This is a genomic window from Pseudomonas sp. Irchel s3f10 (assembly GCF_900187515.1).
GTDB lineage: Bacteria > Pseudomonadota > Gammaproteobacteria > Pseudomonadales > Pseudomonadaceae > Aquipseudomonas > Aquipseudomonas tensinigenes.
On sequence record NZ_FYDZ01000001.1, the window covers coordinates 734,924 to 792,594 of the forward strand.

General features: G+C 59.6%; 41 protein-coding genes and 2 pseudogenes (2 of these 43 running past the window's edge). 12 read left to right on the forward strand and 31 right to left on the reverse strand.

Going from position 1 to position 57,671, the window contains the following annotated elements:
* The 5 genes from CKW17_RS03515 to CKW17_RS03535 all read left to right on the forward strand — a co-directional run.
* Nucleotides 1-1,124 carry the final stretch of an MdtB/MuxB family multidrug efflux RND transporter permease subunit gene (locus CKW17_RS03515; RefSeq protein ID WP_095118723.1) on the forward strand. Its footprint begins 1,978 nt before the window's first position, so the window shows 1,124 of its 3,102 coding nt (coding positions 1,979-3,102); its start codon lies off the left edge, out of view; its stop codon occupies nucleotides 1,122-1,124.
* A gap of 100 nt (nucleotides 1,125-1,224) precedes the next feature.
* Complete coding sequence (locus CKW17_RS03520) at nucleotides 1,225-4,332, forward strand: efflux RND transporter permease subunit (protein WP_095118724.1); 3,108 nt, start codon at nucleotides 1,225-1,227, stop codon at nucleotides 4,330-4,332.
* Nucleotides 4,329-5,798, forward strand: coding sequence for an efflux transporter outer membrane subunit (locus tag CKW17_RS03525; RefSeq protein WP_095118725.1), 1,470 nt, complete (start codon nucleotides 4,329-4,331; stop codon nucleotides 5,796-5,798). The genes CKW17_RS03520 and CKW17_RS03525 overlap by 4 nt, the downstream gene beginning before the upstream one ends.
* Nucleotides 5,799-6,099: 301 nt before the next feature.
* Nucleotides 6,100-8,181 (forward strand): bifunctional diguanylate cyclase/phosphodiesterase, encoded by a 2,082-nt coding sequence (locus CKW17_RS03530; RefSeq protein WP_095118726.1) that lies wholly within the window; start codon nucleotides 6,100-6,102, stop codon nucleotides 8,179-8,181.
* A 180-nt stretch (nucleotides 8,182-8,361) separates the two neighbouring features.
* Nucleotides 8,362-9,108, forward strand: coding sequence for an SDR family oxidoreductase (locus tag CKW17_RS03535; protein ID WP_095118727.1), 747 nt, complete (start codon nucleotides 8,362-8,364; stop codon nucleotides 9,106-9,108).
* A gap of 121 nt (nucleotides 9,109-9,229) precedes the next feature.
* Here CKW17_RS03535 and CKW17_RS03540 read toward each other — a convergent pair whose 3' ends face one another.
* The 4 genes from CKW17_RS03540 to CKW17_RS03555 all read right to left on the reverse strand — a co-directional run bounded on the left by CKW17_RS03540 (nucleotide 9,230) and on the right by CKW17_RS03555 (nucleotide 14,724).
* A complete protein-coding gene (locus tag CKW17_RS03540) occupies nucleotides 9,230-11,011 on the reverse strand; it encodes an ATP-binding protein (protein WP_176470027.1) in 1,782 nt (593 codons plus the stop codon).
* Nucleotides 11,012-11,125: 114 nt separating this feature from the next.
* The gene (mapR, locus tag CKW17_RS03545) at nucleotides 11,126-12,535 is read right to left on the reverse strand and encodes a GntR family transcriptional regulator MpaR (protein ID WP_034155962.1); all 1,410 of its coding nucleotides are present in this window, start codon (nucleotides 12,533-12,535) and stop codon (nucleotides 11,126-11,128) included.
* A 314-nt stretch (nucleotides 12,536-12,849) separates the two neighbouring features.
* Nucleotides 12,850-14,280: a cytochrome c oxidase accessory protein CcoG gene (gene ccoG, locus CKW17_RS03550; RefSeq protein WP_095118729.1), complete on the reverse strand. Its 1,431-nt coding sequence runs from the start codon at nucleotides 14,278-14,280 to the stop codon at nucleotides 12,850-12,852.
* A gap of 195 nt (nucleotides 14,281-14,475) precedes the next feature.
* Nucleotides 14,476-14,724 carry a DUF3203 family protein gene (locus CKW17_RS03555; RefSeq protein ID WP_064391076.1) on the reverse strand — a complete coding sequence of 83 codons (249 nt, stop codon included), beginning with the start codon at nucleotides 14,722-14,724 and terminating at the stop codon, nucleotides 14,476-14,478.
* A gap of 123 nt (nucleotides 14,725-14,847) precedes the next feature.
* On the opposite strand from CKW17_RS03555, the gene CKW17_RS03560 reads away from it, so the two are divergent.
* The gene (locus CKW17_RS03560; RefSeq protein WP_077572699.1) at nucleotides 14,848-15,360 is read left to right on the forward strand and encodes an MgtC/SapB family protein; all 513 of its coding nucleotides are present in this window, start codon (nucleotides 14,848-14,850) and stop codon (nucleotides 15,358-15,360) included.
* A gap of 125 nt (nucleotides 15,361-15,485) precedes the next feature.
* Here the strand turns inward: CKW17_RS03560 and CKW17_RS30305 are convergent, their stop codons facing one another.
* A complete protein-coding gene (locus tag CKW17_RS30305; protein ID WP_016985118.1) occupies nucleotides 15,486-15,644 on the reverse strand; it encodes a hypothetical protein in 159 nt (52 codons plus the stop codon).
* Nucleotides 15,645-15,861: 217 nt separating this feature from the next.
* Here CKW17_RS30305 and CKW17_RS03565 point away from each other — a divergent pair, with 217 nt between their 5' ends.
* From CKW17_RS03565 to glgB, 3 genes are all read left to right on the forward strand, one after another.
* A complete protein-coding gene (locus CKW17_RS03565) occupies nucleotides 15,862-17,859 on the forward strand; it encodes an alpha-1,4-glucan--maltose-1-phosphate maltosyltransferase (RefSeq protein WP_095118730.1) in 1,998 nt (665 codons plus the stop codon).
* A 147-nt stretch (nucleotides 17,860-18,006) separates the two neighbouring features.
* Entirely contained in the window at nucleotides 18,007-21,348 is a 3,342-nt protein-coding gene (gene treS / locus CKW17_RS03570) for a maltose alpha-D-glucosyltransferase (RefSeq protein ID WP_095118731.1), read from the forward strand.
* A gap of 2 nt (nucleotides 21,349-21,350) precedes the next feature.
* Nucleotides 21,351-23,582, forward strand: a complete 2,232-nt coding sequence (glgB, locus tag CKW17_RS03575) for a 1,4-alpha-glucan branching protein GlgB (RefSeq protein ID WP_095118732.1) — start codon at nucleotides 21,351-21,353, stop codon at nucleotides 23,580-23,582.
* A 123-nt stretch (nucleotides 23,583-23,705) separates the two neighbouring features.
* Here the strand turns inward: glgB and CKW17_RS03580 are convergent, their stop codons facing one another.
* The 19 genes and pseudogenes from CKW17_RS03580 to CKW17_RS30705 all read right to left on the reverse strand — a co-directional run.
* On the reverse strand, nucleotides 23,706-24,773 hold the full coding sequence (locus CKW17_RS03580; RefSeq protein ID WP_095118733.1) for an autotransporter outer membrane beta-barrel domain-containing protein: 1,068 nt from the start codon (nucleotides 24,771-24,773) through the stop codon (nucleotides 23,706-23,708).
* Nucleotides 24,774-25,162: 389 nt separating this feature from the next.
* Nucleotides 25,163-25,945 carry an endonuclease/exonuclease/phosphatase family protein gene (locus CKW17_RS03585; protein ID WP_038368981.1) on the reverse strand — a complete coding sequence of 261 codons (783 nt, stop codon included), beginning with the start codon at nucleotides 25,943-25,945 and terminating at the stop codon, nucleotides 25,163-25,165.
* Between the two features lie 198 nt (nucleotides 25,946-26,143).
* Nucleotides 26,144-26,902, reverse strand: a complete 759-nt coding sequence (locus tag CKW17_RS03590; protein WP_095118734.1) for a PIG-L deacetylase family protein — start codon at nucleotides 26,900-26,902, stop codon at nucleotides 26,144-26,146.
* Nucleotides 26,903-27,058: 156 nt separating this feature from the next.
* Nucleotides 27,059-27,745 (reverse strand): glycosyltransferase family 2 protein, encoded by a 687-nt coding sequence (locus CKW17_RS03595; protein ID WP_095118735.1) that lies wholly within the window; start codon nucleotides 27,743-27,745, stop codon nucleotides 27,059-27,061.
* Complete coding sequence (locus tag CKW17_RS03600; protein ID WP_095118736.1) at nucleotides 27,742-28,341, reverse strand: SAM-dependent methyltransferase; 600 nt, start codon at nucleotides 28,339-28,341, stop codon at nucleotides 27,742-27,744. The genes CKW17_RS03595 and CKW17_RS03600 overlap by 4 nt, the downstream gene beginning before the upstream one ends.
* Nucleotides 28,338-29,096, reverse strand: a complete 759-nt coding sequence (locus CKW17_RS03605) for a PIG-L deacetylase family protein (RefSeq protein WP_095118737.1) — start codon at nucleotides 29,094-29,096, stop codon at nucleotides 28,338-28,340. The genes CKW17_RS03600 and CKW17_RS03605 overlap by 4 nt, the downstream gene beginning before the upstream one ends.
* Entirely contained in the window at nucleotides 29,093-30,091 is a 999-nt protein-coding gene (locus CKW17_RS03610; protein WP_095118738.1) for an acyl-CoA dehydrogenase family protein, read from the reverse strand. The genes CKW17_RS03605 and CKW17_RS03610 overlap by 4 nt, the downstream gene beginning before the upstream one ends.
* A gap of 1 nt (nucleotide 30,092) precedes the next feature.
* Nucleotides 30,093-32,252, reverse strand: coding sequence for a glycogen debranching protein GlgX (gene glgX / locus CKW17_RS03615; protein WP_095118739.1), 2,160 nt, complete (start codon nucleotides 32,250-32,252; stop codon nucleotides 30,093-30,095).
* A 224-nt stretch (nucleotides 32,253-32,476) separates the two neighbouring features.
* Nucleotides 32,477-32,791, reverse strand: a complete 315-nt coding sequence (locus CKW17_RS03620; RefSeq protein ID WP_095118740.1) for a DUF2934 domain-containing protein — start codon at nucleotides 32,789-32,791, stop codon at nucleotides 32,477-32,479.
* A gap of 27 nt (nucleotides 32,792-32,818) precedes the next feature.
* The gene (locus CKW17_RS03625) at nucleotides 32,819-35,587 is read right to left on the reverse strand and encodes a malto-oligosyltrehalose synthase (protein ID WP_095118741.1); all 2,769 of its coding nucleotides are present in this window, start codon (nucleotides 35,585-35,587) and stop codon (nucleotides 32,819-32,821) included.
* Nucleotides 35,584-37,662 carry a 4-alpha-glucanotransferase gene (gene malQ / locus CKW17_RS03630; RefSeq protein ID WP_095118742.1) on the reverse strand — a complete coding sequence of 693 codons (2,079 nt, stop codon included), beginning with the start codon at nucleotides 37,660-37,662 and terminating at the stop codon, nucleotides 35,584-35,586. The genes CKW17_RS03625 and malQ overlap by 4 nt, the downstream gene beginning before the upstream one ends.
* The gene (gene treZ / locus CKW17_RS03635) at nucleotides 37,659-39,461 is read right to left on the reverse strand and encodes a malto-oligosyltrehalose trehalohydrolase (RefSeq protein WP_095118743.1); all 1,803 of its coding nucleotides are present in this window, start codon (nucleotides 39,459-39,461) and stop codon (nucleotides 37,659-37,661) included. Before treZ ends, malQ begins: the two co-directional genes overlap by 4 nt.
* 17 nt (nucleotides 39,462-39,478) lie before the next feature.
* Nucleotides 39,479-41,065, reverse strand: a complete 1,587-nt coding sequence (glgA, locus tag CKW17_RS03640) for a glycogen synthase GlgA (RefSeq protein ID WP_095118744.1) — start codon at nucleotides 41,063-41,065, stop codon at nucleotides 39,479-39,481.
* Nucleotides 41,066-41,657: 592 nt separating this feature from the next.
* On the reverse strand, nucleotides 41,658-42,611 hold the full coding sequence (locus CKW17_RS03645) for a D-2-hydroxyacid dehydrogenase family protein (RefSeq protein ID WP_095118745.1): 954 nt from the start codon (nucleotides 42,609-42,611) through the stop codon (nucleotides 41,658-41,660).
* Nucleotides 42,612-42,624: 13 nt separating this feature from the next.
* Entirely contained in the window at nucleotides 42,625-43,674 is a 1,050-nt protein-coding gene (locus CKW17_RS03650) for an alpha/beta fold hydrolase (RefSeq protein ID WP_095118746.1), read from the reverse strand.
* Between the two features lie 87 nt (nucleotides 43,675-43,761).
* Entirely contained in the window at nucleotides 43,762-44,196 is a 435-nt protein-coding gene (locus CKW17_RS03655; protein ID WP_095119026.1) for a YqaA family protein, read from the reverse strand.
* Nucleotides 44,196-44,642: a DUF411 domain-containing protein gene (locus CKW17_RS03660; RefSeq protein ID WP_077572718.1), complete on the reverse strand. Its 447-nt coding sequence runs from the start codon at nucleotides 44,640-44,642 to the stop codon at nucleotides 44,196-44,198. Before CKW17_RS03660 ends, CKW17_RS03655 begins: the two co-directional genes overlap by 1 nt.
* A gap of 239 nt (nucleotides 44,643-44,881) precedes the next feature.
* Nucleotides 44,882-45,409: pseudogene (locus tag CKW17_RS30700) on the reverse strand (methyl-accepting chemotaxis protein); the annotation flags it as partial.
* A 333-nt stretch (nucleotides 45,410-45,742) separates the two neighbouring features.
* Nucleotides 45,743-46,873, reverse strand: a pseudogene (locus CKW17_RS30705) (cache domain-containing protein); the annotation flags it as partial.
* 378 nt (nucleotides 46,874-47,251) lie between these two features.
* On the opposite strand from CKW17_RS30705, the gene CKW17_RS03670 reads away from it, so the two are divergent.
* Nucleotides 47,252-47,779: a hypothetical protein gene (locus CKW17_RS03670; protein ID WP_095118748.1), complete on the forward strand. Its 528-nt coding sequence runs from the start codon at nucleotides 47,252-47,254 to the stop codon at nucleotides 47,777-47,779.
* 64 nt (nucleotides 47,780-47,843) lie between these two features.
* Here CKW17_RS03670 and CKW17_RS03675 read toward each other — a convergent pair whose 3' ends face one another.
* The 6 genes from CKW17_RS03675 to CKW17_RS30310 all read right to left on the reverse strand — a co-directional run bounded on the left by CKW17_RS03675 (nucleotide 47,844) and on the right by CKW17_RS30310 (nucleotide 55,306).
* On the reverse strand, nucleotides 47,844-48,779 hold the full coding sequence (locus tag CKW17_RS03675) for a GNAT family N-acetyltransferase (RefSeq protein ID WP_095118749.1): 936 nt from the start codon (nucleotides 48,777-48,779) through the stop codon (nucleotides 47,844-47,846).
* Nucleotides 48,757-50,067, reverse strand: coding sequence for a phenylacetate--CoA ligase family protein (locus CKW17_RS03680; RefSeq protein ID WP_095118750.1), 1,311 nt, complete (start codon nucleotides 50,065-50,067; stop codon nucleotides 48,757-48,759). The genes CKW17_RS03675 and CKW17_RS03680 overlap by 23 nt, the downstream gene beginning before the upstream one ends.
* 43 nt (nucleotides 50,068-50,110) lie before the next feature.
* The gene (locus tag CKW17_RS03685; RefSeq protein WP_095118751.1) at nucleotides 50,111-52,513 is read right to left on the reverse strand and encodes an aldehyde dehydrogenase family protein; all 2,403 of its coding nucleotides are present in this window, start codon (nucleotides 52,511-52,513) and stop codon (nucleotides 50,111-50,113) included.
* 1 nt (nucleotide 52,514) lies between these two features.
* Nucleotides 52,515-53,645, reverse strand: coding sequence for an acyl-protein synthase (locus CKW17_RS03690; RefSeq protein ID WP_095118752.1), 1,131 nt, complete (start codon nucleotides 53,643-53,645; stop codon nucleotides 52,515-52,517).
* Between the two features lie 10 nt (nucleotides 53,646-53,655).
* Complete coding sequence (locus tag CKW17_RS03695) at nucleotides 53,656-54,903, reverse strand: MdfA family multidrug efflux MFS transporter (protein ID WP_095118753.1); 1,248 nt, start codon at nucleotides 54,901-54,903, stop codon at nucleotides 53,656-53,658.
* A gap of 262 nt (nucleotides 54,904-55,165) precedes the next feature.
* Entirely contained in the window at nucleotides 55,166-55,306 is a 141-nt protein-coding gene (locus CKW17_RS30310; protein ID WP_016985230.1) for a hypothetical protein, read from the reverse strand.
* Nucleotides 55,307-55,463: 157 nt separating this feature from the next.
* Here CKW17_RS30310 and CKW17_RS03700 point away from each other — a divergent pair, with 157 nt between their 5' ends.
* Nucleotides 55,464-55,652, forward strand: a complete 189-nt coding sequence (locus CKW17_RS03700; RefSeq protein ID WP_016985231.1) for a hypothetical protein — start codon at nucleotides 55,464-55,466, stop codon at nucleotides 55,650-55,652.
* Nucleotides 55,653-55,670: 18 nt separating this feature from the next.
* Here CKW17_RS03700 and CKW17_RS03705 read toward each other — a convergent pair whose 3' ends face one another.
* On the reverse strand, nucleotides 55,671-56,048 hold the full coding sequence (locus CKW17_RS03705) for a fe2+ zn2+ uptake regulation protein (protein WP_095118754.1): 378 nt from the start codon (nucleotides 56,046-56,048) through the stop codon (nucleotides 55,671-55,673).
* A gap of 251 nt (nucleotides 56,049-56,299) precedes the next feature.
* Between CKW17_RS03705 and CKW17_RS03710 the strand changes: the two genes are divergently transcribed.
* Nucleotides 56,300-57,671, forward strand: the 5' portion of a protein-coding gene (locus tag CKW17_RS03710) for an acylase (protein WP_256586188.1). It continues 983 nt past the right edge of the window; only the first 1,372 of its 2,355 coding nucleotides appear in the window; the start codon lies at nucleotides 56,300-56,302; its stop codon lies off the right edge, out of view.

A 57,671-nucleotide genomic window follows, 5' to 3' on the forward strand; every position in this document is an offset into this window, starting at 1 on the left:
ACCGCGTCAGCCGCACCCAATATCAGTTCAGCATGTCCTCGCCGGACTCCGAACTGCTCAGCCAGTGGAGCGGCCGCCTGGTCGAAGCGTTGGCCCAGCGTCCGGAGTTGACCGATGTTGCCAGTGATTTGCAGGACAAGGGTTTGCAGGTCTATCTGGTGATCGACCGCGATGCCGCCTCTCGCCTTGGCGTCTCGGTGGCGAACATCACCGATGCGCTGTACGACGCTTTCGGCCAGCGGCAGATCTCGACCATTTATACCCAGGCCAGCCAATACCGCGTGGTGTTGCAAGCCCAGGCCGGGGAGAAGATCGGCCCGCAGGCGCTGGACCAGATTCACGTCAAGACCACCGATGGCGCCCAGGTTCGCCTATCGAGTCTGGCCCATGTGGAAGAGCGGCAGGCGCAACTGGCAATCACCCACATCGGCCAGTTCCCGGCAGTGATGATGTCGTTCAACCTCGCACCCGGAGTGGCGTTGGGGCATGCGGTCGACATCATTGAGCAGGTACAGAAAGACATCGGCATGCCGGTCGGTGTGCAGACTCAGTTCCAGGGTGCAGCCGAAGCCTTCCAGGCCTCGTTGTCGAGCACCTTGCTGCTGATTCTGGCGGCGGTGGTGACCATGTACATCGTGCTCGGCGTGCTCTACGAGAGCTACATCCACCCGATTACCATTCTGTCGACCTTGCCGTCGGCGGCCGTCGGTGCCTTGTTGGCATTGCTGCTCAGTGGCAATGACCTGGGCATGATTGCCATCATCGGCATCATCCTGCTGATCGGTATCGTGAAAAAGAACGCGATCATGATGATCGACTTCGCCCTCGATGCTGAACGCACCCAAGGCATGGCGCCGGAGCAGGCGATCTATCAGGCGGCGCTGTTGCGCTTCAGACCCATTCTTATGACCACCCTGGCGGCGCTGTTCGGTGCGGTGCCGTTGATGCTCGCCACGGGCTCAGGTGCTGAACTGCGTCAGCCGCTGGGGCTGGTGATGGTCGGCGGTCTGCTGGTGAGTCAGGTGCTGACGCTGTTCACCACGCCGGTGATCTACCTGTATTTCGACCGCCTCGGGCGACGCTTTGGCAAGACCAATGCTGACACTGAGGAGGTCTCGGTATGAAAGCAGCTGCAAGCTTCGAGCTACAAGCTGCAAGAAAAAAGCAGATCCTGCGCATGTTTCTAGCTTGCAGCTTGCAGCTTGAAGCTTGGAGCTGGCCTCTATGAATTTGTCCGGTCCTTTCATCAAGCGTCCGGTCGCGACGATGCTGCTGAGCCTGGCGATCATGCTGCTCGGCGGCGTCAGCTTCGGTCTGCTGCCGGTTTCGCCGCTGCCGCAAATGGATTTCCCGGTGATCGTCGTGCAGGCGAGCCTGCCCGGCGCGAGTCCCGAGGTCATGGCGTCCACCGTGGCGACGCCGCTGGAGCGCTCATTCGGCGCGATCGCCGGCGTCAACACCATGAGCAGCCGCTCCAGTCAGGGTTCGACCCGGGTCATTCTGCAGTTTGACCTCGACCGCGACATCAACGGCGCCGCGCGGGAAGTGCAGGCGGCGATCAACGCTTCGCGCAACCTGCTGCCGAGCGGTATGCGCAGCATGCCGACCTACAAGAAGGTCAACCCGTCACAGGCGCCGATCATGGTGCTGTCGCTGACGTCCGACGTGCTGGAAAAAGGCCAGCTCTACGATTTGGCTTCGACCATTCTTTCCCAGAGTCTGTCCCAGGTGCAGGGCGTCGGCGAAGTGCAGATCGGTGGCAGTTCGTTGCCGGCGGTGCGTATCGAACTCGAACCGCAGGCGCTGAACCAGTACGGCGTGGCGCTCGACGATGTGCGCAAGACCATCGCCGATGCCAACGTGCGCCGGCCCAAGGGTTCGGTCGAGGACGGTCAGCGTCTATGGCAGATCCAGGCCAATGACCAGTTGGAAAAAGCCAAGGATTACGAATCACTGATCATCCACTACGCCGACGGCGCCGCGCTGCGCCTCAAGGACGTGGCCAAGGTCAGCGACGGCGTCGAAGATCGCTACAACAGCGGCTTCTTCAACGATGACGCGGCGGTGCTGCTGGTGATCAACCGCCAGGCCGGCGCCAACATCATCGAGACGGTCAACGAGATCAAGGCGCAACTGCCGGCACTGCAAGCGGTGTTGCCGGCCAGCGTGAAGCTGGATCTGGCCATGGACCGCTCGCCGGTGATCAAGGCAACGTTGCACGAAGCCGAGATGACCTTGCTGATTGCCGTGGTGCTGGTGATTCTGGTGGTGTTCCTGTTTCTCGGTAACTTCCGCGCCTCGCTGATTCCGACATTGGCCGTGCCGGTGTCGCTGGTCGGCACCTTTGCGGTGATGTACCTCTATGGCTTCTCGCTGAACAACCTGTCGCTGATGGCGCTGATCCTGGCCACCGGACTGGTGGTGGACGACGCCATTGTGGTGCTGGAGAACATCTCGCGGCACATCGACGAGGGCGTTAAACCGATGCAGGCCGCGTACCTCGGGGCCAAGGAAGTCGGTTTCACCTTGCTGTCGATGAACGTCTCGTTGGTGGCGGTGTTCCTGTCGATTCTGTTCATGGGCGGCATCGTCGAGAGCCTGTTCCGTGAGTTTTCCATTACCCTGGCGGCGGCTATTGTGGTGTCGCTGGTGGTCTCGCTGACGTTGACGCCGATGCTCTGCGCCCGTTGGCTGAAACCGCACACACCGGGGCAGGAAAACCGTCTGCAACGCTGGAGTCGCCGCACCAACGACTGGATGGTCGGCAAATACGCCACCAGCCTCGACTGGGTGTTGCGCCACCGACGCCTGACGCTGCTCAGCCTGCTGATCACCGTAGGCGTCAACGTCGCGCTGTACGTGGTGGTGCCGAAAACCTTCATGCCGCAGCAGGACACCGGCCAGTTGATCGGTTTCGTGCGCGGTGACGACGGTCTGTCGTTCAGCGTGATGCAGCCGAAAATGGAAATCTTCCGCCGCGCCGTGCTCAAGGACGAAGCGGTGGAAAGTGTCGCCGGGTTCATCGGCGGCAGCAACGGCACCAACAACGCCTTCATGCTGGTACGTCTGAAGCCGATCAACGAACGCCAGCTCAACGCGCAGAAAGTCATCGAACGCCTGCGCAAGGAAATGCCCAAGGTGCCCGGCGCGCAACTGATGCTGATGGCCGATCAGGATCTGCAATTTGGCGGTGGTCGCGAGCAGACCACGTCGCAGTACAGCTACATCCTGCAAAGTGGCGATCTGGGCGAGTTGCGCAAGTGGTATCCAAAAGTGGTTGCCGCGTTAAGAGCGTTGCCTGAACTGACCGCGATCGACGCGCGTGAAGGCAAGGGTGCCCAGCAAGTGACGTTGATCGTCGACCGCGATCAGGCCAAGCGCCTGGGGATCGACATGGACATGGTTACCTCGGTGTTGAACAACGCCTACAGCCAGCGGCAGATTTCGACGATCTATGACAGCCTCAACCAGTATCAGGTGGTGATGGAGGTCAATCCGAAATACGCCCAGGACCCGGTGACGCTCAAGCAGGTTCAGGTGATCACCGCTGACGGTGCGCGGGTGCCGCTGTCGACGATCGCTCATTATGAGAGCAGCCTGGAAGATGACCGCGTCAGCCACGAAGGCCAGTTCGCCTCCGAAGACATTTCCTTCGATATGGCCGAAGGCGTGACGGTGGAGCAGGGCAGTGCCGCGATCGAGCGAGCGATTGCCAAGCTCGGCCTGCCGGAAGATGTCATCGCGAAAATGGCCGGTACCGCCGACGCTTTTGCCGCGACGCAGAAGAGCCAGCCGTTCATGATTCTCGGCGCGTTGCTGGCGGTGTATCTGGTATTGGGCGTGCTGTATGAAAGCTACATCCATCCGCTGACGATCCTGTCGACCCTGCCGTCGGCCGGTGTCGGCGCGTTGCTGTCGATCTATGCGCTGGGCGGCGAGTTCAGCCTGATCTCGTTGCTCGGGTTGTTCCTGCTGATTGGCGTGGTGAAGAAAAACGCCATTCTGATGATCGACCTCGCGCTGCAACTGGAACGGCATCAGGGCCTGTCGCCGCTGGAATCGATTCGCAGTGCCTGTCTGCAACGCCTGCGACCGATTCTGATGACCACCCTGGCGGCGATTCTCGGTGCCTTGCCGCTACTGCTCAGCCGGGCCGAAGGCGCGGAAATGCGCCAGCCGCTGGGCCTGACCATCATCGGCGGACTGGTTTTCAGCCAGGTGCTGACGCTTTACACCACGCCTGTGGTTTACCTCTATCTCGACAAGCTGCGCCATCGTTTCAACAAATGGCGTGGCGTGCGTACTGACGCCGCTCTGGAAACTCCGCTATGACTGACCGTTCGCTTTTCAATCTGGCCACCGTTCGAGGCTCGCGTCTGCTGAGCCTGTCGCTGTGCGTGGCGATGCTCAGTGCCTGCGCTGTCGGCCCGGACTACCAGCGTCCGCAAACCGCTGAGATCGCTCAGTACAAAGAAGCCGAGGGCTGGACCCAGGCCAACCCGAGCGATTCGCTGGCCCGGGGTGCGTGGTGGGAGTTGTACGGCGATCAGCAGCTCAACGGCTTGATCGAACGCCTGAACAATGCCAACCAGACTGTCGCGCAGTCGGAAGCCCAGTACCGTCAGGCCCAGGCGTTGGTGCGCAGTGCGCGCGGGGCGTTTTACCCGAGTGTCGATCTGAGCTTGGGTAAAACCCGCTCCAGCCAAGGCACCGGCAGCAGCAGTTCGAGTCTGAGCAGTTCCTCCAGTGGTATTCGCGATACCTATAACGCCGAGCTGGGCGTCAGTTGGGAAGCCGATGTGTGGGGCAAGTTGCGCCGTGGGCTTGAGGCTGACGAGGCCAGCGCCCAAGCCAGTTTTGCCGATCTGGCGGCGATGCGCCTGAGTCAGCAGTCGGAGCTGGTGCAGAACTACCTGCAATTGCGGGTGATCGATCAGCAAAAACGTCTGCTCGAAGCCACGGTTGCCGCTTACGAACGCTCGCTGAAAATGACCCAGAACCAATACCGCGCGGGCGTTTCCGGGCGGGATGCGGTGGCCCAGGCGCAGACGCAACTGAAAAGCACCCAGGCCGATCTGGTCGATCTGATCTGGCAACGCGCGCAGTTTGAAAATGCGATTGCCGTACTGACCGGGCAAGCACCGGCGGATTTCAACATTGCCGAAGTGCAGACCATTCCGAAGTTGCCGCAGGTGCCGTTGAGTCTGCCGTCGCAGCTGTTGGAACGCCGCCCGGACATTGCTTCGGCCGAGCGCTCGGTGATCGCCGCCAACGCCAACATCGGCGTGGCCAAAGCCGCGTATTACCCGGATCTGAGCTTGAGTCTGAGCGGCGGTTACAGCAGCAGTACCTCGCAGAACCTGATCAGCCTGCCGAACCGCTTCTGGTCGGTCGGGCCAAAACTGGCGCTGCCGCTGTTTGACGGTGGCATACGTTCGGCAGAAGTCGACCGCACCGAGGCGGTGTACGATCAGACCGTGGCCAAGTACCGTCAGACCGTGCTCGACGGTTTCCGCGAAGTTGAAAACTACCTGGTGCAGCTCAAGGTCTACGAAGACGAAGCGGCGGTGCGCCAGGAGGCCCTCGACGCCGCCCGCGACTCCCTGCGCCTGACAGAGAACCAGTACAAGGCCGGTCTGATTGCTTACATCGATGTGGTGGTGGTGCAAGCCACGGCACTGAGCAACGAGCGCAGCGTGCTGAACATTCTGCAAAGCCGTTTGATTGCAAGCGTGCAATTGATTGCGGCGCTGGGCGGTGGCTGGGATGGGCAACTGGATGTAACTGACGCCCAATAAAACACGCCATCACTGATCGTTCCCACGCTCCGCGTGGGAATGCAGCCCGGGACGCTCCGCGTCCCATCCAGAGCCGAACGCAGAGCGTCCGCTGAGGCATTCCCACGCAGAGCGTGGGAACGATCGGGTAAAGCCGTGAGCGCTGGGCCAGAGCCTCGTCGGCCGATCAAACGAGCGTTTCATCGGCTTGATGGCCAATTGATAACTTTGTCAGTGCGTTCTTCTGCGTAATCAGTACAATCGCCGCATTTGCCCGACCGAGAATGGACGCAGTCCGCGTTGGGTGGTCACGAGAAATCCCATGCTCATCGGTAGTTATTCCTCCACCCTGGTTTTCATTTCGTTGTGCGTGGCGATTCTCGCTTCCTACACCGCGCTCGACCTCACCGGTCGCATCGCCACGGCCAAGGGCCGTGCGGTGCATTTCTGGACCGCCGGCGGTGCGTTTGCCATGGGCATCGGCGTGTGGTCGATGCACTTCATTGGCATGCTCGCCTTCAAGCTGCCGATCGACCTTGGCTACGACATCACTCTGACCGCGCTGTCACTGTTGATTGCGGTGTTGTCCTGCGGATTTGCCTTGTGGCTGGTCAGTCAGCCGAAACTGCCGATTCTGCAACTGGCGTTCGGCGCGCTGATCATGGGCGCCGGGATCAGTGCCATGCATTACACCGGCATGGCGGCGATGCGCATGACCCCGGGTATCGACTACGACCCGACGCTGTTCGGCGCCTCGTTGCTGATCGCCGTGGGTGCGTCGGCCGCGGCACTGTGGATTGCCTTTCGCCTGCGTAAGCACTCGCCGTATGTGCGCCTGATTCGCGGCGGTGCAGCGGTCATCATGGGCATCGCCATTGTCGGCATGCATTACACCGGCATGGCTGCTGCGCAATTCCCTGATGGCAGTTTCTGTGGCGCCACCGTCAATGGCTTGAAGGGCAATGGCCTCGACAGCCTGGTGTTGATCACCACGTTGGCGGTGCTGTCGATTGCCTTGCTGACCTCGATTCTCGACGCGCGCCTCGAAGCGCGTACCGCTGATCTCGCGCACTCGTTGACCGTGGCCAACCGCGAACTCACGCAATTGGCCCTGCACGACACGCTGACCGGCCTGCCGAACCGCATGTTGCTGGACGACCGGATCAATCAGGCGATGAAAAAGGTCCACGAGCAGGGCGGCTGTTTTGCCTTGATGTTCATCGATCTTGATGGCTTCAAACCGGTTAACGATGCGTTTGGTCATCACATGGGCGATCAGTTGTTGCGCGAAGTCGGCGTGCGTCTGCGTGAAGACTTGCGCAGCCTGGACACACTGGCGCGCATCGGTGGCGATGAATTCGTGTTGCTGGTGCGTCTGAGCGAACCCAATGATGCGCTGGGACTGGCCGCGCGTCAGGTCGGTCTGATCGCGCAATCATTCCGCGTCGCCGAACATGACTTGCAGATTTCCGCCAGCGTCGGCATCGCCCTGTACCCAGGCAATGGCCAGACCGCGCAGGAACTGCTGATGAATGCCGACGCGGCGATGTACCACGCCAAGGGTGGCGGCAAAAACGGTTACAGCTTTTTCGACGCGTCGATGAACAACAACGCGCGCAAGCAGTTGCAGTTGTTGCAGGACCTGCGCGCGGCGCTGGAACACAGCCAGTTCAGCCTGCATTACCAACCCAAGTTCGACGCCGCCAACGGCCGTCCGGTCGGGGCCGAGGCGCTGTTGCGCTGGCAACACCCGATCCACGGCATGCTGATGCCGGACAAGTTTATCGACCTGGCCGAGAAGTCCGGGCTGATCATCCCGATCGGCGACTGGGTGCTCAATGAAGCCTGTCGGCAGATGCGCGAGTGGTTTGTGCTCGGTTACACCGATTGGCGCATCGCGGTGAACCTGTCGGCGTTGCAGTTTTGCCACACCGGGCTGGTGCGCAGCGTGGCCAAGGCGTTGGCCACTCACCACTTGCCGGCGAACAGCCTGACCCTGGAAATCACCGAAACCACGGCGATGAGCGATGCCGATGCGAGCATGACGGTGTTGCAGGAGTTGTCGGACATGGGCGTCGATCTGTCGATCGATGACTTCGGCACGGGTTATTCCAGTCTGATGTACCTAAAGCGTTTGCCGGCCAACGAGTTGAAGATTGATCGTGGGTTTGTGCGCGATCTGGAGCATGACAGTGATGATGCGGCGATCGTCTCGGCGATTGTCGCGTTGGGGCAGGCGCTGGGTTTGCGCATTGTCGCCGAAGGTGTTGAAACCGGTGTGCAGCAGGCGTTTCTGACTGAGCTGGGGTGTGATTCGTTGCAGGGTTATCTGCTCGGGCATCCGATGCCGGCGGACAAATTCATGCAGGATATTGCGCGCGGCAAGCAGGTGGCGGCGGTCTGATCGACCGCGTTATCGTTCTTCGCGAGCAGGCTCGCTCCCACATTTGGAATGCATACCCCTGTGGGAGCGAGCCTGCTCGCGAAGGCGTCCGGCCCGACACAACAGACCTCATGCAAAACCCGCCAATGGCGGTTATTCTTCCCCCCGACTGTTACGTGTGCATTTGGGGGAAAGGCCAGCATGGATAAAGTCATTGTGATCACCGGTGGCGGGCGCGGGATTGGCGCCGCTACGGCGTTGTTGGCTGCCGAGCAAGGCTATCGGATCTGCATCAACTATCAGTCGGATGAACAAGCCGCGCAAAGCGTGCTGGAGCAAGTCCGCGCATTGGGCGCACAAGCCATCGCCGTGCGCGCCGACGTCAGCATCGAGGACGAAGTGATCGCGCTGTTCCAGCGGGTCGACACTGAGTTGGGCCGCGTGACCGCTCTGGTGAATAACGCTGGCACCGTCGGGCAAAAGTCGCGGGTCGACGAAATGTCCGAATTCCGCATTCTGAAAATCATGAAAACCAATGTCCTGGCGCCGATCCTCTGCGCCAAGCACGCGATCCTGCGCATGTCGCCCAAGCATGGTGGGCAGGGCGGCAGTATCGTCAATGTATCGTCGGTGGCCTCGCGTCTTGGCTCGCCCAACGAATACGTCGATTACGCGGCCTCCAAAGGCGCACTGGATACCTTCACCATCGGTTTGTCCAAGGAAGTGGCGGGCGAAGGGATTCGGGTCAACGCGGTGCGTCCGGGTTACATCTATACCGATTTCCATGCATTGAGCGGCGATCCGGATCGGGTCAGCAAGCTGGAGTCGGCGATTCCGATGGCCCGTGGCGGGCGGCCGGATGAGGTGGCGGAGGCGATTGTCTGGTTGTTGTCGGATAAGGCGTCGTATGCGACCGGGACGTTTGTTGATTTGGGGGGTGGGCGATAACTCTGACGAGCACCCGTCACGAATCGGCGGCAGCACCTAGATTTTTTAATACACTTCTCTAGGTGCTTGCCAGGTATTGAGTTTTTCCAGTTTTTAGCAGAATGATGGTTTAAATAGCGTTTTAAATATGGTTGGATGCGCAGATTAAATTGATTATTTCGGCGACCTTTTCTTCAAGGTCAAGAACTGCAAAGTCTGGTGTTTGCAAGGTTATGGCTTTGGCAATTTTTACCTTGTCTACTTTGTCTTGAATTTGTTTGTCTTTTTTCTCGAACGGCAGTACATGATCGTATTGCCCGGTGGCCAATTGTTTTGAGTAGGATTTATAAGATGTGCTTAGTGCGGTTTTCATTGTTGAGTGCGGGATGTAGTTTTCTATTTCGCGGCCGGCAGTAATCCAACAAACACCTTTGTGCGCCTTGATTTCCGCTTCTATGCGACGCTTGGTTTCGTTGATGTCATCAGTGGCGCATGATTTATCGCTGTCGATAATAAAAGCTAAATTTTGATTGAGCTTATGTACTGCAATCAGTGCCTTGATATCTTCATCGCTGTGTTCATCTCTGTTGCTGGATAAATGGCTGAGTAAACGACCGCCATAAAACATAATTGAGTAATGTATTCCCTCGATGAGGGTGTCATTTTTCTCGCTTATCCAATGATTGAGATACAGGCGATCTGACGGACCCTCTACCCAGATTATACAGTTCGTTTGGAGTAGGTCTGAAGCTTTATATCCGAGATCTTGAAGTAGGTTATGCTTTGAGGAGTTGCAGTCGGCCTTGGTTATTTTTGTCTGCCCGTCTGTATTTTTTACGTGAAATATCGCAGCGTTAGGTGTGTCAATTATAGAGGAAGAATGAGTTGCGATGAAGTACTGGTTTGATGTTTCAGTTCGCAGATAGTTAATTAAGCGTCTTTGGAGAGCTGGGTGTAAGTGTATTTCAGGCTCCTCGATACATACAATCTGATTTTCTAGAAGTGTGCAAAACGAAGCAAGCATAACGACCTCATGAATTCCCGTTCCAAGGGCTGCTAGTGGGAATGCACGATCATCCATGTGAACCAGAATTTCACTTCTATTATGAGGGATCTCAATTGTTGCATCGTTTTTCTCAAGAACACTTCTTAAAAATTTGTTGATTTTATTGAATTCGTGGTGTCGATTTTTTCCATGTTTTGTAGGATTTTGCAGTTCGGCTATTTTTTCAATGAGCCCTTTTCCTGAGAAATCATCAAATTCAGCCCCGCTTGCAGAAACTTGGCGAATTGCCGGGATTATGTTGGCTTTGGGGATGTTGGTTTTTGAGTCAATGATCAATCTGTTAACAATGTAATTAAGTTTGTCTTCACTTCGGTCTATGGGGTTGCCTCCTAAGCTGGCATTGAGGAAGTTTAAATTTTCTTCGAGGTTTGGTATGTGCTTAATATCGGCGATGGATATCTCTATATCTGAGAATGTAATTTTCCGATTTTTTATTGTGGTGCCTGTAAGCCATAGGAGGTTTTCGTCTGTTAATAGCTTGTCTGCGATTGCGTTAATAATTGCCATGACAGTGCTGTCTTGAAGTAGAGCAGGCTTTTCCGTGACAGCATCTATAAATTGACTCTTAGTAATACCTAAGTTTGATTTGGCTGCTGCTGGATTGCAGTCAATATTGAGTTCGTTGCCGGTGGTGGTGAATGATATGTCCGGACTTCGGCCGTAGTTTATATTTTTAAATGCGTGAGCGTAGCGGGAAATGAAATCAAGAACTGTTGATTTTCCCGAGTTGTTGGCGCCGATAAAAAAATTGAAGTGCTGGAAAGGTGCTATTGTTTGTAGTTCCTTTCCTAAACCTTTGAAGCCCGCTAGCTGTAAGCCTTTAAGGTAGATCCTGTCTGTCATGGTTTCTGATTGCATCCTGCGATCCATTTTAATTCGGTTGAGTTGTTAATAGACAATTATATCGGGGGTCAAATTTATAGTACCAATGGTGGAAGAGCAAAGCCATGTTGAGCAAACAACAGCAGTTTTTCAAAACGACCGCACAATCCGCCCCAACGTCTCCATGGCCTTTTCCGAATCCTCAGTCCAAGGGCTGCCATAGTTCAACCGAATACAATTCCTGAAGCGCTGCGTCGGCGAGAAAATCGGCCCCGGCGCAATGCTGATGCCTTGCGCCAGTGCCATCTGAAACAACTTCAATGAATCCATCTGCGGCGGCAATTCCAGCCACAGGAAGTAACCACCTGCGGGTTGGCTGACCCGCGTCTGCGCCGGGAAATAACGGGCAATCGCGGCGAGCATCGCGCTTTGCTGTTCTTCCAGTGCGTAGCGCAGTTTCCGCAGATGCCGATCGTAGCCGCCGTGTTGCAGATAGTCGGCAATCGCCGCTTGCGCCGGCATCGAGGCGCACAGCGAGGTCATCAGTTTCAGCCGTTCGATTTTCTGCGCATAACGCCCGGCGGCGACCCAGCCGATGCGGTAACCGGGGGCCAGGCTTTTGGCGAACGAGCCGCAGTGCATCACCAGACCTTCGGTGTCGAAAGCCTTGGCCGGTTTTGGTGCCTGCTGGCCGTAATAGAGTTCGGCGTAGACATCGTCTTCGATCAGCGGCACCTGATGGCGACGCAGCAGTTCGACCAGTTCCTGTTTCTTCGCCTCGGGCATGGTTGCGCCCATCGGGTTCTGGAAACTGGTCATGCACCAGCAGGCCTTGATCGGGTGACGTTCAAGCGTCTGCGCGAGCACGCCGAGGTCGATGCCGTCGCGCGGGTGCACGGGGATTTCCACGGCTTTGAGCTTCAGCCGTTCCAGAACTTGCAGGCTGGCGTAGAACGCCGGGGCTTCGATGGCCACCAGATCGCCGGGTTCGGTGACGGCTTGCAGGCAAAGGTTCAGCGCTTCGAGGGCGCCGTTGGTGATCAGCAATTCTTCCATCGGTAGCATCAGGCCGCCGACCATGTAGCGCAGAGCGATTTGCCGGCGCAGTTGCGGATTGCCCGGCGACATGTCGGTGACGACCATGCGTGGGTCCATCTCGCGGGCAGCGCTGGCCAGCGAGCGCGACAGGCGTTGCAGCGGAAACAGCGTCGGGCTGGGGAATGCCGAGCCGAAGGGGATCGTGCTCGGGTCTTTGATCGAGTCGAGTACCGAGAACACCAGTTCGCTGACGTCGACTTCGGTGGAGTCGTTGACGTGGCTACTGATCACCGGCTCGGAAAACGGGCTCGGCGCGTGGGTGTTGACGAAGTAGCCGGAGCGCGGTCGGGCGCGGATGAGGCCGCGGCGCTCGAGCAGGTAATAGGCCTGGAACACCGTGGACGGGCTGACGCCGTAGGTCTGGCTGGCGTAGCGCACCGAAGGCACGCGCTGGCCGGGGCCGAGGACGCCGGAGCGGATCAGTTCAGCGATGTCGTCGGCGAATTTTTCGTAGCGTTTCATCGAGGAGCCTTGGTGCTGGTTGAATTATTGGGTGTCAGAGTGGGAAAAGCCCTCACCCTAGCCCTCTCCCAGAGGGAGAGGGGACTGATTGGGGGATGCTTGCTAAATACACCGACCTGAAAGTGTTTTGCTGAATCCGTAATCGACTCAGCCTGAAAGTGCTTTGCTGAATCCGTAATCGACTCGGCTTGATAGTGCTTTGCTGAATCCCTAATCGACTCGGTCTGTCAGGTCGATGTATAGCGACAGACACCTAGGTCGGCCCCCTCTACCCCCGGGAGAGGGCTGGGGTGAGGGGAAAAGATTCTAACGGCTCAACGATTCATCGGCGCCACAAACCTGCTCTTCGCCATGCTATAAATCTCAGGCTCATCGCTGTCGGCAATCTTGAAACTCAAGGTCTGCGAGCTGCTGGCCGGGCGTTCCGTGGTCATCGCCACCGACACCGGCACATCGACAATCTCACCCGGGGCCAGGCTCAGCTCGGTCTTGCCTTGCAGCTGGAAGCCATCGCCCTCCACCAGTGTCAGGTTGTAATCCTGGCGCTGCTGGGTCTTGTTGATGACTTTCAGGCTATAGATGTTTTCGATCTGGCCCTGACCGTTCTCGCGGAACAGCCCACGATCCTTGGTCACGTCCAGCGAGACCATCGGCCGCTCGATCAATGCCAATGCCAATGCGCCGATCATCGCCACCAGCACCACGGTGTAACCGATCAGGCGCGGGCGCAGCAGATGGGTTTTTCCACCCTGCAATTCGCGTTCGGAACTGTAGCGGATCAAACCGCGCGGGTAGTTCATTTTGTCCATGATCGAGTCACAGGCATCGATACACGCGGCGCAACCGATGCACTCCATCTGCAAGCCGTCGCGAATATCGATGCCAGTCGGGCAGACCTGCACGCACAACTGACAGTCGATGCAATCGCCCAGGCCGGTTTCCAGCGGTTTCACGTCGCGTTTACGCGGGCCACGGTTCTCGCCACGGGCCACGTCGTAGGAAATCGCCAGGGTGTCCTTGTCGAACATCACGCTCTGGAAGCGTGCATACGGGCACATGTGCATGCACACCGCCTCGCGCAGCCAACCGGCGTTGATGTAAGTCGCAGCGGTGAAGAACAGCACCCAGAACAGGCTGACACCGCCGATTTGCAGGGTCAGCAGTTCTTCGGCCAGTGGCCGGATCGGCGTGAAGTAACCAACGAAAGTCAGGCCAGTGAGCACGCTGATCGCCAGCCACAAGGTGTGTTTGGCCGCGCGCCGGGCGAGTTTGTTCAGGCTCCACGGCGCGGCTTGCAGTTTGATCCGCTGGTTGCGCTCGCCTTCGGTGATCTTCTCGCACCACATGAAGATCCATGTCCACGAACTCTGCGGGCAGGTGTAGCCGCACCAGACCCGGCCGGCGAACACGGTGATCGCGAACAGGCCGAACGCGGCGATGATCAGCAGCGCCGAGAGCAGGATGAAATCCTGCGGCCAGAACGTCGCGCCGAAGATGTGGAATTTGCTTTCGGAAAGGTCCCAGAGCACCGCCTGACGTCCACCCCAGTTCAGCCACACGGTGCCGAAAAACAACACGAACAGAAAACCCGCGCCGCTCATGCGCAGGGTGCGGAACAGGCCGGTGAAGCTGCGGGTGTGGATCTGGTTGTCGCTGGACTTGGCCGTCGCCTTCATTGGGCGTGCGGGCACACTTTTGATAGTAGGCGTTGCTTCTACGGTTCGGACGGGGATTTGTTCGCTCATGGTTATTCGCTCATCAGCCTCCATCAGGCCAGAGCACTATGAGCGTCGATCTGTTTGCATAACAGACTCAGGTATTTCAATAAAAAGCGGATCAGATGCGATTTTGCGCAACGCCTGCGACAACTTGAAGCAACCCGCAGGCAAAGGCGCAAACGCCTATCGCAGACGTTTGCGCGGGGTGTTGATCAGGGTCAGTCAAATCACCGAATCACTCTCGTCGGCTTTCAGGTGTTTGCGGCCGTCCTTGGCGCCTGCGACGGTCAAGGCGTCAGCTTCTTTTTCGCTGATGTAAACGCGCCGGCCTTCTATTTCCACGAACGACATGGATTTTTCGCTGTCCGTCATGACTTCCAGGGTGTCGCAAATGCGAATTTCCTCGCCATGTTCAACGGTGAAAAAACACACTTTTTGTTCGGGGTTGGATTCATCGACTCGAAGGGGCATGAGGGCAGTCCTTTTTTCAGGGGTGTCTGAACGGTTAGGGCGCACGTTTCGCCGATCGTTCTGCGCAACTGATTAATGGTCGCCGCTGTCCATCGTTTATAAACCCTTTGAAAGGACTGCCGGATGAACGCGTGGTGGCATGAAGTGTGGGAAACCCTGCAGGCGGAGTTCGCCGACGTTGGCGATGCTTCGCAATTGACGCGCATTACCGTGCGCCTGCTGATGGCGGCGATTCTGGGCGGCATTCTCGGGTTCGAGCGTGAGCACAAGGGCAAGGCTGCAGGGGTGCGCACGCATATGTTGGTGGCGCTGGGGGCGGCGTTGTTTGTACTGGTGCCGCAGACGTCCGGGGCCGAATCCGATGCGATGAGCCGCGTGGTGCAAGGGGTTATAGCCGGGATCGGCTTTCTCGGTGCCGGGACTATCCTGAAAAACAAGGAAGGCGATGAGGGCCATGTCAAAGGCCTGACCACGGCGGCCGGATTGTGGATGACGGCGGCCATTGGTGTCGCGGCGGGGTTGGGGAGGGAAGCGACGGCGCTGCTCAGTACCTTTCTCGCGCTGGGGATTTTCAGCGTGATGCCGCGCATCGTAAAACTCTTCGAAAAAGAAGAGGAGAAGACTGATGACCACTGACTGATCGTTGCCACGTTGATCGTTCCCACGCTCTGCGTGGGAATGCCTCAATGGACGCTCCGCGTCCGCTTTGGGACGCGGAGCGTCGCGGGCTGCATTCCCACGCGGAGCGTGGGAACGATCAGTTAGACGATCACCGGGGGCATCGTACTCGGCGGTTCTTCTTTCGGCGGCGGTGTGGTGCCGGGTGGTTCCTGCTCCGGAATCGGCTGCGGCTCGGTCTCGGGCAAAGTGGGTTTGTCGATGTTGGGATCAGGCGTTTCGGCCGGGATCGGGATGTTCATCTGATGACCTCCGTGTGGCACATGGCGTGAGAAGTGCTTAAGTGGATTGACCACCCTGCATGCAATTCGATCCGCTTTTCTGACACGGTAATTTCATCTGAACTTTTCCCGGCGCCGGTCGCTCGGAACCTAAGTGAGTTCATTTCGGGGCAGGTGCTTCGTTGTGAACACTGATCCGGCACAAGAGCGTCCTTGGGGCGTTAAGGAGAGATGCTCAATGACTGCTGAAAGACCTTCTGAACTGAGCTACAACCCGCACATGCCGCTGTCGCAGGCACTGCTGCTGCCGCGCATTGTCATCGAAAACACCATGCCGACTCTCGATGGCGGACAGTTCGCCGTGAAGTCGATTGCCGGGCGTGAAGTGGTGGTCACCAGTAAGGTGTTTGCCGACGGTCACGACAAACTCGCGGTGCGCATCCGCTGGCGCGAGGAAGGCGAAGAAGCCTGGCAAAGCGAGGTCATGACCGATCAGGGCAATAATGGCTGGCAAGGCCAGTTTCGCCCGGAACATCAAGGGCGCTTCCTGTATTGCATCGAAGCGTGGATCGACCACTTCGCCAGTTTTCAGTATGAACTGGAGAAGAAACACAACGCCGCCGTACCTGTTTCGCTTGAGTTGCAAGAAGGCCGAAGCATGGTGCAACAGGCCGCCGAACGCAGCGAAGGGCAGCTCAGCGAACAGCTCGCCGCGTTGCACCACGAATTGTCCGGGCTGCTCGAAACCGAGCAGGTCGCGCTGTTTCTGCACTCGCGCAGTGCGCAGTTGATGGCTGAAGCCGATCATCGCGCCTACTTGAGCGTCAGTCCCGAATTCCCCATGGACGTCGAGCGTGAGCTGGCCGAGTTCGCCAGTTGGTACGAACTGTTTCCCCGCTCGATCACCGACGATCCGCACCGCCACGGCACCTTTAATGACGTGCACGCGCGCTTGCCGATGATTCAGGACATGGGCTTCGACGTGCTGTACTTCACGCCGATCCACCCGATTGGCCGCGCCCATCGCAAGGGTCGCAACAATTCCCTGACCGCCGGCCCCGATGATCCCGGCAGCCCTTATGCCATCGGCAGTGAGGAGGGCGGTCACGAGGCGATCCACTCGCAACTCGGCACCCGCGAAGACTTCCGCCGACTGGTGGCGGCGGCCGCTGATCATGGGTTGGAAATCGCCCTCGACTTCGCCATTCAGTGTTCCCAGGATCACCCGTGGCTCAAACAGCATCCGGGCTGGTTCAACTGGCGCCCGGACGGCACGATCAAATACGCGGAGAACCCGCCGAAGAAATATCAGGACATCGTCAACGTCGACTTCTATGCGCCGGACGCGATTCCGAGCCTGTGGATCGAGTTGCGTGACATCGTCATCGGCTGGGTCGAGGAGGGCGTGAAGATCTTCCGCGTCGACAATCCACACACCAAACCGTTGCCGTTCTGGCAATGGCTGATCGCTGATGTACGGGCGCTGTATCCGGAAGTGATTTTTCTCGCCGAGGCCTTCACCACACCGGCAATGATGGCGCGGCTGGGCAAGGTCGGCTACACACAGAGCTACACCTACTTCACCTGGCGCAATAGCAAGTCTGAGCTGGCGACCTATTTCACCGAACTGAATGAATCGCCGTGGCGCGAATGCTACCGGCCGAATTTCTTCGTCAACACGCCCGATATCAACCCGGCGTTCCTGCACGAATCCGGGCGCCCGGGGTTTCTGATCCGTGCGGCGCTGGCGACCATGGGCTCGGGCCTGTGGGGCATGTATTCGGGGTTCGAGCTGTGCGAGTCGGCGCCGGTGCCGGGCAAAGAGGAATACCTCGACTCGGAGAAGTACGAGATCCGCGTCCGCGACTTCACAGCGCCCGGCAACATCATTGCCGAGATCGCCCAGCTCAACCGCATTCGTCGGCAGAACCCGGCGTTGCACACGCACTTGGGCCTGAAGATCTATAACGCGTGGAACGACAACATCCTGTATTTCGGCAAGCGCAGCTTTGACGGCAGCAATTTCATTCTGGTCGCAGTCAGCCTTGATCCGCACAACGTGCAGGAGGCGAATTTCGAACTGCCGCTGTGGGAAATGGGCCTGCCCGACGATGCGACGACCCACGGCGAAGACTTGATGAACGGGCATCGCTGGGACTGGCACGGCAAATACCAGTTCATGCGCCTGGACCCTGCGTACCAGCCGTTCGGCATCTGGCGAATCACCGCTACGTAATGATCGTTCCCACGCTCTGCGTGGGAATGCATCCCGGGACGCTCCGCGTCCCAGAAACTGACGCAGAGCGTCCATGGCGGCATTCCCACGCAGAGCGTGGGAACGATCATCGTGGGGCGCTTTTAAAGCATTCAGCAGGAGTTTCACATGGCGAAGAAACCCAAGGCAGCCACCTTCATCAAAGACCCGCTCTGGTACAAGGACGCGGTGATCTATCAAGTTCACGTCAAATCGTTTTTCGACTCCAACAATGACGGGATCGGCGACTTTCCCGGCCTGATCGCCAAACTCGATTACATCGCCGACCTCGGCGTCAATACCATCTGGCTGTTGCCGTTCTATCCCTCGCCACGCCGCGATGACGGCTACGACATCGCCGAATACCGTGGCGTGCACAGCGATTACGGGACCATGGCCGACGCCAAGCGCTTTATCGCCGAAGCGCACAAACGCGGCTTGCGGGTGATCACCGAGTTGGTCATCAACCACACCTCCGACCAGCACCCGTGGTTCCAGCGTGCGCGCAAGGCCAAGCCCGGCTCGGCGGCGCGGGACTTCTATGTGTGGTCGGATGACGATCAGAAATACGACGGTACGCGGATCATTTTCCTCGACACGGAAAAATCCAACTGGACCTGGGACCCGGTCGCCGGCCAGTACTTCTGGCACCGTTTCTATTCGCACCAACCGGATCTGAATTTCGACAACCCGCAAGTGATGAAAGCCGTGCTCTCGGTGATGCGTTACTGGCTGGACATGGGCATCGATGGTCTGCGTCTCGACGCCATTCCATACCTGATCGAGCGCGACGGCACCAACAACGAAAACCTGCCCGAGACCCACGACGTCCTCAAGCAGATCCGCGCCGAGATCGACGCCAATTACCCCGACCGCATGCTGCTCGCCGAAGCCAATCAATGGCCGGAAGATACTCAGCTGTACTTCGGTGATACCGATGCGGCGGGCCTTAACGGTGACGAATGCCACATGGCATTCCACTTCCCGCTGATGCCGCGCATGTACATGGCGCTGGCCCAGGAAGATCGCTTCCCGATCACCGATATTCTGCGCCAGACCCCGGAAATTCCTGCCAATTGCCAATGGGCGATTTTCCTGCGCAACCACGATGAGCTGACGCTGGAGATGGTCACCGACAAAGAACGTGACTATCTATGGAATTACTACGCCGCTGACCGCCGTGCGCGGATCAACCTCGGTATTCGTCGGCGTCTGGCGCCATTGATGGAGCGCGACCGCCGCCGCATCGAATTGCTCAACAGTCTGCTGCTGTCGATGCCAGGCACGCCGACCCTGTATTACGGCGACGAAATCGGCATGGGCGACAACATCTACCTCGGTGACCGCGACGGTGTGCGTACGCCAATGCAATGGTCGATCGACCGCAACGGCGGCTTCTCCCGCGCCGACCCGGCGAGTCTGGTACTGCCGCCGATCATGGACCCGCAGTACGGCTATCTGTCGGTCAACGTTGAGACCCAGTCCGGCGATCCGCATTCGCTGTTGAACTGGACCCGCCGGCTGCTCGCCGTGCGCAAACAGTCGAAGGCTTTCGGCCGTGGCACGTTAAAGATGCTCTCTCCGAACAACCGTCGCGTGCTGGCCTACACCCGCGAATTCACCGATGTCGACGGCAAACACGAAATCATTCTGTGCGTGGCCAACGTTTCGCGCAGTGCGCAAGCGGTGGAGCTGGATCTGTCGGCCTATGTCGGCATGGTGCCGGTGGAAATGCTCGGCGGTAATGCGTTCCCGCCGATTGGCCAGTTGAATTTCCTCCTGACCCTGGCGCCGTACGGTTTCTACTGGTTTGCACTGGCCGCGGAAAACCAGATGCCGAGCTGGCACGTGGAACCGGCGCAGAGCCTGCCGGACTTCACCACGCTGGTGTTGAAGAAACGCATGGAAGAACTGCTCGAAGCGCCGTCCCGCACGACGCTGGAGCAAAGCATTCTGCCGAGCTGGCTGCAAAATCGCCGCTGGTTCGCCGGCAAGGACGCGGCCATCGACAAGGTGCATCTGGCCTATGGCGTGCGTTTCGGCGATGCGCAGCATCCGGTGCTGCTCAGCGAGATCGAAGTCACCAGTGGCGGGCAGACCAGTCGCTATCAACTGCCGTTCGGCTTTATTGCCGAAGATCAGGTTGGCCCGGCGTTGCCGCAGCAATTGGCCTTGTCCCGTGTACGCCGTGTACGACAAGTCGGTCTGATCACCGACGCGTTCAGCCTCGAAGCGTTTATTCGTGCGGTGCTGCAAGGCATGCAGAACAACACGGTATTGGAGTCGAATGAGGGTGAAATCCGCTTCGCACCGACGCCGCATCTGGAAAAACTCGGCCTCGGTGCCGAGTCGGAAGTGCGATACCTGTCCGCCGAGCAATCGAACAGTTCGGTGGTAATCGGCAACAGCATGGTGCTCAAGCTGATACGTAAAGTCGCTTCTGGCGTACACCCGGAACTGGAGATGAGCGCTTACCTGACCGAGGCCGGATTTGCCAATATCTCTCCGCTGCTCGGCTCGGTGATCCGCCGCGATGGCAAGGGCGAAGACAATCTGCTGATGATCGCTCAGGGTTACTTGAGCAATCAGGGCGATGCCTGGGAATGGACGCAGAACAACCTCGAACGGGCGCTGCGTGATGAACTGGCCGACGCCATGTCCGAGCAGGAACAGCATTACAACGCCCTCGGTGAGCTGAAGGATTTTGCCGGCATGCTCGGCCAACGTCTGGGCGAAATGCACGAAGTACTCGCCGCACGCACCGACAATGCCGACTTCGCGCCGCAGGTGTCGACGGCCAAGGATATGCAGGCGACGGGCAAGGATGTTGTGGCCCAGGTCGAGCACGCCTTGAAACTGCTCAAGCAGCATCAGGGTGAACTCAGCGCAGCGGATCAGAAACTGGTCAAACGTCTGGTCGACGAGAAAAAAACCATCCTCGCCCACGTGCAGGATCTGGCGAAAAAAGCCGTCGGCGGTTTGCGCATTCGCGTCCATGGCGACCTGCATCTGGGCCAGGTGCTGGTGATCAAGGGCGATGCCTATCTGATCGACTTCGAGGGTGAACCGGCGCGGCCATTGAGCGAGCGGCGTGGCAAACACAGTCCGTACAAGGATGTCAGCGGCGTGCTGCGCTCCTTCGATTACGCGGCAGCGATGACCATCAACGTGCACAACGTTGACCACAGCGCTGAATCTGAAACCGCGCGGCGTCTGGTCGCCGAGCGTTATCTGCGTGAGGCCCGTGAGGCATTTGTTCAGGCATATCGCCGTGCGGCAGCTAGTCTTGATCATGCCTGGCAAGATCCTGAAGGTGCCGACGCCGCGCTGGCGTTGTTCGGACTGGAGAAGGCGGCCTATGAAGTGGCCTATGAAGCCGAAAATCGCCCCACGTGGCTGCCCGTGCCGTTGCACGGTTTGTACGGGTTATTGACGGGGCTTAAACCCTTTTCCGATCTTGGTGGAGAGTAGTCATGAGTTTCTCAAACAAGGAACAGGGTGTGGTCAAAGAAGCATTGCTGCCCTCGGCGAAAGATATCGATGCCTTGGTCCGCGCTGAACATCACGACCCTTTTTCCATTCTTGGCCCGCACGGCGATGGCGCTGGCGGGCAGTTCATTCGCGCTTATTTACCGGGTGCGTTGAGTGTCGTGGTGCTGGACAAGGACAGCGGCGAAGAACGCGGTCCACTGGAACAGACCGAAACACCGGGGCTGTTTGTCGGCCATTTCGATCAGGCGCGGCCGTACCAGTTGCGCACGCGCTGGGCCGGCGGCGAGCAAGTCGCCGAAGACCCGTATAGCTTCGGTCAATTGCTCGGTGAAATGGATTTGTATCTGTTCGCCGAGGGCAATCATCGCGACCTTAGTGCCTGCCTTGGCGCGCAGTTGAAAACCGTGGATGGCGTCGACGGCGTGCGTTTCGCCGTGTGGGCGCCGAATGCCCGACGCGTGTCAGTGGTTGGCGATTTCAACGTCTGGGATGGGCGTCGGCATCCAATGCGCCTGCGTCATCCATCCGGGGTCTGGGAGTTGTTCATCCCGCGCCTGCAAGCGGGGGAGTTGTACAAATACGAGATTCTCGGTGCCCACGGCATTCTGCCGCTCAAGGCCGACCCGATGGCGCTGGCCACCAGCCTGCCGCCGGATACCGCGTCAAAAGTCGCGGAACCCCTGCAAATCGACTGGCAGGATCAGGATTGGATGAGCAGCCGCCGTGACCGTCACAAGCATTCGGCGCCGCTGTCGATCTACGAACTGCACGCCGGTTCTTGGCAATGCGAGCTGGATGATCTCGGTGAAGTGGCGCGCCAGTACACCTGGCCGGAACTGGCTGAGCGGCTGATTCCCTACGTCAAGGAGCTGGGTTTTACCCATATCGAGCTGATGCCGATCATGGAACACCCATTCGGTGGCTCCTGGGGTTATCAGTTGCTCTCGCAATTTGCACCGAGCGCGCGCTATGGCTCGCCGGCGCAGTTTGCCGAATTCGTCGACGCCTGCCACCGCGCGGAGATCGGCGTGATCCTCGACTGGGTGCCGGCGCATTTCCCGACCGATACCCATGGTCTGGCGCAATTCGACGGCACCGCACTGTACGAGTACGGCAACCCGCTGGAAGGCTTTCACCAGGATTGGGACACGCTGATCTACAACCTCGGGCGCACCGAAGTGCACGGCTACATGCTTGCATCCGGCCTGCACTGGTTGAAGCATTTTCATGTCGATGGTTTGCGCGTCGATGCGGTGGCTTCGATGCTCTATCGCGACTATTCGCGCAAGGCCGGTGAATGGGTGCCGAACCGTCATGGCGGCCGGGAGAATCTGGAAGCCATCGACTTCCTCCGGCATTTGAACGACGTGGTCGAACTGGAAGCGCCCGGCGCACTGGTCATCGCTGAAGAATCAACCGCGTGGCCCGGTGTCAGCCAAAGTACGCAGCAGGGCGGCTTGGGCTTTGCCTATAAATGGAACATGGGCTGGATGCACGATTCGTTGCATTACATCCAGCAGGACCCGGTGTACCGCGCGCACCATCACAACGAGTTGAGTTTTGGCCTGGTCTACGCCTGGTCCGAGCGTTTCATCCTGCCGATCTCCCACGATGAAGTGGTGCACGGCAAGCATTCGCTGATCGACAAGATGCCGGGTGATCGCTGGCAGAAATTCGCCAACCTGCGCGCCTATCTGAGTTTCATGTGGACGCATCCGGGCAAAAAACTGTTGTTCATGGGCTGCGAGTTTGGCCAGTGGCGCGAGTGGAATCACGATCAGCAACTGGATTGGTACCTGCTGCAGTATTCCGAGCACAAAGGTGTGCAGAAACTGGTCGGCGATCTCAATCGCCTGTACCGCGAGCTGCCGGCGCTGCACGATCAGGACGACGCACCGCAAGGCTTCCAGTGGTTGATTGGTGATGATGCGATCAACAGCGTCTATGCCTGGCTGCGCTGGAGCAAGGAAGGTGAGCCAGTGTTGGTGGTGGCCAACTTCACGCCGGTGCCACGGCAGTCGTATCGTGTGGGTGTGCCGTTTGCCGGGCGCTGGACTGAGCTGCTTAATAGCGATGCCGACACCTATGCCGGTTCCAATTATGGCAATGGCGGCGGGGCGTTTACCGAGGAAGTGCCGAGTCATGGCCAGTCGTTGTCGCTGGAGCTGAACCTGCCGCCGTTGGCGGTGTTGATCCTCAGACCGGAAGGCTGATCCAGTACCGAGTTGCTGCCATCGCGAGCAGGCTCACTCCTACACTTGGAATGCGTTCCCCTTGTAGGAGTGAGCCTGCTCGCGATGGCGTCAGCACAAACACTTTCGCCGCCAAGCCAAACGCTACCAACGCATCCGCACCCCAAGGCTGCCAATGATCCCGTTCAAATCATTGTCATCGACATCACTGCTGTAATCCGCGCTCACATAAAGACTCACCGCTGGCGTCACCCGTGCCACCAGCCCCAGTCCCAACTCAACAGTGGAGGACTTGCGGCTGCTGCTGATCTTGTCGACCTGATCCAGCGTCACGGTATTGCCGGTGTAAACGGTGTGCCAGAGGTTGGTGCGCACATAGGGTTCGACCGGCAGGCCATTCAAATCGTAACTTCCTTTCAATCGTGCGCCGACGCGGCCGCTCCACGCCGTCAGATCGGAGGAAGAAGCATTGCCCGAGCCGGCGTACGGCGTGTCGAGGGTGATGCGTTGATTGATCAATTGCGCCTGCGGTTCGACCACCCAGTTATCACTCAAGCCAATCGGAAAACCGCCTTCGACCGAGAAGGTCATCGCACTGCCTTCTGTGGCTTGCCGCGCGCCTTGGCCGTTGCGACTGAAGCCGCTGACCCGGCCGCCGCTGGCGGATAAATCCACGTGCCAGCCCTGGGCGCCGATCAGGCTGTAATAAGCGCCAAGGCTTTGGCCTTGCAGATTGAGGGTGTCACTGTTCGGGTCGGCCAGGGCGCGGCTGGTAAGCGGACCATTGCCATTGGCCTGAATCTGATTGACGCCGCCGATCAGTCCGATTTTCTGGGTATGGCTACCACTTTGCAGAGTCAACACGGCCGGCCCTTTGAAGTCGCCACTGCCGGGCATCGCGTAGCCTGACGACAGCACATCGGTCTGCGCCTGCCGGGCGCTTCTGCCATACAACTCATCCCAGGCCGACGGTGCGAGGTCTTCGGTAATCAGGCGTGTGCCTTGCAGATCGGGCCGTGGGCTGAAGCGTTGCGGTCCGGGGGTGATGACGGTGCCGGGCAAGGTCATCACGGGGACATCCGCGCGATACCACGGGGTCGTTTCATCCGCTGCAGGACCGGCCTGCGCCTCCATGGATGAGCACAGCAAGATTGAACTCGACACTGTGCAGAAAGTGATTTTGATCTCGTGTGGGCTGATGGAAATTTTCATGGAGGTCTACCTTGCAGGCGCATGCATTCTCTCTGTGTGGCGTCTCTCCTACCCCGAACGAGGGGCGACCGAATGGAGCGGGGCGAACCGTGGCCGCTCGATTTCGCGAGTGTCCGAAGGCTCGTCCCGGGTAGTGATTCCGGGGGTAGTAAGGTAGAGATAAGAAGAGTCGCGCGCCCCCGTCAAGAAATTGAACGATGAGCGGTAGTGGCAAATCGGGCTTTGCAAGCGTTTGTTTTTCTGCACATAACTAAGTGGTTGTTTGTATGGAAGAACGCAGCGAAAGCCCCGACTCAGACGCGTTCAGTTACCGACAGATGGTCTGTCGGCAACGTTGAACCGCCGAATGAGTTGATCCATCGCGTCCTGCATTACTGTCACTATCGCGGCTACAGGTGCACTTCGACGGCCAGTGGCAGATGATCCGACAGATGTGTCCACGGCTTGTTGCCGAGGATCCGTGGGTCATGGCTGCTGGCATTGCGCAAATAGATCCGGTCCAGCCGCAGCAATGGAAACCGCGCCGGGTAGGTCTTCGCCGGGCGCCCGTGATGACGTTCGAAGGCTTCGTGCAGGTAGTCACGACGGGCGAGCGCGGCGTTGCCCTGTAGCTGCCAGTCGTTGAAGTCACCGGCGATGATCACCGGAGCGTCGTCGGGCAGGGATTCGAGCAACTGGCAGAGCAGTTGCAACTGCAATTGCCGATGGCTTTCGAGCAGACTCAAATGCACGCAGATCGCGTGGACCTCAGCGTGACCTGGCACGTCAAGCACACAGTGCAGCAGGCCCCGGCGTTCTGGGCCGGTGATGGACACATCGAGGTTGCGGTATTCACGGATCGGGTATTTCGACAGCAGCGCATTGCCGTGGTGGCCGTCGGGGTAGACGGCGTTGCGCCCATAAGCGAAGTCGCTCCACATGCTGTCGGCGAGAAACTCGTATTGCGAGGTTTGCGGCCATTCGTTGTAACGGCTCGAATGGCGTTCGTGTTCTCCCACTACTTCCTGTAGAAACACCAGGTCGGCCGAGGTGCTGCGCACCGCTTCACGCAGTTCCGGCAGAATGAAACGCCGATTGAGTGCGGTGAAACCCTTGTGGGTGTTGACCGTCAGCACCCTTAAACGATGGATGACGGGCGCGTCGACAACATGACGCTTGGGATCGCTGGACACGTTCACTCCTCTGGATTGCGGGCCGCTTATTCATGCGACTGATGGGGAGGGGCGGCAGTTCCTTCTGATCAACCCACAAAACCTTGTAGGAGTGAGCCTGCTCGCGATAGCGGTGGATCAATCAACATTTGCGCCAATGACACACCGCTATCGCGAGCAGGCTCACTCCTACAAAGAGCTCGGTAGTGTTGTAGAGATTCAGACAAACACGATTTCGTAGGGCAGCCGCATCCGCTCCAGGATCACCGGTGGCAGCATCGGCGCAATGCCGATCGCCGGTTCGCCGTTGAGCTGGCTGGCATAGGCGTGGGTGGCGTGGCTCTTGCGCGCCACGGTCCAGGTGTCGAGGCGTAGTTTGCGCGCGCGTTCCCAAGGGATCAGTTGCTGGTCGCGCTCGGGCCAGTGCCAGGCCCACACCGGTACATCATGAAAGGTCGCGCCGGCCTGTTCTGCCGCTTGCGCACTGGCCCGGCCCACCGCTTCATGGTCGTCGTTGCCATCGCCGCGCCAGGTGCTGAACACCACGTCGCCGGGGCGCAGGTAGCGGCTGATGAATTCGGTCACTTGCGCTTGCTGGTCGCACAGAGCGTTGTCGGTGAAGCCGCCACGCACCCATTTCAGGCTGTGCATCGGCAGGCCGAGGCGGCGCAGGGCTTCGACGCTTTCCTGCGGGCGGAATACGCTCAGGCGCTTTTCCGACCATTGTCGGGAACCCGGATGGCTGGCGCTGCCATCGGTGATGGAGAGCAATTGCAGCGGATGACCGAGGCTGGAGAGTAATTGCAGCAGGCCACCGCAGGTGACCACTTCATCGCCCGGATGCGGCGCGATGACCACGGCGCGGGCACCGTCGGGCACCAGACTGCGGGTATTGATGACGGGAATGTTGTCCAGTTGCGCGGCGCTGTTCCAGATTTGCGCCGGCGAACTGCTGTCGCTGAGGGTTAACGGTTTCATGATGTGACGTCCTTGTGTTGTTTTGCCCTCAGTCGTGTGCGTGGCAATGATTGCCAGTCACCGCCGACCCGTGAAGGCTGGTTGAATGCCCAGCGACGCTCCAAACCCTGGATTGCCGCGCAGCAGAGTATTGCTCATGAAGCGAAGTTCGTCGCGTCACAGATCAATCTGATCCGCTTTTTTTTGCTCCATCTGTGCCAGATTTCGCAGATAGTCACCAAAGCCACCGCGCGCACGACTGTCGAACCGCGCGCTGGTGAGCACTTGCGGGCGATGGCTCCAGGCGATGTTCGCGCCGTCGAGTTCCAGCTCCCGCACCAATTGCACATCCTCGTCGCAAGCCAGCGGTTTGAAGCCCCCGACCCAGCGATAGGCGTCGGCACTGATGCCCAGATTGGCGCCGTGGATATGCCGATGGCCATCGCAGGCACGGTAATGCCGGTGGTAGCGGATTTGCGCCGCTGCATCGAACGACTCGTGCCAGCGTTCGACCGTGACGGTACCGCATACCGCGTCGGCACCCAACCCCAGCTGTGCCACCAGCCAGTCGTCGGCCACGCGACTGTCGGCGTCCGAACAGGAGATCCAGCGTGCCCCGCGTTCCAGCAACAGCTGTGCGCCGGCCGCCCGGGCCTGGCCGACATTGCGTGCGTCGATGTGCAGGCTCAGCACCGGATAGCGGCTGACAATCTGCGCCGAGCGGTCGGTGCAACTGTCGAGCACCACCAACACTTCAACCTTTTCGCCAGCCAACAAACCGTGGCGGCTGGCGCGCATGGCCGCGCTCAGGCAGTCGTCGAGCAAGTCTTCTTCGTTGTGCGCCGGGATCAGAATGCCGATCATCGCAAGCCCTCCAATGCCGCCACCGAGCGCGGTTCGCGGCTCCACACTTCAAGAATGAAGTCCGCTTCCTGATGCAAAACCACTCGCGGCAGATGCAGTTTTTCGTGGATCAGGTCGTGCACCTGCCGCGCGTTCAGCGGGCAGCCGTCGATGGGCGGACGCCAGTGGCAGGCGAGGAACTGGCCATCCGCAGTCAGGCATTCACTGGCTCTGCGGATCACTTCTGTCAGATCTTCGCCATCGAGGTAGTAGCCGATCTCGCTAAATACGATCAGGTCGAATTTTTCCTCCGGCCAGTCGCCGGGAAGACGGTTTTGCCGCACTTCGGCGTGATCGAACAGGCTCAACCGTGTGCGCGCCAAAGTCACCGCCGCACTGGCCGTGTCACAGCACAGCAAGCGATCACAACGTGCGGCGAGTTCGGCGCTCAACTCGCCGTTGGCGCAGCCCGGTTCGAAGATGGCCCGATAGTGCGGACGCGGCAGGGCGGCGAGGGTGATCGCGCGTTTGCGCTGCTCGTACCAGCGCTCGCGGAAGGCCCAAGGGTCGTCGTTGTCGGCAAACAGGCCATCGAAATAGCGATCTTCGACACTCATAGAAACACCACTTCGAAGGGCTGTAAGAGGCGATCGAGCACATACGGCGCTAGCACCGGACCGAGTCCCGCGTCCGGATCGCCCTCCAGTTGACTGGCGAAGGCGTGCACCGCGTGGCGCTTGCGCGCGACTTGCGCCGGCGTCAGGAGAATCTTGCGTGCGCGTTGCCACGGTACGAAAGCGTCTTCCGGTGTCGCCCAGTGCCACGTCCACACCGGCAGTTCATGGCAGGTTGCCCCGACACGGCGCGCAGCTTCGGCACAGGCGCGGCCAACCGCTTCGTGGTCGCAATGGCCGTCCTCGCTCCACGTGGTGAACAGCACGTCGTCGGGACGCAGGTGACGCTCGATGAAATCGACCAGTTCGGCTTCCTGCGCCGCGACCTGAGTGTCGGTAAAACCGCCGCGCAGCCATTTCACCCGATGCATGGGCAAACCAAGTCGGCGCAGCGCTTCGGCGGATTCCTGTGGGCGCACCACGCTCAGTCGCTCCACCGGCCAACGAGTGGAACCGGGGTGACTGGCGCTGCCGTCGGTGACCGAAATCAATTGCACAGGCCGACCGGCAGCGGCGAGCAATTGCAGCAGGCCGCCACAACCGAGCACTTCGTCGTCCGGGTGCGGCGCAACAATCACCGCCCGCGCGCCCGGTGGCACCAGACTGAGGATGTCGATGCTGTCCAGCTCCGCCAGATGCCGCGAAGCCTGCCACTGATGCAGGCTGGTGCCCTGGCCGACAATCGGATTGGTTTTCATAGCGTCCATACCTCACTGGATTGCCCGGCGACCAATTGCCCGAGGGCGGCCAGATCCCGTTCGGCATGGCTTTGGCGCAAGAACACCGGCAGGTCGGCGCTGAGCCGGGCAAACTGCCGATCCTTGCAAAACGGCCCGGCGCCGAGGGCGCGACCGACCTCACGCATCACCTGTTCGGCAGATTGTTCGACCACTGCGCGGGCACGACGAGCGAGCAGTTCGGCGTGGTCCTCGGGATGTGCATCGATGTGCAGCGCGCTGAAACGCAACACATCCGCCGCCGCTTGCAAGGCACTGTCGACCGCGCCGAGATGGGCGAGGGCGTGGGGTTCCGGGCGTTGGCCACACTGGCTGCGCAACGCTTCGGCGATTTGCCGCGCGGCGCCGTACCAGCACGCAGCAATGCCGATCCCGCCTTGCCAGAAACCCGGGCGTTGCAGATAGTCGCCGGGGTTGCCGATGGCCTGCGCTTCGGCACCGTCAAACAACACTTCAACGCTGCCGGTGGCGGCCATGCCCACCGCTTGCCAGCCTTGCTCGGTGACGGTCACTCCCGGTTGGTCGAGGGCGACGGCGACCAGTTGTTGCTGATCGTCGCCATCCCATGCGGTCAGCAAGGCATGGCTGAGCACGGCGGCACCGGAACACCACGCTTTACGTCCATGCAGCGCCACCATGTGCCCGGCCGGACTGACTTTGACCCGTGCCTGCGGCGGTTCCGCCGCCCACATGCCCCACGTACTGCCCGGTGTCGGTGAACCGCCCAATTGCTCGATGATCGCCAGTGCGTCGGTATGGCCTTCGAACAATTTGCACAAACCCAGATCATGCCCGCCGACCTCGGCCAGCCGCTGAAAGCGTTCCAGCGTGTGGCCGCTACCCGGTAACGGCAACCGATCCAGCCCGGCTTCGACCAGCGCCCGCAAGCAATTGCCGAGGGCTACGGTGTGCGGATAGTCCGCTGGGCGTCGGGCGAGATAACTGTGCAGATCCATATCAATCTTCTTCATCACGTTGCAGTTCGAACAGCAGCAGCGAGCGTCCGGTGACCGAGTATTCGTGGCCGAAATCGAAGCGTTCCTGACCACGGATCGATGGTTGGTTGGTATCGATCATGCACGTCCAGAAGCTGCCCTCCGGCACTTCCGGCAAGGTGAAATTGACGATGTCGTGATGGGCGTTGACCACCAGCAGCAGCGTCGCATCCGCACCTTTGCGGCGAATCCCGGTTTCCTGCGCGCGGCCATCGAGCAACATGCCCAGGCAGCGGTTATGCGCATCGTGCCAGTGTTCGGTGGTCATCTCGGTGGCGTCCGGTGCCAGCCAAGTGACGTCCTTGACGCCGATGTCCTCGTTGTACTCGCCGACCAGGAAACGCCCACGACGCAGGATCGGATAGGCCAGACGCAGCTTGATCAGACGTTTGACGAATTTCAGCAGCGCCTTGCCGTCTTCGCTCAGGTCCCAATTGACCCAACCGATCTCGCTGTCCTGGCAATAGGCGTTGTTGTTGCCGTCCTGGGTGCGGGCGAATTCGTCGCCGGCGACGATCATCGGCGTGCCTTGGGCGAGCAGCAGGGTGGCGAAGAAGTTGCGCATCTGCCGATGGCGCAGAGCATTGATCTCGGGATCGTCGGTCGGGCCTTCGACGCCGTGGTTCCACGACAGGTTGTTGTTGCTGCCGTCCTGATTGTTCTCGTCGTTGGCTTCGTTGTGCTTGTCGTTGTACGACACGAGGTCGTTGAGGGTGAAACCGTCGTGGGCGGTGATGAAGTTCACCGACGAATACGGCCGCCGCCCGCGCTGGTTGAACATCTCGCCGGACGCGGTCATACGACTGGCGAAATCGGCAACCTGAGCGTCGTCACCTTTCCAGAACGCGCGCACGGTGTCGCGGAACTTGTCGTTCCACTCGACCCAGCCCGGCGGGAAGTTGCCGACCTGATAGCCACCGGGGCCACAGTCCCACGGTTCGGCGATCATTTTCACCTGACGCAGCACCGGGTCCTGACGGCAAGCAACGAGGAAGCTGTGACGCTCGTCGAAACCGTCGTGATAGCGGCCGAGAATGGTTGCCAGGTCGAAGCGGAAACCGTCGACGTGCATCTCGCTGGCCCAGTAACGCAACGAGTCGGTGACCATTTGCAGCACGCACGGGTGGCTCAGGTCGAGGGTGTTGCCGGTGCCGGAATCGTTGATGTAGAAGCGCTTGTCGTCCGGCATCAAACGGTAGTACGAGGCGTTGTCGATACCGCGCATCGACAGGGTCGGGCCTTGCTCGTTGCCCTCGGCGGTGTGGTTGTAGACCACGTCGAGGATCACTTCGAGGTTGGCTTCGTGCAGGTGCGCGACCATCTCCTTGAACTCGGCAATCTTGCCGCTGGCCAGATAGCGCGGGTCCGGGGCAAAAAACGCAATGCTGTTGTAGCCCCAGTAATTGGTCATGCCTTTGTGCAGCAGATGCTGGTCGTTGACGAAGGCGTGAATCGGCAGCAACTCGACGGTGGACACGCCGAGCTTGCGGATGTGCTCGAGGACATCGTCGACCATCAGCCCGGCAAAGGTGCCGCGCACGTTTTCCGGCACCGCGGGGTGGCGCATGCTGATGCCGCGCACGTGGGTTTCATAAATGATGGTCTTGTCCCACGGCACACTGACGCGGTGATCGTTGCCCCAGGTGTGCGCCGGGTCGATGACTTTGCACTTGGGCACAAACGGCGCGCTGTCGCGTTCGTCGAAACTGAGGTCGGCATCGGGGTGGCCGATGGTGTAGCCGAACAACGCTTCCGACCATTTCAGTTCGCCGACCAGTTGCTTGGCGTACGGGTCGATGAGCAATTTGTTGTGGTTGAAACGGTGACCGTTGGCCGGATCGTACGGGCCGTAGACGCGGTAGCCATAGATCAACCCCGGATGCGCATCGGGCAGGTAGCCGTGGTAGATCTCGTCGGTGTATTCCGGCAGTTCGATGCGTTCGAGTTCGACTTCGCCGGCATCGTCGAAGATGCACAGTTCGACCTTGGTGGCGTTGGCGGAAAACAGCGCGAAGTTGACCCCCAGACCATCCCAGGTCGCACCGAGCGGGAAGGGCAGGCCTTCGCGGATTCTCGACGGCTCGGCGTGCGCGGTGGGCTCGGCATTCTTTGGACGGGTCATGATTGCTCCTGCAAAACGGGTAATTTCTGGGCTTACACATCCCCCTGTAGGAGTGAGCCTGCTCGCGATAGCGGTCTATCAGGCGACATCAATGTTGAATGTCAGATAGCTATCGCGAGCAGGCTCACTCCTACAGGGGATTGGTGGGTTTCTTGAGGACGAACGCGTCCTCGGTGGCGAGCGAACCCGCCACACATTCATTCAGTTCAATAATCCGGTTAGCGTCAGATCGCCGAAGGCTTCTTTGGCGCTCGAGGCTTTTTCTCGGCGGCTTTTTCGCCCGGGGGAATCACTTTGGCGGCGCTGGCCGGTTTGGCCTTGGCCGCAGGTTTCGGCTTGGCGGCCGGCGCTTTGACCTCGGCAGTTTTGCCCGCGGCTTTGCTGCCAGCGGCTTTCGGTGGCTTCTTCGGTGCCAGTGCTTCCGCTTCAGCGAGCTTGCGTGCCATCTCCCAATGGCGCGCCTCCTGACCGTCAGGCTGACCTTCCGATTCCCAGATTTGATAGGCGAATTCGCGGATGCGTTTATCGTCGGTACTCATCGCAATGCTCCTGAACTGAACTCATGCTTACGTTAAGTGTTGGATAAAGAGATTGACCGGGACATCCCCCAGCGCGTCGCTGATATTCAGCTCCCTGTTTTTTGTGACTGCGCTGCTTGAAAAAAGTCCCTTCAGGTTTGTCGCAGAGGCGGCGAACGGTATAACCACTCGCGTATCGCCCCAGCGCAGCGCATCGACCTGAGGTACAGCACCGTTTTCCAGCAGGGTTGCGCAACGGATCGGCACGATCACGATGGCCTGCTTGCCCTCGTGCTCACGGGCAAACGCGAGCACGTTGTGCGCCTGACTGCCGAGCACTTCCAGGGCTTGGTAGCTGCCCCGGCGGAACAGCTCGGCGTGCTCGACACGCAGGTTCAACACTTGCGCAATCAAGGCTTGCTTGATGCGCCCGTCACGCCAGTTCGCCAGCAACTCCACAGGTGGCAATGGCTCCTCCAGTGCGTGCTCACGAGCGGCGTAATCCACCGGCCGGCGATTGTCCGGATCGACCAGGCTGAAGTCCCAGAACTCATTGCCCTGATACAGATCCGGCACCCCCGGCACGGTTATGCGCAGCAAGGTTTGCGCCAAACCATTGAGCGCGCCGGCGGCGGCGATGCTGTTGACGGTCTTGCTCAGCGCGGCGCGCAGCAGTTCGCCTTCTTCACCGGTGAGGAGTTTTTCGGTGAATGCGTGTGCGGCGTTTTCATAGGCTTCGTTCGGCGCGCTCCAACTGCTTTGCAGCTTGGCTTCGCGCAGGGCTTTCTGCTGCCATTGCCAGATGCGTTTGGCGTAGTCGGTGAACCCGGCCTGATCGTCATCGCGCAGTTGCAGCGGCCAACTGCCGAGCAAGGCTTGATAGAGGATCAGCTCATCGCCGCTCGACGGCATTTGCTCGTCAACCCGAACGGGACGGGCGAGGGCGCGCCACAATTCGATCTGCTCGGCGTACCAATGGCTACGCTCGCTGAGCACGGCCAGACGTGCGCGGGTGTCTTCGCCACGTTTGTGATCGTGGGTGGCGGTGGCCAGCAAGTTGTCGGGGAAGTCGTTCAGCCGTTGCTGATTGACGGCATGAAAGTCGCTGAGCGGGGCGCTGAATTGCTCGGTGTTGTAGCCGACGTCATTGCGTGACAGCAGCACCGCCGAGCGATACAACGCGGTGTCTTCCACGGCTTTGGCTGCTGCCGGTGAGGTCAGTTGCTGAAACCGTACGCAGGCATGCTTGAGAATCTTGCGTGAGCGCCCGCGCGGTTTGCGCCGCCACGGCGTTCCACCGAGCCAGCCTGCGACGCAATCGAGCACCGGCCAGTCGGCTTCGCTCAGCGTTCGTCGGGCTCCATCCATGGCCTGCTGGAAAAACACCTCGTCCTGCGCCGAGCGGCCCATGGCGCTGATGTACGTGCGATACACCGGGAAATGCACGATCAACGCGTGCAACACCCGGCGGATCGCGCCGAGGGTCAGGTCGCGGGTCATCAGGTCATCACGGGCGACTTGCAGCAGGGCCTGGGCGACGCTCTCGCAATCACTGGCCAGCGAGCCGTTGAGAATCTGCTGACGCGCCAGTTGCGCTTCTTCGATGAATGCGGCCGGGCGTTCGGTGCGCCGTTGCCAGAGATCACCGAGGACGTATTCGCCGTCCGGGTCGTGTTGCAGCAACGACAGCTGATTCATGAACTCGTAACCGGTGGTGCCATCCACCGTCCAGTCGCGGCGCGGGGTTTCACCGGCGCCGAGGATCTTCTCGACGTAGATCGGCAAGTGCCTGCCCGGTGCCAGCAGATCAACCCGGCGGCGCAATTTGCGGCAATAGCCACGCGGGTCGGCGAGGCCGTCGATGTGGTCGATGCGCAAACCGTCGACCAAGCCTTCGGCGATCAACTGGAAGATTTTGCCGTGGGTGGCTTCGAACACCGCCGGGCGCTCGACACGCAGGCCGCCGAGTTCGTTGATATCGAAAAAGCGCCGCCAGTTGATGTCATCTGCTGCCGTGCGCCAGCTTGCGAGGCGATAGCTTTGCCGCTCCAGCAACTGATGCAGCGCCTGGAAGCCTGCTTCGGTCGTTGAGTCGAAATGCTGAAGGTTGCTGTGAATCGCTTCAACGGTCTGCGGATCGCTCGCCAGTTCGCGCAGCTGTTCCTTCAGTGGCATCGCCAGCGAATGTGCATCGGTCTGATAACTGAGCGTGCTGAACCGGTCAGCGAGGGATTTCAGCGTCTCTTGGTGTTTGAGGATCTCACCGTAGTCACTCGGGCAGATCGGGAAATGATGATCGTAGTGCTCGACGTAAAAGCTGCCGGTCTGCGCGTTGAACTGCAATTTCAGCGTGCCTTCCTGCAAGGCCACGCCGTAATCGCTGCCGAGAAACGGCAGCAGCAACTGGCCCTCCATCAACGGGTCCGGCGAATGCCACTGAATGTCGAAGAACTCGCCGTAAGGGCTGAGTCGGCCCCATTCCAGCAGGTCGAGCCACCACGGATTATCGTTGCCGCCGACGGCCATGTGATTGGAGACGATGTCGAGGATCAGCCCCATGTTGTGTTCGCGCAGGGTGCTGACCAGGCGCCGCAGCGCCGCTTCGCCACCGAGTTCGGGATTGACTTGCGTTGGGTCGACCACGTCGTAGCCGTGCATCGAGCCGGCCCGCGCCGCGAGCAGCGGCGAGGCATAAATGTGGCTGATGCCAAGACTGGCAAAGTACGGCACCAGCGGCACCGCTTGTTCCAGAGTGAAGCCTTTATGAAATTGCAGGCGCAAGGTCGCGCGCAGAGGCTGAATGAGCGTTTGATTCATTGGTCACGCTCGGCAGCCTGAAGACGCGCACAGGCGAGCAGTTCCAGGCGTCGCGCGGCGTCGGCGTCATCGAGCAGTGCTTCACTGGTGCCGGGCAAACGCCGCGACCAGTTCGGATGGGCGTCGATGGTGCCCGGAAAATTGGCTTGCTCGTTGATGCCCAACGCATCCTCCAGCGGTAACAGCACCAGTGGTGCGCGGGTGTGGCCGAGAAAACGCACAGCGGCATCGACCACTTGATCGGCCTCGTGGGACTCCTCGCGGAAATTCTGCGGGTCCTGACTCAAGGCGTTGCGCAAGCCTTCGCGCTCACGTTGCCGGTGGTGCCGCCATTCGATTTCACCGTTGGCATCGACAAAACCCAGGCGTGCATTCCAGTCGATGTCGCGGCCATGCCACCAGCCGTTGAGTGTCGGCAGGTCGTGGGTGCTGGTGGTCGCCAGCGCGTTGTCCGGCCAGTCGAGTATCGGCTTGAAATAAGTGTTGTCCTGTTCAAACAACAGCACGCGCATGCCGAGCATCCCCCGCGCGCTGAGTTTTTCGCGCAGGCCGTCGGGCACGGTGCCGAGGTCTTCGCCGAGGACGATGGCCTGATGACGATGGGATTCAAGGGTCAGCAAGCGCAGCAAGTCATCGACCGGGTAATACAGGTACGCGCCATCGGCCGGGGCGGCGCCATTGGGGATTACCCACAAGCGTTGCAGGCCCATCACGTGGTCGATGCGCAGGCCGCCGGCATGGGCGAAATTGGCCCGCAGCATGTCGATGAAGGCGCGAAAACCATTGCGGATCAGGCCTTCGGGGGAGAACGCGGAAATGCCCCAGCCCTGACCCGAGCGATTGAGAATGTCCGGCGGCGCGCCGACGGTGAGCGAGGCGAGCAACTCATCCTGAAAGCTCCAGGCCTGACTGCCGGCGCCATCGGCACCCACCGCCAGATCGGCGATCAGGCCAATGCCCATACCGGCGCTGCGGGCGGCGGTTTGCGCACGCTCCAGGCAACGGTGGATCAACCATTGGCAGAAGGCGAAGTAGCCAATGCGTTCGGCGTATTCTTCGGCAAACGCTTCGAGCGCTGCACCGCGTGGGTCGTGCCAGTGTTCCGGCCATTGCCGCCAGTCGAGGTTTTCGCCACGGGCGGCGCGCATTTCCTGAATCGCTTCGAAGCGGCAGTGGTTTTCCAGTGCTTCGCCACCGGCGTGACGGAAACTGGCGAAGTCCGGGTGCAGCGGATGGTCACCGGCGATGAAACCTTCGTACAACGCTTGCAGGAGCTTTTGCTTGGCGTCGGCGGCGCTCGGCCAGTCGATCAGCGTGAGGTCTTCCAGTTGCGCGAACTGCTCGGCCAGGCCGGCCGCGTCGATCGCATCACGCAAGGCGCGCTCACCGAGAATGGCCCCGGGTGCTGCGTAAAGAGAATTGAGGAACAACCGACTGGATGGCGAATATGGGCTGTAGCGCCCGGTGTCGGCGCTGAACATGGCGTGCAGCGGACTGATCGCCAGCGCATCGGCGCCGCGTTCACCCGCCACGCGCACCAGGTCTTCCAGCGCCTGGGTGTCGCCGAAACCACCGTCGCCGGGGCGGCGCAGGGAATACAGCTGCGCACTCAGGCCCCAGACGCGAGGAATCGGATTGTCCACCGCATCGCCGACGCTGAAGCAGCGCTCCGGGGCCACGGCCAGGGTGAAATACTGATCGCTGATGTGCACCTGTTGATAGCCGACCGGGATCAGCCCCGGCAATATCGCTTCGGAATCGAGTTTCAGGTTCAGCCGCGAGCCGTCTTCAAGGTGAATTTCACACGGCGTTTGCGGAGCGAAATAACGCGCCAGATCGACGCCGACACCGACATCGGCGGTCAACAGCGGCGGCAAGTGACGGTCTTGTTGCACGGCTTGCAGTTCCAACAGGCTGGCGTCGATTTCCTGCGCCGTGCTGGCGGGGTGGCCGAGGCCGATCAGGACATTGCGCAACACCGCCGGGGCGACTTTCTGCGGGCGGCCGTTGGCGTCGATCCAGTCGACGGCGAGGCCGGCGCGGCTTGCGAGTATTTCCAGTTGCGCATCGCTCATAGGCGCTCTCCATCCAGAGGTTGCAAAGGGGTTGCGGCCGTGAGGCTGACAAGCGCGCAATACGCGGGCAGTACGCCCGATTCCGATAGATCGACGCTGGGTGGCTGTTGAAACAACCACACGGCCTCGGTCTGTGGAGGGTTGACCACTGGCGTGTCGCTGAGGTTCAGGTCAATTCGCAGCTCGCTGCCATTGCCCAGACGCCAGCGTGCACTGACCGCGCCATAACCGAGCATATGGGCGCCGAGCGCTTGCGTGCCGGACAGATGGGGAATGATGTATTGATGGCGAAATTGCAGAAGTTTTTGATACAGCGCGAGGGTTTCCTGCTGTTTTGCGCTGCCATTGCCGATCAACCTTGGCTGTGAAGCGTGGAAGGTTTTTTCGGCATTCGGGTCGGGAATCTGTTCGCGTTTGTGTGGATCGGTGAAAGCGCTGAATGCGGCGAATTCATTGCGTCGCCCCTCGCGCACCAGTTTCGCCAGTTCGCCGTGGTGACTGGTGAAGAACTGGAACGGCTGTTCGGCGGCGAACTCATCGCCCATGAACATCAACGGAATCATTGGCGATAGCAGCAACAATACGGTCGCTGCCTGCACGGCGCGCGGATCGGCCAGATGATGCAGGCGCTCACCGAACGCACGGTTGCCGATCTGATCGTGGTTTTGCAGGAACAGCACGAACGCGGTGGAGGGCAGATGTTCGCTAGGCTCGCCGCGCGGTTCGCCGTGGCGGGTGATGTGGCCCTGGAAGACAAACCCCTGACTGAGGCAGCGCACCAATTGTTCGGTGGGTTGTGCGGCGTAGTCGGCGTAATAGGCGTCGGTTTCGCCGGTGAGCAACACGTGCAAGGCGTTATGGCCGTCGTCGTTCCATTGCGCGTTGTAGTCGTATTCCAACAGGCTGGACTGGTTGAGTTCGTTCTCCACGGTCAACCAGACGTGGCGGCTCGGGTCGATCTGCGCGCGAATGCGCTGGGCCAACTCCGTGAGGAAATCCGGGTCTTCGATGGCATGCACCGCGTCGAGGCGCAAACCGTCGAAGCGGTATTCGAGCAACCACATCAGGGCGTTTTCGATAAAGAATTCGCGTACTTCGCTGCGGCGAAAATCGATCGCTGCGCCCCACGGTGTGTGTTTGTCCTCGCGGAAAAAGCCTTTGGCGTAACGATGCAGGTAGTTGCCGTCGGGGCCGAAGTGGTTGTAGACCACGTCGAGAATCACCGCCAAACCGTGGCCGTGAGCACTGTCGATCAGGTGTTTGAGTTGTTCCGGGGTGCCGTAGGAGGCTTGCGGTGCGTAGGGCAAAACACCGTCGTAACCCCAATTGCGATCGCCGGGGAACTGCGCCAGCGGCATCAGTTCGATGGCGGTGATGCCCAGGCCCGCGAGGCGCGCCAGATGTTGTTCGACTTCAGCGAAACCGCCGAGCGCACCGACGTGCAACTCGTAGATCACCGCTTCGCTCCACGGCCGACCTTGCCAGGCAGTGTGGCGCCATTGATAAGCCAGCGGATCGACCACCACGCTGTGGCGGTCGAGGGCGCAATCCTGTGCTCTGGAGGCCGGGTCGGGCACTTCCAGTTCGCCGTCGATGTTGTAGCGGTAACGCGTGCCCGCCGGACAGCGAGCCTTGATCACAAACCAGCCGTCTGCCTGGGGCAGCATCGGCAGCGACTGGCCATCTTCCAATTCAACGCTTACGTAAAACGCGTCAGGTGCCCACAGCGCAAATTGTGTGTGTTCGGCGTCCAGCTTGATCGCGCCGTGGGGCCAGTTCTCTTGGGTCCGTAACGGCATCGTTGAAAACTCCCTGATTATTTGTGGTGCGCTTTACCCAGCGCCTTGGCCACCAGTTGTTCGTAAAGTTCGGCGTACGGTTCAACCGCTTTGCACCAGTTGAACGGTGCGGCCATTGCCCGGCAACGCATGGCGTTGAGCAGTTCGGGGAAGGCGAACACCTTGAACGCGCGGCTCAGGGCCTCTTGATAGCTTTCAGCGGTGGACTCATCGAAGAGGAAACCGGTGACACCATTTTCAATGGTGTCGGCCAAACCGCCGGTGTTGCGCGCCACTGGCAGCGAACCAAAGCGCTGGGCGTACATCTGACTCAAACCGCAAGGCTCGTAACGCGATGGCATCAGCAGGAAGTCGCTGCCGGCGAACATGCGCCGGGCGTCGGTTTCGTTGAAGCCGATACGCACGCCGATCTGTCCTGGAAAACGCAGCGCCAGCTCGCGCATGGCTTGTTCTTCTTCCGGTTCGCCGCGACCGATGATGGCGATCTGTCCGCCGTTTTTAACGATGTACTCGGATACCGCGATCGTCAGGTCCAGACCTTTTTGATAGACCAGCCGCGACACCACGGCGAACAGCGGGCCTTCAGAGTCATTCAATTCAAATAACTCACGCACGTGCGCGGCGTTGACCGCTTTGCCTTCCCAGTCACCGATGGCAAATGGCGCGAACAGGTGCGGATCGGTGGCAGCGTCCCAACTTTCATCGATGCCGTTGGGGATGCCGCTGAGCAAGCCTTGCTGGGTCTTGGCGGCGAGAAAACCGTCGAGGCCGCAGCCGAAATCCGGGGTGGTGATTTCCTGCGCGTAAGTGGCGCTGACCGTGGTGATATGGCTTGAATAGGCCATGCCGGCCTTGAGGAACGACATCTTGCCGTAAAACTCCATGCCTTCCTGTTGCAGGGCATGGTTGGGAATGCCCAGCTCCGGGCAGGAGCCGAGGCTGGTCACGCCTTGATAGGCGAGGTTGTGAATGGTGAACAGGGTCGGCGTACGCTGCCCGCGCCAGTGCATATAAGCTGGCGCGAGGCCGGCCGGCCAGTCATGGGCGTGCACCAGGTCCGGGCACCAGTGAATTTGCGCGAGGTTGGCGGCGATGTCGGCAGCGGCCAGACCTAAACGGGCGAAACGAATGTGGTTGTCGGGCCAGTCACGACCGTTGTTGGCGCCGTAAGGCGAGCCTTCACGCTCGTAGAGTTCAGGGCAGATCAACACGTAGATGACCAGCCCGTCCGGCATGTCCATGCGCCCGATCTTGCACGGTGGCAGCGCGGCATGGCCACCGAGTTCGCCGATGATGTGAATCGGGTTTTCGCTGTGCATCACTTGCGGGTAACCGGGGATCAACACGCGCACGTCGTGCAGATGAGCCATGGCCCGGGGCAGGGCGGCTGACACGTCACCCAAACCACCGGTCTTGACCAGGTCGGCGATTTCCGAAGTGACAAACAACACTTTTTTCTTGTTGGGGTTCTGGCTCGCTACTGGAGTCAGCGTTTTGGTGCCGGGGACGTTGATCTGTCGGCTGCCGGGAACACTGATGGTGCTCGATTCACCAACCGCCTGCTGAGCACGCTCTCCCTGAATATCCAATGCCGCACTGATCATATGAATCTCCCGTCTCGTTGATCTGATTCTTGTCTTGAACAAGCGATGTCCATGGCCAAGTCCTGTGGCCGGGCGCAAACGCGCCACGCATCGGTGAGCAAACGCTACCCAACACGCGCAAGCAGAATGGGTGAACGGGCCGTTGCAAGGATTGCACCAGTCGCTTTGGCCCCGCCTTTCAGATGACCCGCCGCTGCGCGCAAAAGTTTCGAGTTTTTTTCGGCAATGTGACTGGTCGGTTTTACCCCGCGAAAGTCAGTCTAGGCCAGATCCTAGAGCGGGCCAGAGCAAATGGGTAAATTGTTCGACAATCGGTTGGCCGGCGGCAATTACCTTGCTTTGGATCAGTAAACGCACCGACGAAGTGCAGGTTTTTCTGCGAGGGAGGGCCAAAACGGTGACTGGCCGGTCACGATTTTGTGCTAGCGGGAAGGGTGGTTGCACTGTTGTGGTGCGGGCAGTTTGTTGATGGGGTGACTGTTATGTCGCTATCGCGAGCAGGCTCACTCCTACATTTGAAATGCGTTCCACCTGTAGGAGTGAGCCTGCTCGCGATAGCAATAGTGACTTCACCCTCTATTTGCAGAAAGGGTCAGTTCAACAGGCGAACCGGCTCCCCAGCCGCCCAAGCCTGAATATCCTCGATCATCTGCGAAAAGAACTGCTCATAATTCTGCCGGCTGACATAGCCCACATGCGGGGTCGCCAAGACATTGCCCAGTGTGCGAAACGGGTGCATGGCCGGCAGCGGCTCCTGTTCGAACACATCCAGCGCGGCGCCGGCAATGTGCTGTTTCTGCAAGGCCTTGATCAGTGCCGCTTCATCGACAATCGGCCCGCGCGCGGTGTTGACCAGCAGTGCCGTCGGCTTCATCCAGCCCAGCGCTTGCGCATCGACAAGCCCGCGACTGCGTTCGCTGAGCACCAGATGCACCGACAGCACATCGGCCTGCTCGAACAGTTGCTGCTTGTTCACGTAGGTCACGCCAACCTGTTCAGCCCGTTCGGCGGTGAGGTTTTCGCTCCAGGCGATGACCCGCATGCCGAACACCTGGCCGAACTGCGCAACGCGCTGGCCGATGCTGCCCAGACCAAGAATCCCGAGGGTTTTGCCGTGCAGGTCGCCGCCCAGCCCTTGCTGCCAATGGCCGGCGCGAAGGGAATTGGCCTCACTCACCAGATTGCGCGTGGCCGCCATGATCAGCGCCCAGGTCAACTCGGGTGCCGCATGCTTGTAACTGTCAGTGCCGCAGACCTTGATGCCCAGTTTTGCCGCGGCCTGCATGTCCAGCGCGGCGTTGCGCATGCCACCAGTAACCAGCAGTTTCAGATTGGGCAGGCGCTTGAGCAGGTCTTCGTCGAACCGCGTGCGTTCGCGCATCACGCAAATCACCTGATAGCGGCCCAGGCGCTCGGCCAGTGTCGCGTTGTCGGCCGGGTAATCATGCTCGAACGTCACTTCACCGAGGCTATCGAGCACCGACCAGTCGACCACATCGCGGGCCACGTCCTGCCAGTCATCGATTACTGCAATCTGCACCGCCATCAGCCTTACCTCATCAACGAACGGGATTGGATGTATTCAGCCAGTCGAGCAGGGCCTTGTGGAACTGCGCCGGTTCTTCCATCTGTGGTGCGTGGCCCATGCCGGGGAATTCCACCAGCGTCGACTGCGGGATCAGCTTGGCCACTTGTTTGCCGAGCACCTCGTAATGGCCGATTTTCGCTTTTACCTCAGGCGGCGCGAGGTCTTTGCCGATGGCTGTGGTGTCGGAGGTGCCGATCAGCAGCAGGGTCGGCATTTTCAAGTCCTTGAACTCGTAGTACACCGGCTGGGTGAAAATCATGTCGTAGATCAGCGCCGAGTTCCACGCCACTTGGGTCTTGCCCGGGCCTTTGCTCAGGCCGGCGAGCATGTCCACCCAGCGATCGAATTCCGGTTTCCAGCGGCCGTCGTAGTAAGTGGTGCGTTCGTAATCGCGAATGCCTTGAGCGCTGACTTTCAGCTCACGTTGATACCACTGATCCACGGTGCGGTAGGGCACACCAAGTGCTTTCCAGTCTTCCAGGCCGATCGGATTGACCAGTGCCAATTGTTCGACCTGCTCGGGGAACAGCAAGGCGTAACGGGTGGCGAGCATGCCGCCGGTGGAGTGGCCGAGCAGCGTGGCTTTCTGAATGCCCAGCGCTTTGAGCAATTGCTGAGTGTTGGTCGCCAGTTGCTGGAAGCTGTATTGATAGTTGTCGGGTTTGCTCGAGGTGCAGAAGCCGATCTGATCCGGCGCGATCACCCGGTAACCGGACTCGCTCAAGGCCTTGATCGAACTGTCCCAAGTGGCTGCGCAAAAATTCTTGCCGTGCATCAGCACCACGGTGCGGCCATTGGCCTTGCCGTGGGCGGCGACGTCCATGTAGCCCATCTGCAGGGATTTGCCCTGGGACTGGAAGGCAAAGTGTTTAAGCGTGTAAGGGTATTCGAAGCCTTGCAGCTCCGGGCCATAGGCCGGGCCTTCCGGCGCGGCTGCGGTTGACGTGGCCGCCTGAGCAGACAAGGGCAGGGCGGCGCAGAGGAACAGGCCGGGGAGCCAACGGGAAAACGTGACAGACATAAGGTCAAACTCCGTTTGAAATCGGCCGATGCTGGAACGGTTGGATTATGCCGACGTTAAACACAGGCAATGCCCGCGCCCGAACGTTCAACCCAGCCAGCCCAGGGTCAGCATGGCCAGCACGCCATAACGGGCACCTTTGGCCAGAGTGACAATCAACAGGAAGCGCCCGAGCGGTTCGCGCATGACGCCGGCAATCAGCGTCAGCGGGTCGCCAATGATCGGCAACCAGCTCAGCAGCAACGACCAATGTCCGTAGCGCTCATAGTGTTTGCGCGCCCTGGCCATGTGCGCGGGGCTGACCGGAAACCAGCGTCGATCCTGAAAGCGCTCGATGCCACGGCCCAGCCACCAGTTGACCAGCGAGCCGAGCACATTGCCCAGCGTTGCCACCGCGAGCAGGCCCCAGAGCCAGTAGCGCTCGCTGACGATCAAACCGACCAGCACCGCCTCGGACTGCAGCGGCAACAGGGTCGCTGCACCGAACGCGGCAAAGAACAGCCCGAAGTAAGCGGCGCCGATCAATGGGCCGGGTAATCCGCCACGACAACGTCAGCGCCATCCTTCTTCAGGCCGATGACCTGATAGGCATCGCTCATGCCGTCCATTTCCATGCCCGGCGAGCCCATCGGCATACCCGGTGCGGCGACGCCGAGCAGATCGTCACGCTTGCTCAGGGCCAAGACCTGCTCCGCCGGCACGTGGCCTTCGACGAATTTGCCGTTGATGATTGCGGTGTGGCACGAGGCCAGACGCGGAGGAACGCCATGTTGTTGCTTGAAGCTGCTCATGTCGCTTTCGACGTGATCTTCGACTTTGAAGCCGTTGGCTTCGAGGTGGCTGATCCATTTTTTGCAGCAGCCGCAATTGGCGTCACGATGGACTTCGATCGGGATCAGATCGGCGGCCTGGGCCAGGGAGGAGATGAACAGGGCGCTCAAGGCGACCAGACGCAGATGGGTTCGCATAACGGATTCTCGGCTCGGCTGACGATCAGAAAAGAACGCATTTTGACCGGTTTTTCCCGCCTGGCATCAACGCAATGTTTCCAGTTGTTGCAAAACGCAGCACCAACCGGTGGGAGCGAGCCTGCTCGCGAATGCGGTAGCTCAAACACTGAAGCGGGGACTGAAAGATTGCTTTCGCGAGCAGGCTCGCTCCCACAAGGGGTATCTGTTGGGCAGAAAACCCTTGTGGGAAGCAGAGATCAACGGACTTTAAAACGCCCCATGATCGCGCTCACCCGGCTATTGGCCTCAAGCAGTTGGTGGGTGTTGAGCTCGCTGGCCTTGCCGCTCTGCACCAGCTCATCGACCATGTGGCGGATCTGCACCATGCTGCGGTTGATCTCTTCGGTCACGGCGCTTTGTTGCTCGGCGGCGGTGGCGATCTGCGTGCTGAGGCTGTTGATGTGGCTGACCGAACCGGCCATTTCATCCAGGCCCGAGTTGACCCGGGCAGTGGCGTCGGCAGCCGACTGACAGCTGGCCTGGGTGTTTTCCATGGCGCTGACCGACGAGCTCACGCCCTGCGTCAGGCGGGTCAACATTTCGTTGATTTCGGACGTACTGGCCTGGGTCCGGGCGGCGAGGGCGCGGACTTCGTCGGCCACCACGGCAAACCCTCGACCTTGTTCACCGGCACGAGCCGCTTCGATGGCCGCGTTGAGGGCCAGCAGGTTGGTCTGGCCGGCAATCGCGCCGATCACCCCGAGGATCTCGGTGATGCGCTGCGCATCCTGTTGCATGTTTTCAACTTTATGTGTGGCGCTGGCCACTTCGTCGATCAGCGCCACCACACTGTTGGTCGCCTCGCCCACGACCACCCGTGAACGGTCGGCGTTTTCGTTGGCGCGCTGTGTAAACGCAGCGGTCTCGGCGGCGTTTTGCGCGACGCTCTCGGCAGTTGAACTCATCTCGGTGATGGCGGTAACGGTCTGATCGGTTTCCGAGGCGTGACGCAGCAGGATCTGGCTGGTGTGGGCCGAGGTGCGTTGCAGGTTGTCGAGGCTCGACGCCATCGCCCCCGTGGCCTGGGTGACTTCGCCGATCATGTTTTGCAGGTAGGCGATGAAGGTATTGACCGAGTGTCCGATCGCGCCGAGTTCGTCCTCGGCGCGGATGGTGATGCGTCGGGTCAGATCGGCATCGCCGCTGGACAGCAAATCAATGTTGGCTTTCAACGCTTTCATGCGCTGCACCAACTGACGGATCGCATACAGCTGCAGCAGCACCAACAAAATCACCATCGGAATCTGCAACAGGCTCAGAGTGCTGAGGACGTCGTCACGTTGGGCAGTGAGCATTTTGGTCGGCAGGGCGGTCGCCAGGAACCACGGCGTACCCTCGATCGGGCGCATGAAAAAAGTACTGTCCTGGCCTTCGTTGTCGAATTCGACACGTTGCGCCTGCTCGCGGTTTTGCAGGCCGGCCTTGACCTGGCTGGCGAAGGTCGAACTGGCGGCCAGTTCACTGATGTTTTTCAGCACGATGGGGCCGCTGATACGCGAGCTGTTGCTGATGATCTTGCCGTCAGCCTCGACGATGAGCATTTCGGCGTTGAGGTCTTTTTCCTTGCGAGCCACCAGGTCGTTGAAGAAGCCTAGCGTCACGTCAATGGTCGAAACACCCCAGGCGTTACCGTTTTTCTGGATCGCCATGGCGCAGTTGGTGCGTGGTTCGGCGCTGGCGTCGTCCTTGTAAGCCGCTGCCCATGCGCACTGACCGCGTGGCGTGGCCATGCCCCCCTTGTACCAGCTCTGATCGTAATAGTTGGGCGCCGCGTCGCTGTTCCAGAATGTGTTCACCGCCAGTTTGCCCGACGCGTCGCGGTGCCAGAAGGTACTGAATTTGTTACGCCCGGCTTCACGCTGCCCCGGCAGCGGCCAGATCCCGCCGCCGAATACTTTCAGCTCGCCGTACTGATCAACCAGCCCCGGCAACACCGAGTCGATGGCTGCGCTGTCGAGTAACGGGATGGTCTGGGTGATGCTGCGCTGTTGCGCCTGCACTTTGTTCAACTCGCCCTGAATCTGCTCGGCCACTTCGGCGATGCGGTTGAGGACTACCTGTTCTTCGGTATGGCGCAGTTTCGGGGCGACCAGTTGGCTGATGCCGACCACGGTCAGTACCGACAGCAACAGGATGAACAGAACCAGAAACAGCGTGTAACGAGCCTGAATAGTGCGGAATGCGGGCATGGAAACCGGTCCTTGAGCTGCGATTCTTATTAGGGGCGGGGTAAAACAGTGCGGGTGTCCCTAACGTATCGTCGCTACATCGGGAAGCTTGAGGTACAGGCGTACTAAAAAGGCGCGCGCTGACGACTGGTCAGTATCGGCGTTGATACATGAAGCTGACTCACGCGTCTGTCAGGGCGCAAAATCTTTTCGAAACCGTGTAACGGGCGCCTCGCGAGCCAGCATCCATGGGCATTGCTGGTTTGTATCGAGAATGTACGAGAATTGTAAAAAAATGCATGAAAAGGTTTGGTGCCATTACGTGGCCGGTAGATACTCCCCGGCATCCGAATGGTTCAACGAAGGACATTTCATGTTTATTTCACAGGGAGTTTTCTCATGACAATCGGCATTGTCGGCGGTTGGGAGAGCAAGGCTGGCGTGATGGTGCGCAATACCGGCGCGAAGAAACAGGTGTCTCAAAGTGTCAAGGTGCAGCAGATGCTCACCATGGTCGGTAACGATCCAAATGCCTTGAATGTCGCCGAAATGGACAAGCAAGGCCTGCGCAAGAATATCAAGGGCTTCGATCCGGCTAACGTCTCGGTCAAGCAAATGGGCAACCTCAGCGCCATGCTGCGCAGCCGAGGGCTGATCTCGGAGATCACCTCTTTCACGCTGATGAATGCCGGCGACAAGTTCGACCGTTTCGGCGTGACCAAAGACATTGATGCCAAATTCAACGCACTGGAGTATTTCGCGACTCAGCTCGATGCGATCCAGAATAATGGTCTCAATGGCAACGCGTACGGCAAGAACCTGATCCCTGAATTCAAAAAAGCGATCTACGTTCTGCAAAACCTCAAGACTTATGGTGAAGGCAACGCGCCGCTTCCCCCTAAAGACGGCATCAAAGCCAAGGCTTGAGGCTACAGAAAATGACCCGCTCATATTGCGCGGGTCATTTCGCAAGACCCACGATGCGTTCAAGTCACCGCGGCGTTTCGCTCAGGTGCAGGGCGAGTTGCTGCTGAGCCTGATCATGTAACTGCTGCATGTGCGGGCATTGCAGTGTCAACCCGCGCAGCCGGTAACCTCGGTGAAACAGTGCCAGCCATCCCTCTTCCTTGCCTTCGGCGGGTGCCAGCCCGGTAAAGACAAATCCGACAGCTGCGAGCCTGCTCAGGTCCCAGGCAAATTGCTGTGACAGTCTGAGCCGGATCGAAATCAGCCAGTGCCGGGGCAATTGGCGTATCTGTTCAAGCAGGACGGGCCGCAGATGCTTGAGGTACATGTCATAACGATTAGCGTGTTGTTCCAGACGAATCGCTGCACCATGCCAGCGACTGGTTCGTTCCTGCGTACCGAAAGCCCGACATAAATGCTGCATGAAGTCCCGGCAACTGTCTGGCCAGGTCTGTCGGGGCAGCGGGCGGCGATAGCCGTCAATCATGCGGCAACCCACAACGATCGACTCTGGCGCCGGGCTGCCGAATGGCGATGGGACGTAATCGGGCAGCAATCCGGTGTTTTGAAAACCGAGGTTGATGGCCATCCGCTGCGTATACGGATGATGAGTCACTTGCTTGATCGATACGTTGTGACAGCCCAGCGCCTGTGCGTGAGTCAGCAGTTGCTGGCCCAGGCGGGTGGCAATGTTTTGGCCCCGGGTATCAGGGTGAACCACGCTCAGGGCCAGTTCCGCGATAGGTGAGTGGGTGTCGCGAAACAGTGTGGCGTGCCCGCAGATCTGTTCGCCGGTCACCGCGACCAGCGAGTGCCAGCGTTTGTCGGCGTGGTTCTGGCTGATCATGTGCGGCAGGTAGACATGGGGTTGCACGTAATGGTCGCCATACACCTGACGGAACAGCACACTGACGGCCTCGGCATCGCTGTCGCGATAGTTACGCAGAATCAACGGTTCCATCCGGCACCTCCTTGTTCCTCGTTCCATAGCAGCGAAGATCGAGCACGCGCAGGCATTTGCCCGAGCGGGGGTGGCGCGGCAGATCCTCAAGCGAGCAGCACTCGATGTGCAGGACCAACAGATGATCGGTCTGCAGTTGCGCGATCAACGGGTAATGCGCGATCAACTCGGTTCTCAGCTGCCGATCGACCTCGGTCGGGGCAGGAGATTGCGCGGTCGCCACCCATCTCAGCTTCAGCACATCCCTGTGCCCGGACTGTTCAATGACCAGTTGCCAGTCATCGCTGGCGGCGATGCTTCGGGTCATTTGGCCGATGTCTTCTGGTATCAGTGACACAATTCCCACGCGAACGCGTTGACTGCTGGCGCTCCGGCCCTTCAGGGCGAATTTGCGTTGCGCTGCGCCGGGGGGCTCTCGCCAACAGGCCCGGTCGCCAACCGGGTAGCGAATCAACGGCATCAAGCGTCGGTCAAGATTGGTCAACACCAACAAACCGGTGCGATCGCAGGTCTCGATGACTTCGCCGGAGTGTTCATCGATGATCTCCAGCAGGGCGTGGTGCTCATGCATGCGATGCTCGCCTTCCTCACAGTCGCGCTGGCTGCTGCCAATGAAGCCTGCATCGACGCTGGCGTAACCGATCGACGCAATGCGCGCATCGGGGAACGCTCGTTCGAGCAGTTCGCGCTGCGATGCGAACAGGCTTTCACCGCCATACAGAAGGGTGTCGATGCCGGGCATTGTTTGCTCCCGGCGTTTGAGCCATTCGGCGAACGTCAGCAGGTGGGCGGGCAGACCTGCCAGCACATTGATCCGGTGCTGCTCGATCGATTGCGCCAGAACACATGAGTCGACGTCGCCGGTGAACGGAAACTCGGTGATATTCACGGCGACATGCGCCAATGAATCGTGGATGAACAGGAAGCTCGCATACAAGTCGCCGGCGAAGAACAGATTGGCTACCCGATCACCCGGTTTGAACTGCGAGCTGAGGCTTGTGCCGAACTCGGTTACCAAACGACGCCACTCGCGCTGGGTATACACGGAGAGTTTTCCGGCGCTGGTCGAACCGCCGGTTTTGAACACCAGTGCGCGCTCGCGGGTCGCGGTCAGTACCGGCCAATGATCCAGTGACTGACTGTTTTGCCAATAAGCAAGAGGCTCAATCAGCGGCAGTTGCGTCAGTGAAGTTACTTGATGGGGTACATCTGCCAGATGTTTCGCATAGAACGGCGAATGCTGACGAGCGAAAGTGATCAACTCGTTCAGCGGTTCAGAAGTTTTCAATAGGTCACCCTTTTTATAGTTGTCAGATCGAACGCAGAAAGTGTCAGCGCCGTGAATCAATCAATATCGGTGTCTTGCCGCTGTGTGTGTTGCGGATGAAGTTTTCGATTGCGCAGACTTCAAACTCCACGATCAACAGACCGGTCTCGACAAGGGTCGCCAAGGTCAAGTAACCGGAAAGCCGTTCCTGCGCGTCGGCCGCTTGCAGTTCGCTACACACGCGCATACGTTCGAGGCCATCGGCGGCATGATCCAGCCGCAGTTGAAATGGCACCTGCAGGTGCACCGCCAATTCGCTCAATGAAATGAAGTCAGTGCCGATGCGGATCAGCTTGCCGTGGCGCTGCAGCAGCTCGAAGCGCGGCGATGTCAGCCCGCAGGGGCAGGGGCCTGACAACCAGCGACCGGTGTCGCCTATGTCATAGCGCATAACGGTCTGGGCCTGGCGTGCGGTCGATGTGAAGAGCAAGCGGCCGACCTGATCGCCGGCCACAGGTTGATCGCTGTCCAGGGCCACGATTTCCAGATGCTGGGTGTCATTCATCAAATGAAAAACACCATCGCCCGTGGCCTCGCAGGCGTGGCCGAGCGGCCCGGCATCGACACTGCCGTAAATCGCCGAGCGGATGCTGGAAACCCCACAACTGCGCAGCAAGTCGCGGCTGTGTTCACTGAGATGCTCGCCACCGAGAAAGACCTTTTCGACCCCGCCGTAAGCTTGCAACCGTGGCCGTTCGTCAAGGAACAGCCGATGCAGCGTGCTGGGCATACCGATCAACACCGTCACCCGCTGACTGATGATCAGCTCGGCGATTTCCCGGTAGTCGTCATCGGACGGTGCGGCCATCGGCAGGTGCGTGATGTCGAGCAACTCGAGCACTTTGGCAAAGCTGAGAAACCCGCCGTACAGCCCCCCACAAAAGAACAGGTTCATCACCCGGTCACGCGTCGGATCCAGGCCGGCGGCGAACAAACCGTCAGCCGTGGCACGCATCTGCCGGTGAAAGTCCTGGTAGCTATAGACCGACAGTGTCGGCGTGCCACTGCTGCCTCCAGAGCGAAAATACAATTGCGCCGAAGCGTTCAGCGGCTGGGCAGTGAAGGCGGCCTTGTCCATGATGGGCTGGCCGTGCAACGTCATCGGCTGCGATGGCTGATCAAGGGTGGCGTGGTTGGCAAGCACACCGCAGGGCAAGCTGGCCGAGACGCGTCGGCTAAGCCGCTGCAACGCATAGACGCCGTCATGGGGTTCGCCGTCATAGCCCTCGTGGATGCCAGCGACCTGCGTGATTCGCGTGACACCCGCAGCGATCAATGTACGTGCCAGTTCGCTGATTTGGCGGTCGCCGCACACCAGCGCACAGCTTTGCAGGACATTGCGCCATGGCAGCAACGTGTCGGTGATCAGTGACCGGGGTACCGGATGCAGCAGTACGCTGCGAAACAGCGGTGAGGGCGTGAGTTGACGTTCATGCGTCCAGATCACCTGCCAGCCGGGTGCGTGCCAGATATCCCCGGTTTGCTCGGCGAAGCTGTGCCCCAACCGTGCCATTTGCATGTGCGTGGTGATTTGCGCGGCCTCCTGCAGCGTCGGCAACAGTGCCGGCCAATGCCCGGCGCGCCGTTCGAAGGCGGCAGACAAGCGTTCCCCGATCTTGCGCAGTACCTGCGGATCGTCACTGTCCACCAGCAACCATTGCGGGCTGGAGCAGGCCTGCTGATCCAGCCGACAGACTTCGTCAGCCACGGCGTCCAGATTCTCCGGGGTGGCTGCATCGGGCGTCAGATAGACGAAGCTGATGCGGTGCCCCCAGTCGATCCAGCGACACCCGGCCGGAATCTGTTGGCGAATCGCTTGCAGGGCCGCTTCACCCCCCCAGGCCGCGACGCCATTGGCGTGTTTGCACAGTGATGCGATTTGCGCCGTACTCACCGGCAGTACGGCGATATAACCAGCCAGTTGGCCGCTCGGATCGCAGTGCAGCAAGGCGCCGAGCAGGCGGGCGCTCAGCCCTTCATCGCTGCTGCTGGGGCGCAACCAGTTGACGTTGCCAGCCAGCAGGCTTTCCAGCACCGCGCAGAACGCCAGCAACGGCGCGTTGCCCGGCGTAATGTGGACCACCAGGCCAAGCGGGCTCCAGCGTTCGAAACGTGCTTGCCGATAATCGATACGGCGCAATGAGTCGGGCTGCGCGCCGAGTTCGCGCAGCAGTTTGCTGTGTAACGCCTGCGGCTCGCAGAAGTCGATCAATGCCTGGCGTTGCTCGGCATCGAGTGGCAGTGCGGAGTCGGCGCTGCGCAGTCGTTCTGCGAAGTGAGTGGCAGCGTGGATGACCGTGCTGCTTTGCAGCGGGGTAGCGAGGTGTTGCGCCAGATCGGCGTGAAGCCAGGCAAGCGCTTCGTCGAAGCTGAAAGCGTCGTGCAGTTGGCCGTTGATCAAGTACATATCAATGGCTCCCCAGCAATTGCGCAGCCGCCATGGCACAGCTTCTGCCGGCCGTGGTGCCTGCCCGGCCATGGAGTTCGAACCAGTCGCTGGCAAGTCCACAATCGCAACTCGTGCCAGGGTGCAGCGTTGCCAGATCGCTCATCACCACCGAGTGTGCAGGGCTGGACGAAATGTAGGGCGAGACGAATCCGAGCAAGCCTTGCTGGCCATAAGGCTGAACGCAGAAGTCCGTCGGATTGCGTACGAACACCTTTGAGTAGACCGGGACATGGAAACGATGCCGGGCACATTCGATGTAAGGCACGGCGTGCTCCACGGCACCATAGCCATCGCGGCATCGGGATATTTCAATGCCCAGCTGACGATGGATGGCGCTGTACAGCTGCTGCTTGGGGATTTCATCGGCGGCCCGGGTTTTCCAGCCGCCGCCGAAAAACACCAGCGACTCTGCAGGCAGCTCAAGGTCTGGCATGCAGAGGGCCTGCATGCGTTGCAGGGCCTGCCAGAGAAACGCCGGGAAGCCGAGGATTCGCACCGGCAGACCTTCTTCGGCAAACGCCTGTAAGGCACCGATGACGCCGAAAACGTCAAACTGATGACCTTCGCCAGTGCTGCGCAGGGCGTAGACCACACGGTTGACCGGGGCGAAACGGCACAGGAACTGATCGGTGAACGAGGTGCCCAGGCTGATCCGGCCTTGTGGCTCGTAGCTCAGCAGCAAGTAGTTGCAGGGCGTATCCGCGGTGTCCCAGCCGTAATGCCGAAATATCTGCGCAACCATCCATTGCGCACCCGCCAGACTGCGTTCGTCGTAACGCATACGGCTTTTCTGTCCGCTGGTGCCGGAGGATGTCAATTCCAGTGCGTCCTCGCCGACGCTGCTGAGCAACAGTCGCTGCTTGAAAAAATTGGCGAAGACAGGGGGCAATCGTGACCAGTCATCGAGACTGTCGAGATCATTGAGGTGCAGTCCGTTGGCATTGAGCCAGGCTTCATAGCCGGGTGTTTGCTCGCAGTGAAACCGGCTGATTTCGGCCATGGCCCGGTCGAACAACCCCGGCGGTACGGAGTCTTGGCAGTAAGGACGTGGCAACGCACAGAGCGCGTCGCTTGAGGGTAAGTGAATCATCAATATTCCTTTATTGAGCTTTGGTAGAGGCGGCTTTGGCGTCGTGCAAGAACCCGTGCAGCAAGGGCAGGCATGTCAGGCCACCGAGGGCGGACAAGAGCGCAAAGAAGTCAAGGCGTGTGCCGCCGCCGATCGTGGCAATGAGTGAGGCGCCGAGGCCCATGACGGCAATGGAGATCATGCCGATCATGGCCGAGACCAGCCCTTTGCTGTCCTCGGTACAGAACAGCGCCAGTCGATACAGAGTGGCGTTGCAGATGCCCAGTCCGACGCCGTAGAGCGCCAGGCTGGCCACCACCGGTACGGGGCCGGCAGCCAATAATGCGCAACCGAGCAACGCCACGAGCCCCATGCACAGCGGCCAGAGGCCGATCCTGATCAACTTGGGCAAGGCGTGAGTGACCAGTAAACGGTTGAGAATCAGGTTGCCGACGATGACGGCGGAGAAAATCGGCATCTGCCACAGCCCGTATTCCAGTGGCGTCTGGCCCAGCAGCTGGATCAGCAGTATCGGCGACAGCCCGATCCAGGCGATCAGGGGGAGGCTCATCAGCCCTAACGCAAGGCTCGCACCGAAGAACCGGCGATTGCCGAGCAAGGCCAGGTAGCGCTGTCGCGTGCGTTTCAGGGAAAAAGGTATCGGCGCCTGATGCTGCCCATCACGACGTATGACGCCCACGGTTTCCGGCATCCAGGCGTAGAGCCCCAGCCAGACCAGCGCTGCGACAAGGCCTAACGCCAAAAACAACTCGCGCCAGTTCAGCCATTGCAGAAGCAGGCTGCCCAGCAACGGCCCCAGCAACGGTGACAGCAGCGCGACATTGCCGAGCAAGGCCATGAGACGCACGGCATCAGCCTCGCAGAACACCTCCTGCAGTGCCGGATAACTGACCGAAATGACGAAGCCCAGCCCCATACCCTGTAGCAGGCGCAACAGATTGAAAGCTTCAATGCTGTGAGCGGCAAAAGCGGCCGAACAGGCCACACCGAATATTGCACATCCGATCAATAACAGGCGTCGTCGCCCCCAACGATCAGAGAGCGGCCCCATCAACCATTGCAGGCAGATACCCCCCAGCAAATAGAGATTGAAGGCGTTGGGAACATGTCGAATGTCGGCCTGAAGTTCTGTCGTGACATCCAGCATGGCCGGCATGACCAGATCACTGGCCAAATACGTCAGCAGTTCAAACGCAGTCAGCGCCAGACAAAATCCGATAACCTGGCGTGGCCCGATTGTTATAAGTGTTCTCTGCATACACATCCTTGTCTGTGTGTGTTGAAAAAGGCATGCAGAGACTAGAGCTAGCCAAGTGGCTGACCTAGTTGTTTGCTAAGACATTAAATTTCAAATGCTTGCAGCGTATTAGTTGGATCCAAAAACAGCAGAAGATAAATACGCTCGAAGGTCGGTGGAATGAAAAATGCCCGCACAGGGGCGGGCATTGTTTATTTGAGTGAACTAACGAGGTGAATGCAGGGTGAATCTTGGACGAGCGGGCAGGGCGAAGTATTCACCACTAACGATGCTGGTAGTAGCCAGGGCCTCCCCGGTCGTAACGGTGGTGGTCGTCATGCCAACCGCCGTGGGGGAAGATGATGCATCCACTCAGGGTCAGCAGGGCTAGAACGGGAATCAGCCAGGTGATTCGACGCAACATTTGAAAAATCCTCATGGTGATGCCGTCATGAAGCCAAAACTCTTCATCGGCTGTAACATGAGACCCCGTTTGTCACGGCGCATCCCCGTAAAACGGTAAGCGCATGGCATGCAAGCGGATACAAACCGGATACATTCCAAAGTTTCAGGAAACCGTAATGACCCAGAAGCAACGCTTGATTTATTCGATTGTGATCGCCGTGTCCGTACTGGCGATCATGCTCGGTCTGTCCTGGCTGCAAAACGCCGGGAAGATCGATGAAAAGACCTTTCAGTACATCGCCATCGGTGTGGCGGTGGTCGTGGTGGTGATCAACGGCGTGATGCGCCGCAAGGTCAAGCCCTGACGGCGTTCGTTACACGTTTCAATCGTTGTTGAGGACGGCAGCAGCCTGTGGATGCAGGCTGTAGCTCTTGTCCGCATTGAAGGTGATCACGCCTTCGGCGCACAAACGCTTGAGCACTTCGCGTACGCTGAGGAAGGACAGCGGAATATCCAGATCCAGCAATTGGCTGTGGACACCGCGTACCCCCAGGCGACGGTCGCTTTGCGCCGCCACCAGCAGTGCGTCGATGACTTTCAGGCGAATCAGGCTGGTGCGCAGACCGAAACTCTTCAGCAACAGGCGAATGCGTTCGTTACCGTGACGTTCGCCGCGTTGCCCGAAATCGCTCGCGTGTGGGCTCATGGAAGCTCCTTGGGGGGCCTGGCTACCGTCCATTGGTAGGTGCGAGTTGTACATGCGATTACTCCTTTTCAGAGCCTGATCGGGAAAGGGTTTTCTTGCTCTCTCTAAACAAGACGTTTGAGCACGACAAATCATGAAAGAAAAAATGTAGAAAATTTGTCGCCGATTTGTCTTCTCTGCGTGATTGCGAGACAAATCTTCGTGAGTCGCGGTAAATCTTTTTCCCTGCTCTTCGTTACCTGTGGAGTCTCCCTGCGCACGGATGCGTTGCGCCCTCAGGTTTTGATATTCGATCAGGAGTTACAGTGACCATTCTTTCCAGACGATTGACCGGACTGGCCTTCGCCGGTGTGTTTCTTGGATTCAGCGTGTCGGCCTATGCCTTCAGCCCGAGTTCATCGGCCGAGACCGGTACCGAAATCCGTCGTACCGGTTTTGGCGTACCGCATATCCGCGCCCAGGATGAGCGAGGCCTGGGCTTTGGCATCGGGTATGCCTATGCACAGGACAATCTCTGCCTGTTGGCCAACGAGATCGTCACGGTCAACGGCCTGCGTTCGCGCTATTTCGGCCCGGACCAGGTGACTGTCGAAGCACGCCCGAACCGCGTCAGCGATGTCTTCTTCACCTGGCTCAATCCCCCCGAAGCAGTCAACACCTTCTGGCAGGGGCAACCGGCCCAGGTGCGTGATCTGGTCGAAGGTTACGCTGCCGGCTATAACCACTATCTCGCCGAGCGACGTCAGCAAGGCCTGCCGCAGCAATGTCAGGGTGAGTGGGTGCGCGATATCACCTCGGCAGACCTGGTCAAGTTGACCCGTCGACTGTTGGTTGAAGGTGGTGTCGGACAGTTCGCCGAAGCCCTCGCGGGCGCGACACCGCCGCAGGCAACTGCGAAGCGTGTCCAGGATGCACAGGCCTTTCAGCTGGCTGATACACGTCAGCAGCGATTTGCCCTCGATCGTGGCAGCAATGCCCTGGCGGTGGGCAGCGAGCGTTCTTTCAACGGTCGCGGCATGCTGCTGGCCAACCCGCATTTTCCGTGGGTCGGCGCCATGCGTTTCTATCAGATGCATCTGACCATTCCCGGCAAGCTGGATGTCATGGGCGCCGCCTTGCCGGGCCTGCCAATGATCAATATCGGTTTTAACCAGCACCTGGCCTGGACCCACACGGTCGATTCCTCGAAGCACTTCACGCTGTATCGTCTGCAACTGGACCCGAAAGATCCGACGCGTTATCTGCTCGACGGCAAATCCTTGCCGATGAGCAAACAGACGGTGACTGTTCAGGTCAAGCAGGCCGATGGCCAGGTAGTGCCCGTAGCGCACGATATTTACAGCTCGCAGTTCGGCCCGGTTGTGCAATGGCCCGGCAAGCTCGACTGGAATAATCAGTTCGCTTACAGCCTGCGCGATGCCAACCTCGACAATGACCGCGTGCTGACGCAGTGGTATGCGATGAACCAGGCTGCCTCGCTTGAGCAACTGCAGGACTCGGTGCACAAGATCCAGGGCATTCCGTGGGTCAATACCCTCGCTGTGGATGACAAGGGCCAGACGCTGTACATGAATCTGTCGGTGGTGCCTAACGTCAACGCCGAGAAACTGGCCAAGTGCAGCGACCCGCGCGCCGGGACGCAGATGATTCTGCTCGACGGTTCCAACAGCGCCTGCG

Excerpts from the sequence above, each read along its gene's own strand:
- CKW17_RS03520 (WP_095118724.1), top strand. The coding sequence starts at position 1,225 with ATGAATTTGTCCGGTCCTTTCATCAAGCGTCCGGTCGCGACGATGCTG.
- CKW17_RS03525 (WP_095118725.1), top strand. The coding sequence starts at position 4,329 with ATGACTGACCGTTCGCTTTTCAATCTGGCCACCGTTCGAGGCTCGCGT.
- CKW17_RS03530 (WP_095118726.1), top strand. The coding sequence starts at position 6,100 with ATGCTCATCGGTAGTTATTCCTCCACCCTGGTTTTCATTTCGTTGTGC.
- CKW17_RS03535 (WP_095118727.1), top strand. The coding sequence starts at position 8,362 with ATGGATAAAGTCATTGTGATCACCGGTGGCGGGCGCGGGATTGGCGCC.
- CKW17_RS03540 (WP_176470027.1), bottom strand. The coding sequence starts at position 11,011 with ATGCAATCAGAAACCATGACAGACAGGATCTACCTTAAAGGCTTACAG.
- mapR (WP_034155962.1), bottom strand. The coding sequence starts at position 12,535 with ATGAAACGCTACGAAAAATTCGCCGACGACATCGCTGAACTGATCCGC.
- ccoG (WP_095118729.1), bottom strand. The coding sequence starts at position 14,280 with ATGAGCGAACAAATCCCCGTCCGAACCGTAGAAGCAACGCCTACTATC.
- CKW17_RS03555 (WP_064391076.1), bottom strand. The coding sequence starts at position 14,724 with ATGCCCCTTCGAGTCGATGAATCCAACCCCGAACAAAAAGTGTGTTTT.
- CKW17_RS03560 (WP_077572699.1), top strand. The coding sequence starts at position 14,848 with ATGAACGCGTGGTGGCATGAAGTGTGGGAAACCCTGCAGGCGGAGTTC.
- CKW17_RS30305 (WP_016985118.1), bottom strand. The coding sequence starts at position 15,644 with ATGAACATCCCGATCCCGGCCGAAACGCCTGATCCCAACATCGACAAA.
- CKW17_RS03565 (WP_095118730.1), top strand. The coding sequence starts at position 15,862 with ATGACTGCTGAAAGACCTTCTGAACTGAGCTACAACCCGCACATGCCG.
- treS (WP_095118731.1), top strand. The coding sequence starts at position 18,007 with ATGGCGAAGAAACCCAAGGCAGCCACCTTCATCAAAGACCCGCTCTGG.
- glgB (WP_095118732.1), top strand. The coding sequence starts at position 21,351 with ATGAGTTTCTCAAACAAGGAACAGGGTGTGGTCAAAGAAGCATTGCTG.
- CKW17_RS03580 (WP_095118733.1), bottom strand. The coding sequence starts at position 24,773 with ATGAAAATTTCCATCAGCCCACACGAGATCAAAATCACTTTCTGCACA.
- CKW17_RS03590 (WP_095118734.1), bottom strand. The coding sequence starts at position 26,902 with ATGAAACCGTTAACCCTCAGCGACAGCAGTTCGCCGGCGCAAATCTGG.
- CKW17_RS03595 (WP_095118735.1), bottom strand. The coding sequence starts at position 27,745 with ATGATCGGCATTCTGATCCCGGCGCACAACGAAGAAGACTTGCTCGAC.
- CKW17_RS03600 (WP_095118736.1), bottom strand. The coding sequence starts at position 28,341 with ATGAGTGTCGAAGATCGCTATTTCGATGGCCTGTTTGCCGACAACGAC.
- CKW17_RS03605 (WP_095118737.1), bottom strand. The coding sequence starts at position 29,096 with ATGAAAACCAATCCGATTGTCGGCCAGGGCACCAGCCTGCATCAGTGG.
- CKW17_RS03610 (WP_095118738.1), bottom strand. The coding sequence starts at position 30,091 with ATGGATCTGCACAGTTATCTCGCCCGACGCCCAGCGGACTATCCGCAC.
- glgX (WP_095118739.1), bottom strand. The coding sequence starts at position 32,252 with ATGACCCGTCCAAAGAATGCCGAGCCCACCGCGCACGCCGAGCCGTCG.
- CKW17_RS03620 (WP_095118740.1), bottom strand. The coding sequence starts at position 32,791 with ATGAGTACCGACGATAAACGCATCCGCGAATTCGCCTATCAAATCTGG.
- CKW17_RS03625 (WP_095118741.1), bottom strand. The coding sequence starts at position 35,587 with ATGAATCAAACGCTCATTCAGCCTCTGCGCGCGACCTTGCGCCTGCAA.
- malQ (WP_095118742.1), bottom strand. The coding sequence starts at position 37,662 with ATGAGCGATGCGCAACTGGAAATACTCGCAAGCCGCGCCGGCCTCGCC.
- treZ (WP_095118743.1), bottom strand. The coding sequence starts at position 39,461 with ATGCCGTTACGGACCCAAGAGAACTGGCCCCACGGCGCGATCAAGCTG.
- glgA (WP_095118744.1), bottom strand. The coding sequence starts at position 41,065 with ATGATCAGTGCGGCATTGGATATTCAGGGAGAGCGTGCTCAGCAGGCG.
- CKW17_RS03645 (WP_095118745.1), bottom strand. The coding sequence starts at position 42,611 with ATGGCGGTGCAGATTGCAGTAATCGATGACTGGCAGGACGTGGCCCGC.
- CKW17_RS03650 (WP_095118746.1), bottom strand. The coding sequence starts at position 43,674 with ATGTCTGTCACGTTTTCCCGTTGGCTCCCCGGCCTGTTCCTCTGCGCC.
- CKW17_RS03660 (WP_077572718.1), bottom strand. The coding sequence starts at position 44,642 with ATGCGAACCCATCTGCGTCTGGTCGCCTTGAGCGCCCTGTTCATCTCC.
- CKW17_RS03670 (WP_095118748.1), top strand. The coding sequence starts at position 47,252 with ATGACAATCGGCATTGTCGGCGGTTGGGAGAGCAAGGCTGGCGTGATG.
- CKW17_RS03675 (WP_095118749.1), bottom strand. The coding sequence starts at position 48,779 with ATGGAACCGTTGATTCTGCGTAACTATCGCGACAGCGATGCCGAGGCC.
- CKW17_RS03685 (WP_095118751.1), bottom strand. The coding sequence starts at position 52,513 with ATGTACTTGATCAACGGCCAACTGCACGACGCTTTCAGCTTCGACGAA.
- CKW17_RS03690 (WP_095118752.1), bottom strand. The coding sequence starts at position 53,645 with ATGATTCACTTACCCTCAAGCGACGCGCTCTGTGCGTTGCCACGTCCT.
- CKW17_RS03695 (WP_095118753.1), bottom strand. The coding sequence starts at position 54,903 with ATGCAGAGAACACTTATAACAATCGGGCCACGCCAGGTTATCGGATTT.
- CKW17_RS30310 (WP_016985230.1), bottom strand. The coding sequence starts at position 55,306 with ATGTTGCGTCGAATCACCTGGCTGATTCCCGTTCTAGCCCTGCTGACC.
- CKW17_RS03700 (WP_016985231.1), top strand. The coding sequence starts at position 55,464 with ATGACCCAGAAGCAACGCTTGATTTATTCGATTGTGATCGCCGTGTCC.
- CKW17_RS03705 (WP_095118754.1), bottom strand. The coding sequence starts at position 56,048 with ATGTACAACTCGCACCTACCAATGGACGGTAGCCAGGCCCCCCAAGGA.